This window comes from Delftia sp. WSY_10 (assembly GCF_043104705.1).
Taxonomy (GTDB): Bacteria; Pseudomonadota; Gammaproteobacteria; order Burkholderiales; family Burkholderiaceae_C; genus Comamonas; species Comamonas tsuruhatensis.
On the sequence record NZ_JBICKY010000052.1, the window covers coordinates 110,533 to 164,469 of the forward strand.

At 66.6% G+C, this 53,937-nt stretch carries 60 protein-coding genes and 1 tRNA gene (2 of these 61 cut by a window edge); 32 read left to right on the forward strand and 29 right to left on the reverse strand.

What is annotated here, in order from left to right; translation table 11 throughout:
- Positions 1-1,343 carry the 3' portion of an LPD38 domain-containing protein gene (locus ACF8ML_RS20435; protein ID WP_392407817.1) on the forward strand. The gene continues 4,993 nt to the left of window position 1, outside the view, so 1,343 of the gene's 6,336 nt are visible here — the last part of the coding sequence; its start codon lies off the left edge, out of view; its stop codon occupies positions 1,341-1,343.
- Here ACF8ML_RS20435 and ACF8ML_RS20440 read toward each other — a convergent pair.
- The gene (locus tag ACF8ML_RS20440) at positions 1,333-1,503 is read right to left on the reverse strand and encodes a hypothetical protein (RefSeq protein ID WP_013802118.1); all 171 of its coding nucleotides are present in this window, start codon (positions 1,501-1,503) and stop codon (positions 1,333-1,335) included. The genes ACF8ML_RS20435 and ACF8ML_RS20440 overlap by 11 nt on opposite strands.
- A gap of 103 nt (positions 1,504-1,606) precedes the next feature.
- Between ACF8ML_RS20440 and ACF8ML_RS20445 the strand changes: the two genes are divergently transcribed.
- The 18 genes from ACF8ML_RS20445 (at position 1,607) to ACF8ML_RS20530 (ending at position 16,259) form a co-directional block, all read left to right on the forward strand.
- A complete protein-coding gene (locus tag ACF8ML_RS20445; RefSeq protein WP_392407818.1) occupies positions 1,607-2,596 on the forward strand; it encodes a hypothetical protein in 990 nt (329 codons plus the stop codon).
- On the forward strand, positions 2,593-3,105 hold the full coding sequence (locus tag ACF8ML_RS20450) for a hypothetical protein (protein ID WP_392407819.1): 513 nt from the start codon (positions 2,593-2,595) through the stop codon (positions 3,103-3,105). The genes ACF8ML_RS20445 and ACF8ML_RS20450 overlap by 4 nt, the downstream gene beginning before the upstream one ends.
- A 35-nt stretch (positions 3,106-3,140) precedes the next feature.
- Positions 3,141-3,599: a hypothetical protein gene (locus ACF8ML_RS20455; RefSeq protein WP_392407820.1), complete on the forward strand. Its 459-nt coding sequence runs from the start codon at positions 3,141-3,143 to the stop codon at positions 3,597-3,599.
- A 15-nt stretch (positions 3,600-3,614) separates the two neighbouring features.
- On the forward strand, positions 3,615-4,286 hold the full coding sequence (locus ACF8ML_RS20460; RefSeq protein ID WP_392407821.1) for a hypothetical protein: 672 nt from the start codon (positions 3,615-3,617) through the stop codon (positions 4,284-4,286).
- Positions 4,286-6,247: a hypothetical protein gene (locus tag ACF8ML_RS20465; protein WP_392407822.1), complete on the forward strand. Its 1,962-nt coding sequence runs from the start codon at positions 4,286-4,288 to the stop codon at positions 6,245-6,247. Before ACF8ML_RS20460 ends, ACF8ML_RS20465 begins: the two co-directional genes overlap by 1 nt.
- Positions 6,240-8,327, forward strand: a complete 2,088-nt coding sequence (locus ACF8ML_RS20470; protein ID WP_392407823.1) for a hypothetical protein — start codon at positions 6,240-6,242, stop codon at positions 8,325-8,327. Before ACF8ML_RS20465 ends, ACF8ML_RS20470 begins: the two co-directional genes overlap by 8 nt.
- 2 nt (positions 8,328-8,329) lie before the next feature.
- A complete protein-coding gene (locus ACF8ML_RS20475) occupies positions 8,330-9,310 on the forward strand; it encodes a hypothetical protein (protein ID WP_392407824.1) in 981 nt (326 codons plus the stop codon).
- Between the two features lie 2 nt (positions 9,311-9,312).
- On the forward strand, positions 9,313-10,362 hold the full coding sequence (locus ACF8ML_RS20480) for a hypothetical protein (RefSeq protein ID WP_392407825.1): 1,050 nt from the start codon (positions 9,313-9,315) through the stop codon (positions 10,360-10,362).
- Between the two features lie 64 nt (positions 10,363-10,426).
- Positions 10,427-10,867 carry a hypothetical protein gene (locus ACF8ML_RS20485; RefSeq protein WP_392407826.1) on the forward strand — a complete coding sequence of 147 codons (441 nt, stop codon included), beginning with the start codon at positions 10,427-10,429 and terminating at the stop codon, positions 10,865-10,867.
- The gene (locus tag ACF8ML_RS20490; RefSeq protein WP_392407827.1) at positions 10,864-11,238 is read left to right on the forward strand and encodes a hypothetical protein; all 375 of its coding nucleotides are present in this window, start codon (positions 10,864-10,866) and stop codon (positions 11,236-11,238) included. The genes ACF8ML_RS20485 and ACF8ML_RS20490 overlap by 4 nt, the downstream gene beginning before the upstream one ends.
- A 10-nt stretch (positions 11,239-11,248) precedes the next feature.
- Positions 11,249-11,971, forward strand: a complete 723-nt coding sequence (locus tag ACF8ML_RS20495) for a head decoration protein (RefSeq protein WP_392407828.1) — start codon at positions 11,249-11,251, stop codon at positions 11,969-11,971.
- Between the two features lie 4 nt (positions 11,972-11,975).
- Positions 11,976-12,788: a hypothetical protein gene (locus ACF8ML_RS20500; protein WP_392407829.1), complete on the forward strand. Its 813-nt coding sequence runs from the start codon at positions 11,976-11,978 to the stop codon at positions 12,786-12,788.
- Complete coding sequence (locus ACF8ML_RS20505) at positions 12,785-13,327, forward strand: hypothetical protein (RefSeq protein ID WP_392407830.1); 543 nt, start codon at positions 12,785-12,787, stop codon at positions 13,325-13,327. Before ACF8ML_RS20500 ends, ACF8ML_RS20505 begins: the two co-directional genes overlap by 4 nt.
- Positions 13,328-13,366: 39 nt before the next feature.
- Positions 13,367-13,678 carry a holin gene (locus ACF8ML_RS20510; protein ID WP_016450008.1) on the forward strand — a complete coding sequence of 104 codons (312 nt, stop codon included), beginning with the start codon at positions 13,367-13,369 and terminating at the stop codon, positions 13,676-13,678.
- Complete coding sequence (locus ACF8ML_RS20515) at positions 13,675-14,256, forward strand: glycoside hydrolase family protein (protein WP_392407832.1); 582 nt, start codon at positions 13,675-13,677, stop codon at positions 14,254-14,256. Before ACF8ML_RS20510 ends, ACF8ML_RS20515 begins: the two co-directional genes overlap by 4 nt.
- Before the next feature lie 19 nt (positions 14,257-14,275).
- Positions 14,276-14,809 carry a hypothetical protein gene (locus tag ACF8ML_RS20520; RefSeq protein WP_392407833.1) on the forward strand — a complete coding sequence of 178 codons (534 nt, stop codon included), beginning with the start codon at positions 14,276-14,278 and terminating at the stop codon, positions 14,807-14,809.
- Between the two features lie 4 nt (positions 14,810-14,813).
- Entirely contained in the window at positions 14,814-15,392 is a 579-nt protein-coding gene (locus ACF8ML_RS20525) for a hypothetical protein (protein WP_392407834.1), read from the forward strand.
- Between the two features lie 45 nt (positions 15,393-15,437).
- A complete protein-coding gene (locus ACF8ML_RS20530; protein WP_392407835.1) occupies positions 15,438-16,259 on the forward strand; it encodes a Gp49 family protein in 822 nt (273 codons plus the stop codon).
- Here ACF8ML_RS20530 and ACF8ML_RS20535 read toward each other — a convergent pair.
- Positions 16,256-16,534: a hypothetical protein gene (locus ACF8ML_RS20535; protein WP_392407836.1), complete on the reverse strand. Its 279-nt coding sequence runs from the start codon at positions 16,532-16,534 to the stop codon at positions 16,256-16,258. The two genes, ACF8ML_RS20530 and ACF8ML_RS20535, sit on opposite strands and share 4 nt — an antisense overlap.
- A gap of 240 nt (positions 16,535-16,774) precedes the next feature.
- Positions 16,775-16,984: a hypothetical protein gene (locus tag ACF8ML_RS20540; protein WP_082254810.1), complete on the reverse strand. Its 210-nt coding sequence runs from the start codon at positions 16,982-16,984 to the stop codon at positions 16,775-16,777.
- 59 nt (positions 16,985-17,043) lie between these two features.
- On the opposite strand from ACF8ML_RS20540, the gene ACF8ML_RS20545 reads away from it, so the two are divergent.
- Both ACF8ML_RS20545 and ACF8ML_RS20550 read left to right on the forward strand, forming a co-directional pair.
- A complete protein-coding gene (locus tag ACF8ML_RS20545) occupies positions 17,044-17,541 on the forward strand; it encodes a hypothetical protein (RefSeq protein ID WP_392407837.1) in 498 nt (165 codons plus the stop codon).
- On the forward strand, positions 17,534-18,232 hold the full coding sequence (locus ACF8ML_RS20550; protein WP_392407838.1) for an SOS response-associated peptidase: 699 nt from the start codon (positions 17,534-17,536) through the stop codon (positions 18,230-18,232). The genes ACF8ML_RS20545 and ACF8ML_RS20550 overlap by 8 nt, the downstream gene beginning before the upstream one ends.
- A 306-nt stretch (positions 18,233-18,538) precedes the next feature.
- On the opposite strand, the gene ACF8ML_RS20555 is transcribed toward ACF8ML_RS20550, so the two are convergent.
- Complete coding sequence (locus tag ACF8ML_RS20555; RefSeq protein WP_047326836.1) at positions 18,539-18,757, reverse strand: hypothetical protein; 219 nt, start codon at positions 18,755-18,757, stop codon at positions 18,539-18,541.
- A gap of 62 nt (positions 18,758-18,819) precedes the next feature.
- Positions 18,820-19,116, reverse strand: coding sequence for an H-NS histone family protein (locus tag ACF8ML_RS20560; protein ID WP_047326837.1), 297 nt, complete (start codon positions 19,114-19,116; stop codon positions 18,820-18,822).
- 466 nt (positions 19,117-19,582) lie between these two features.
- Here ACF8ML_RS20560 and ACF8ML_RS20565 point away from each other — a divergent pair, with 466 nt between their 5' ends.
- Positions 19,583-23,404 (forward strand): ExeM/NucH family extracellular endonuclease, encoded by a 3,822-nt coding sequence (locus ACF8ML_RS20565; RefSeq protein WP_392407839.1) that lies wholly within the window; start codon positions 19,583-19,585, stop codon positions 23,402-23,404.
- A 255-nt stretch (positions 23,405-23,659) separates the two neighbouring features.
- Here ACF8ML_RS20565 and ACF8ML_RS20570 read toward each other — a convergent pair whose 3' ends face one another.
- Positions 23,660-23,893, reverse strand: a complete 234-nt coding sequence (locus ACF8ML_RS20570; protein WP_152683542.1) for a hypothetical protein — start codon at positions 23,891-23,893, stop codon at positions 23,660-23,662.
- 483 nt (positions 23,894-24,376) lie between these two features.
- On the opposite strand from ACF8ML_RS20570, the gene ACF8ML_RS20575 reads away from it, so the two are divergent.
- The gene (locus ACF8ML_RS20575; RefSeq protein WP_016453324.1) at positions 24,377-24,703 is read left to right on the forward strand and encodes a lipopolysaccharide assembly protein LapB; all 327 of its coding nucleotides are present in this window, start codon (positions 24,377-24,379) and stop codon (positions 24,701-24,703) included.
- 18 nt (positions 24,704-24,721) lie between these two features.
- Here ACF8ML_RS20575 and ACF8ML_RS20580 read toward each other — a convergent pair whose 3' ends face one another.
- Positions 24,722-25,186, reverse strand: coding sequence for a ribonuclease HI family protein (locus ACF8ML_RS20580; protein ID WP_082145227.1), 465 nt, complete (start codon positions 25,184-25,186; stop codon positions 24,722-24,724).
- A 101-nt stretch (positions 25,187-25,287) separates the two neighbouring features.
- Here ACF8ML_RS20580 and ACF8ML_RS20585 point away from each other — a divergent pair, with 101 nt between their 5' ends.
- A complete protein-coding gene (locus ACF8ML_RS20585; protein ID WP_047326840.1) occupies positions 25,288-25,911 on the forward strand; it encodes a glutathione S-transferase in 624 nt (207 codons plus the stop codon).
- A 71-nt stretch (positions 25,912-25,982) separates the two neighbouring features.
- On the opposite strand, the gene ACF8ML_RS20590 is transcribed toward ACF8ML_RS20585, so the two are convergent.
- Positions 25,983-26,417, reverse strand: a complete 435-nt coding sequence (locus ACF8ML_RS20590; protein ID WP_016449501.1) for a YbaY family lipoprotein — start codon at positions 26,415-26,417, stop codon at positions 25,983-25,985.
- A 655-nt stretch (positions 26,418-27,072) separates the two neighbouring features.
- On the opposite strand from ACF8ML_RS20590, the gene ACF8ML_RS20595 reads away from it, so the two are divergent.
- Positions 27,073-27,360 (forward strand): H-NS histone family protein, encoded by a 288-nt coding sequence (locus ACF8ML_RS20595; protein ID WP_016449500.1) that lies wholly within the window; start codon positions 27,073-27,075, stop codon positions 27,358-27,360.
- 639 nt (positions 27,361-27,999) lie between these two features.
- Here ACF8ML_RS20595 and ACF8ML_RS20600 read toward each other — a convergent pair.
- Together ACF8ML_RS20600 and ACF8ML_RS20605 are read right to left on the reverse strand one after the other, a co-directional pair.
- Positions 28,000-29,109, reverse strand: a complete 1,110-nt coding sequence (locus ACF8ML_RS20600; RefSeq protein ID WP_392407887.1) for an alpha/beta hydrolase family esterase — start codon at positions 29,107-29,109, stop codon at positions 28,000-28,002.
- 10 nt (positions 29,110-29,119) lie between these two features.
- A complete protein-coding gene (locus ACF8ML_RS20605; RefSeq protein WP_047326841.1) occupies positions 29,120-29,539 on the reverse strand; it encodes a CopG family transcriptional regulator in 420 nt (139 codons plus the stop codon).
- 204 nt (positions 29,540-29,743) lie between these two features.
- Between ACF8ML_RS20605 and ACF8ML_RS20610 the strand changes: the two genes are divergently transcribed.
- Positions 29,744-30,397 (forward strand): hemolysin III family protein, encoded by a 654-nt coding sequence (locus ACF8ML_RS20610; RefSeq protein WP_047326842.1) that lies wholly within the window; start codon positions 29,744-29,746, stop codon positions 30,395-30,397.
- Positions 30,398-30,490: 93 nt separating this feature from the next.
- Here ACF8ML_RS20610 and ACF8ML_RS20615 read toward each other — a convergent pair.
- Positions 30,491-30,567: transfer RNA gene (locus ACF8ML_RS20615), tRNA-Pro, on the reverse strand.
- A gap of 60 nt (positions 30,568-30,627) precedes the next feature.
- Positions 30,628-30,876 (reverse strand): translation initiation factor IF-1, encoded by a 249-nt coding sequence (gene infA / locus ACF8ML_RS20620; protein WP_012206460.1) that lies wholly within the window; start codon positions 30,874-30,876, stop codon positions 30,628-30,630.
- Between the two features lie 452 nt (positions 30,877-31,328).
- Here infA and asd point away from each other — a divergent pair, with 452 nt between their 5' ends.
- Positions 31,329-32,183, forward strand: a complete 855-nt coding sequence (asd, locus tag ACF8ML_RS20625; RefSeq protein ID WP_047326843.1) for an archaetidylserine decarboxylase — start codon at positions 31,329-31,331, stop codon at positions 32,181-32,183.
- A gap of 48 nt (positions 32,184-32,231) precedes the next feature.
- Here asd and ACF8ML_RS20630 read toward each other — a convergent pair whose 3' ends face one another.
- The 8 genes from ACF8ML_RS20630 to ACF8ML_RS20665 form a co-directional block, all read right to left on the reverse strand.
- Entirely contained in the window at positions 32,232-32,519 is a 288-nt protein-coding gene (locus ACF8ML_RS20630; RefSeq protein WP_016448351.1) for a hypothetical protein, read from the reverse strand.
- A gap of 74 nt (positions 32,520-32,593) precedes the next feature.
- A complete protein-coding gene (locus ACF8ML_RS20635) occupies positions 32,594-33,646 on the reverse strand; it encodes an NAD(P)/FAD-dependent oxidoreductase (RefSeq protein ID WP_047326844.1) in 1,053 nt (350 codons plus the stop codon).
- 13 nt (positions 33,647-33,659) lie between these two features.
- Complete coding sequence (fdxA, locus tag ACF8ML_RS20640; RefSeq protein WP_012206456.1) at positions 33,660-33,989, reverse strand: ferredoxin FdxA; 330 nt, start codon at positions 33,987-33,989, stop codon at positions 33,660-33,662.
- Between the two features lie 165 nt (positions 33,990-34,154).
- Entirely contained in the window at positions 34,155-35,522 is a 1,368-nt protein-coding gene (locus ACF8ML_RS20645) for a sulfate adenylyltransferase subunit 1 (protein WP_047326845.1), read from the reverse strand.
- A complete protein-coding gene (gene cysD, locus ACF8ML_RS20650; protein WP_016448348.1) occupies positions 35,522-36,454 on the reverse strand; it encodes a sulfate adenylyltransferase subunit CysD in 933 nt (310 codons plus the stop codon). The genes ACF8ML_RS20645 and cysD overlap by 1 nt, the downstream gene beginning before the upstream one ends.
- Positions 36,455-36,494: 40 nt before the next feature.
- Positions 36,495-37,253 (reverse strand): phosphoadenylyl-sulfate reductase, encoded by a 759-nt coding sequence (locus ACF8ML_RS20655; RefSeq protein WP_013801647.1) that lies wholly within the window; start codon positions 37,251-37,253, stop codon positions 36,495-36,497.
- 1 nt (position 37,254) lies between these two features.
- Positions 37,255-37,638 carry a DUF934 domain-containing protein gene (locus ACF8ML_RS20660; RefSeq protein WP_392407840.1) on the reverse strand — a complete coding sequence of 128 codons (384 nt, stop codon included), beginning with the start codon at positions 37,636-37,638 and terminating at the stop codon, positions 37,255-37,257.
- Between the two features lie 28 nt (positions 37,639-37,666).
- Positions 37,667-39,499 (reverse strand): nitrite/sulfite reductase, encoded by a 1,833-nt coding sequence (locus ACF8ML_RS20665; protein ID WP_392407841.1) that lies wholly within the window; start codon positions 39,497-39,499, stop codon positions 37,667-37,669.
- 381 nt (positions 39,500-39,880) lie between these two features.
- Here ACF8ML_RS20665 and ACF8ML_RS20670 point away from each other — a divergent pair, with 381 nt between their 5' ends.
- Complete coding sequence (locus tag ACF8ML_RS20670; protein ID WP_392407843.1) at positions 39,881-40,798, forward strand: hypothetical protein; 918 nt, start codon at positions 39,881-39,883, stop codon at positions 40,796-40,798.
- Here the strand turns inward: ACF8ML_RS20670 and ACF8ML_RS20675 are convergent.
- The 9 genes from ACF8ML_RS20675 to ACF8ML_RS20715 form a co-directional block, all read right to left on the reverse strand.
- Complete coding sequence (locus ACF8ML_RS20675) at positions 40,734-41,567, reverse strand: ABC transporter ATP-binding protein (protein ID WP_047326849.1); 834 nt, start codon at positions 41,565-41,567, stop codon at positions 40,734-40,736. The genes ACF8ML_RS20670 and ACF8ML_RS20675 overlap by 65 nt on opposite strands.
- Positions 41,560-42,573 (reverse strand): iron ABC transporter permease, encoded by a 1,014-nt coding sequence (locus ACF8ML_RS20680; protein ID WP_047326850.1) that lies wholly within the window; start codon positions 42,571-42,573, stop codon positions 41,560-41,562. The genes ACF8ML_RS20675 and ACF8ML_RS20680 overlap by 8 nt, the downstream gene beginning before the upstream one ends.
- Positions 42,573-43,634 (reverse strand): iron ABC transporter substrate-binding protein, encoded by a 1,062-nt coding sequence (locus ACF8ML_RS20685; RefSeq protein ID WP_047326851.1) that lies wholly within the window; start codon positions 43,632-43,634, stop codon positions 42,573-42,575. Before ACF8ML_RS20685 ends, ACF8ML_RS20680 begins: the two co-directional genes overlap by 1 nt.
- Positions 43,635-43,639: 5 nt before the next feature.
- Positions 43,640-44,188 carry a DUF2478 domain-containing protein gene (locus tag ACF8ML_RS20690; protein ID WP_065345060.1) on the reverse strand — a complete coding sequence of 183 codons (549 nt, stop codon included), beginning with the start codon at positions 44,186-44,188 and terminating at the stop codon, positions 43,640-43,642.
- Positions 44,189-44,221: 33 nt separating this feature from the next.
- Positions 44,222-45,109 (reverse strand): tungsten ABC transporter permease, encoded by an 888-nt coding sequence (locus tag ACF8ML_RS20695; protein ID WP_228676870.1) that lies wholly within the window; start codon positions 45,107-45,109, stop codon positions 44,222-44,224.
- A gap of 22 nt (positions 45,110-45,131) precedes the next feature.
- Positions 45,132-47,213 carry a TonB-dependent siderophore receptor gene (locus ACF8ML_RS20700; RefSeq protein ID WP_065345061.1) on the reverse strand — a complete coding sequence of 694 codons (2,082 nt, stop codon included), beginning with the start codon at positions 47,211-47,213 and terminating at the stop codon, positions 45,132-45,134.
- A 191-nt stretch (positions 47,214-47,404) separates the two neighbouring features.
- Positions 47,405-49,345 carry an FAD-dependent 5-carboxymethylaminomethyl-2-thiouridine(34) oxidoreductase MnmC gene (gene mnmC / locus ACF8ML_RS20705; RefSeq protein ID WP_392407844.1) on the reverse strand — a complete coding sequence of 647 codons (1,941 nt, stop codon included), beginning with the start codon at positions 49,343-49,345 and terminating at the stop codon, positions 47,405-47,407.
- 15 nt (positions 49,346-49,360) lie between these two features.
- Positions 49,361-50,029, reverse strand: coding sequence for a trimeric intracellular cation channel family protein (locus ACF8ML_RS20710; RefSeq protein ID WP_016453307.1), 669 nt, complete (start codon positions 50,027-50,029; stop codon positions 49,361-49,363).
- Positions 50,030-50,201: 172 nt separating this feature from the next.
- Entirely contained in the window at positions 50,202-50,474 is a 273-nt protein-coding gene (locus tag ACF8ML_RS20715; RefSeq protein ID WP_012206441.1) for an oxidative damage protection protein, read from the reverse strand.
- 144 nt (positions 50,475-50,618) lie between these two features.
- Between ACF8ML_RS20715 and ACF8ML_RS20720 the strand changes: the two genes are divergently transcribed.
- The 4 genes from ACF8ML_RS20720 to ACF8ML_RS20735 form a co-directional block, all read left to right on the forward strand.
- Positions 50,619-51,641, forward strand: a complete 1,023-nt coding sequence (locus tag ACF8ML_RS20720) for a sulfate ABC transporter substrate-binding protein (protein ID WP_012206440.1) — start codon at positions 50,619-50,621, stop codon at positions 51,639-51,641.
- Positions 51,642-51,723: 82 nt separating this feature from the next.
- Positions 51,724-51,903 carry a hypothetical protein gene (locus tag ACF8ML_RS20725; RefSeq protein WP_392407845.1) on the forward strand — a complete coding sequence of 60 codons (180 nt, stop codon included), beginning with the start codon at positions 51,724-51,726 and terminating at the stop codon, positions 51,901-51,903.
- A gap of 170 nt (positions 51,904-52,073) precedes the next feature.
- Entirely contained in the window at positions 52,074-53,075 is a 1,002-nt protein-coding gene (locus ACF8ML_RS20730) for a sulfonate ABC transporter substrate-binding protein (protein ID WP_392407846.1), read from the forward strand.
- A 23-nt stretch (positions 53,076-53,098) separates the two neighbouring features.
- Positions 53,099-53,937, forward strand: the 5' portion of a protein-coding gene (locus ACF8ML_RS20735) for an aliphatic sulfonate ABC transporter substrate-binding protein (protein WP_133072953.1). The gene runs 217 nt beyond the window's last position; 839 of the gene's 1,056 nt are visible here — the first part of the coding sequence; the start codon lies at positions 53,099-53,101; its stop codon lies off the right edge, out of view.

Sequence of the window (53,937 nt, forward strand, 5' to 3'; positions counted from 1 at the left end):
CCAGCGGCGGCATCATCAAGTTCGGCACGCAGGAGAACACCAACCAGCTGCGCGGGAAGATCGAGCGCCTGGGCGGCACGATGCTGGACAAGCAGGGCTTCGACAAGCTCAAGGACCAGATGCGCTCTCTGTGGGAAACCTACGAGACCATCGGCGACCGGCTGGAGAACGTGAATCGCACAGCGCTGTACGAGCGCTTGCGCGCCAAGGGCCTGAGCCATGCCGAGGCCAGCTTCCAGGCCCGGGACCTGATGGACTTCAGCATGTCCGGCAAATGGGAGACGGTGCGCTTCTTGGCCCAGACCGTGCCATTCCTGAACGCGCGCCTGCAGGGCCTGTACAAGCTCGGCCGCGCCGCTGGCGAGGACCCCCGCCGCTTCGCTGCCATGGCCGGCGCCGTGTCCATGGCCAGCCTGGGCCTGCTGGCCGCCTATGCCGATGACGACGACTGGAAGAAGCGCGAGGACTTCGACCGGGACAACTTCTGGTGGTTCAAGATCGGCGACAAGGCCTTCCGCATCCCCAAGCCCTTCGAGGTGGGTGCCATCGGCACGGTGGCCGAGCGAACGGCCGAGCTGATGATGAGCGAGGAGATGACGGGCAAACGCTTCGGCCAGCGCATCAGCGACATGGTGTTCAACACATTCGCCATGGACCCGACGCCACAGGCCATCAAGCCCTTCCTGGACGTCTACGCCAACAAGGACAGCTTCAGCGGCCGGGCCATCGAGGGCATGGCCGACGAGCGCCTGCGCCCGCAGGACCGCTACAACGAGCGCACCTCGGAAGTGGCGCGCCTGCTGGGCTCCTGGGGTCTGCCGGACCCGGTGCGCCTGGCCAAGGGCGAGTACTCGGGCCTGAGCCCGAAACAGGTGGACTTCCTGCTTCGCGGGTACTTCGGCTGGTTGGCCACGGTCAGCACCAGTGCGACGGACGCCATCGCGCGCCCCATGCTCGACCGGGGCGAGCGCCCGGCCATGCGCCTGCGTGACACCTTCGTGGCTGGCAACTTCGTCGAGGAGCTGCCCGCAGGCTCCAGCCGCTACGTCACCACCATGTACGAGCAGGCCAAGGATGTGGAGCAGGCCTGGGCCAGCTACCAGGCTGCGATCAAGTCGGGCGACGTGGAGCTGGCGCGCAGCATCCAGGAAGAGGAAGGGCCGAAGCTGCGCAATCGCATGGCCATCAGTGCCGCCAAGCAGCAGATGGCCGAACTGGGTCAGCGCGCGAAGAAGATCGACGGGGATCGCTTGCTGTCGGCGGAGGCCAAGCGCGAGCGCCTGAACGAGATCGAGCAGCGCCGCAACGCCATTGCCGAGCGCGTGGCCGGGCTCACGAACTGAGCGTGCCCTGCCGCAGGAACTGCCAGATGAAGCCCACGGCGCCGAGCCCGATGATGATCAGCCAGTAGGTCTCGATCATCGAGCGGCGCTCGGCGGGCGTGGTCAGCTTGAAGAAGAGGATGGCTGCGATCACGAGCAGCCAGAAGATGATGCCGGGCATGAAGGGATCGTATGAGCCCGCTCGTGACAAAGCAATCCACGCGGCGCGGCACGACCCCCCAGGAGGGTTCGACCAATGAGCGCCGGCCCGCGAACATCGGGCCATGTCATCCACCCCCAAGCCCATCGGCCCGTTCCCCCTCGGAATGGACAACCGCGCACCCGACTTCAAGCTCGGGCTGCCCGAGGGCGCCGGCCACCTGCTGCGTGATGCGCTGAATGTCGATGTGACGGCCCAGGGCTCGCTCAAGACGCGGGCCGGGTATGCGCTGGCGGAGCAGGGCCTGGACTGCCATTCGGGCTGGTCGCCGCTCGATGGCTCCTATGGCCTGTACTGCGACAGCGGCGATATCTTCCGCATCGATGTGGATGCCTCAGGCGCCACCACGCGCACCCAGGTCGCGGCGGGCTACGGCCGGGTCACGCCCGTGGTCTATGCCGAGGTCAACGAGGCCGTGTACTTCACCGATGGCATCCGCGTCGGCTCCTACCACCCCGTGCCTGGCCCGACGCCGCGCTGGCTCGATGCCCAGCCGCAGGTCGTGGGCGATGTGCAGTTCTCGGTCATGCCTGCAGGCAGCAGCATTGCCTACCAGGGCAGCCGGCTGCTGGTGGCCGTGGGCTCGGCGCTGATCTACAGCGAGCCCTTTACCCCGGGCCTGCGCGACGAGTCGCGGGGCTTCGAGATCTTTCCGGCGTCGATCACCTGCATCGCGGCCGTGGAGGCCGGGGTGTTCGTCTGCTCCGACAAGACCTATTTCCTGGCCGGCGGCCTGCCGGCGCAGTCCATGCGCGCGGTGTTGCCCTACGGGGCGCTGCAGCAGCAGGCCGGGTATCGGCTCGCGGCCACGGGCGGCACGGACGGCGCGCACTGGATGAGCACGCGCGGCATCGTCTCGGCGCGGCCGGACGGTTCGCTGGTCAACCTGCAGGCCGAGCACATCGCCATGGAGGCCTCGGGCGCTGGCGCAACGCTGTACCGCGAGGCCGACGGCATGCGCGCCATCGTGGCCACCCTCTCTCAATCCCCCAGCACTTCGGCCGGCGTGGGCTCCTATGCCCAGGCCCGGCTTGTCCGAAAGGCCCAGCCATGAACACCAACCACGCCATTCCCTGCGGCTTTGTTTACGACCTGGCGCTGCGGCGCCGCGCCGACGACGCGCTGGTGCAGCGCGAGCGCCTGCACAACCGCGTCCCGGGCGAAGGCCTGGACCTGATCGCCAACGCCTGTTTCAAGGGCGCGGCCATGCCGGCCAACCTGTTCATCGGGCTCTGGTCCGGCTCCTATGTGCCCAACGGCACCGAGACGGCCGCCACGTTGCCCACGCTGGTGACCGAGGTCACGCAGTACGACGGCACGACGCGCAAGGCCTGGGTGCCGGGCAACGTCTCGGCCGGCGCCGTGAGCAACGAGCTGAGCCTGGCGCGGTTCAGTTTCACCGGCATGCAGACCGTCAACGGCGTGTTCGTGAGCAGCAGTTCGGGCAAGGGCTCGGACACCGGCGCGCTGCTGTCCATCGTGCGCCTGCCCGTGGCGCGCGCCGTCGATCCCGCCTTCTATTTGGAGATCCTGGCGGGCTTCCAGTTCATCTCCGTTTCCTGATCCACCGCTTCCTGACCTTCTCGAGGACCATCACCATGACGACCAAAGCCTCTACCGGCCTTCGCAATCACATGCTCGCCACGGGCTCGCTCAAGGCGGCCCTGGATGGCGGCTTCCTGGAGCTGTACGGCTGCCCGGAGATCTCGATTCCGGCCACGGCCGACGCCGCGCTGGACCCTGTCGTGCACAAGCTGCTGGCCCGGATCTACAGCGACGGCACCTCTGCGGGCCTGACGCTCAGCACCACGGCGGCCGATGGCTTCATCGAGAAGCTCGCCTCGCAGGCCTGGTCTGGCACTGTCATCGAGACGGGCACTGCGCGGTTCTTCCGCTTTACCGCAGCCGGTGATACCGGAGCGGCTTCCACGACCCAGCCCCGTCTGCAGGGCACCATCGCGCGTGCGGGCGCGGACCTGAACATCACCAGCGTGGATCTGGCGGTGGGCGCGCCGCAGGCCGTCAACTTCTTCTCCATCGCGCTGCCGGCGTTCTGATCGGGGGGCGCGGGCATGGCTGCTGGAACGCTCGTCTACGAGGCCGGGGCCCTGGTGCCCCAGGCCGACGTGCTCGTGGCCGTGGTGGCCGCCGATGATCCCTACCTGGGCCTGGACTTCCAGGACCTGATCGATGCGGCGCACTGGGCGTTCGGCTGGAGCGGGGATGCGATCAACCCGTCGCGCGGCTTCCTCGACCTGGGCCTGCCACCGGCGCCGGACTTCGAGGTCCGCGCTCCGGCCCAGCTGGTGCGCACGATCAACGTGGGCCTGTACCAGGTCACGGTGGCCGGTGAGCCCGTCAGTGTCACGGCGGACGTCACTCTGCTGTACAAGGACACGAACGAGGGCGTGCATGAGTTCGATCTGGATGCGGCCGGTGCTGTGGTCAAGCCGGTCAACGTGCCTTCGACGGTGCAGGAGCTGCGCCTGGTGAGCCTGGGCGGTGGCTTCCAGGTACTCGACGGCGAGGTGTTGCTGGGCGAGATCACGGCAGCCGAACTGGCGGGCACGGAATTCGAGTGGCACGAGATGCGGCCCTATGCGCTTTCAGCGACGGACCGTGTGCAGGCCGATGGGGCCTTCAACGGCATTGATCGCCTTGCTGCCTTCTGGTGGAACGGCACCAGCGGAGGCGGCCCCTCCGAGTTCTGGACCGACTTCCTGCTGGCGCGCGAGGAGGTGTGATGCTGATCCACAAGGACCTCAAGGGCGATGCCGGCGGGCCAGAGCACCAGGCGCTCAAGGGCATGCTGGATGTGGGCAATACCTTCATGACCGACCGGCGCGACGGCAGCGAGGTGCAGCGCTCGGGCGAGTTCGTGACGCTGCGGCGCACGGGTGGCGAGGTCGTGCAGCTGGTTTCGCTGTGGGAGCCGCCGGACGCGCGCCGCCTGACGGATGGCTATGCACAGGCCGTGCCCGACGACGTGGCGCCGCCCGCCCCGGGAGCACCCGACGCTGTGCCCCGGGTGCAGCTCATGGCGTCTGCGCTGGACGAGCAGCAGGGGCCGCTGTCCTTCGGCAACCTGGCCGCTTCCAAGCTGCAGACCCGCGTGCCGCGCTTCACCCGAGTGGAGACCCGCGTGGAGACGGCCGACCATGCCACCAAGAACGGCAAGCGGCGGCTGTTCTCCCTGGGCGACGGCACCGTGCTGCTGGTGCGCGAGGTCTCTGCGGCCGGCGACACGCGGTATTTCGCGGGGATGAATGGCTTCGCGCAGCCGGTGCGCCGCGTCAGCCGCTGCACGGGTGTCGAGCTGGTGCGCATGGACCCGGACCGGCCCGCCGGCGGCAAGGTGCTGCTCTCGTTCGGCGTGCACAGCGGACTGGGCTTTGATCCGGGGTCGCGCTCCATCGATTTCTTTGCAGACGACGATCAGCTGTACGACGCGAGCAAGGTCTATGCGGCCAATGCGGGCCTGCTGTTCGGGCGCGTGCTGTTGAGCATGCGCGCCGACCCCAGCAGCACCTATGCCGTGGCCGAGCCGGCCATGGCCAAGCAGGATGGCAAGAGCTATCTGAGCCTGGTCGCCGTACATGGCCTGGCCGAGGACAGCTACCACCCGGATTCCTCGGGCCTGTACCGCCTCACCTGCACACGCACCACAGCCGATGGCGTGCAGACCTCCAAGATCACCATGCCGGCGGCCGTGGGCCCTGGCCAATACATGGCACCGGTGGAGATGGACCTGGTGCGCCTGTCGCCCCAGACCCTGGTGCTGTCCCTGCGCATGACCACGCTGCGCCTGCCCGGTGGCGGCAGCCAGGGCGCGGCCAGCGCGGGCTGGGCCTATCTCTGGAGCGATGACAACGGCGCCACCTGGGTCCATGTGCCGCATACCGGGATCACGGATGGCAACGCCGCGCCCGTGATCGCCGCCATGGTGCCGCGCGACAAGGACACGCTGCTGCTGGTCTCCGCGCTGCAGCTGGACAGTCTGGTACCCGCGCCCGATGCGGCCAGCGTGCAGGTCTATGCGTTCACCCGCGCCGGCGCCACGCGCATCAGCACCATCCCGGGCAGCCGGTTCAGCGCAGGGCTGCATGCTGGCGATGTGATCGGCGGCCTGCGGCACTACCCGCCTTACTGGGCCGTGGGCTACGGCGGCGGCGTGCGCGTGGACAGGAAGCCGCTGCTGTGGGTCCAGTTCGATCCCCAGTACATCCACGCCGAGGGCTCGCCGGGCGTGATCGACTATCCCGGCAGCCGGGCCCAGCTCATGGTCTCCGATGACGGCGGCGCCACCTGGGAGCGGCGGATGCTGCCCCAGCCCTGGCCTCAGCGCGTGGGCTTTGTCGTGGCGCTGGACCAGCGCACGCTGGCCATCCCCGTCTACGGCCCGCGCCAGACCGACGACACCGGCGCCATCCTGCCGTTGGCCGTGAAGCTGCACACCAGCCGCGACGGCGGCAAGCGCTGGCGCGCCACGGCGCTCAGCATGCGCCTGCCGTACTGGGCCTGGGTGGACGGCCAGCTGCTGCCCGGCTCCAGCGGCTACGACATCGACGACTCGCGCTTCGACTACAGCCGCGGCGAGCTGTTCCCCCTGCTGAGCCTGCGCGACGACAACGGCGAGCTGCTGCCCATGAACCCCGGCCGGCCCTGGATGGCCGACCACCGCGCCAAGGAGCCCTCCAATGGGTAACGCGCTGATCAAGAACAAGAAACTGGTCGAGTTCGTGCCGGCCACGCCTGCGGACCCGGGGTTCCCGGGGCAGCCGGCCATCCCCGAGCGCGTCACCTACGAATGGCGCGATGTGCGGGTCGAGGCCGGGGCGCATGAGATGCAGCGGCTGGAGCGGGAGCTGCCCGGCGGAGAACGTCTGGTGTCCTGGCGCACGCCGCTGGATGTGCTGCGTGAGCGCGTGGGCAACCCATCACTCAGCGCAGCGACAGCCCACTACAGCGATGTCTGGGCCTACGTGCAGACATCCGACTATGCCGAGGCCCAGCGCGTGCCCCTGACCTGGACCAGCGCCTGGATCATGCGCCGCGAGAACGTGCGCATCGTGATCCCCGCCCAGCCCGCTATTCCCGCGCGGCCGCCGAAGGTTGCCACCCCGGAGCGCCGCACCTACGACTGGCACTTCGGCTGGAACGGTGGAGCGCACAGCCTGCGCGAGCTGCCGGCCAGCTGGATCGGCACGGCCACCTTCGTGATCGGAAAGCCTGTGGGCGCCGTGGTGGGCTTCACCCTGGCCAGCCAGGTTCCGCGCGTGAGCCGTTCATCGTTCGCCAATGTGGAGTACGGCCTGCTCTTTGGGGATGGCCAGGTCAACGTGCGCCATGCCGGCGTCACGCTGCAGCGCGTGGGCTCGATGACGGGCAATGACACGGTGCGCGCCCAGGTCGGAGGCGGGCGCATCGAGTGGTTCCTGAACGATGTCAGCGTCTACAAGGGGCGCTTTGCGATGACCGGACCCTATGTGCTCGATGCTGTGCTGTATGCCGGTGATGACGTCGTGGACGCGCCCCGGCTGCAGGACGGTGTGGCCGAGCAGGATGGCACGGCCATGCTGATGCTGGCGCCCCTGCAGACGGCGGGCCAGGCCCTGGAACCCATGGGGATGCAGCTGGCCCTGGCGCCGCTGGACCTGTTCGCTGCGGACAGGCCGCTGGCCCAGGTCAAGGCGCGGCTGCAGCCCCTGCGCGTGGCAGGCGACCCCATCCCGCGTGGCGCGCTGCGGCTGGCAGGCGCCCAGGTCCGGGCATCGGACGCACGCAATGACGCCGTGGCGCACCCCACGCTGGCGCGCCTGCAGGCCACGGCCGAGGTCGAGGTGGGAGAGGGCGCCTGGATCCCGCAGTACTCCATCGGCACGGCCTTCGTTCCGCCGCCCGTGGTCAACGGCTACATCATCAGCGGACAGGGCCACGACTACCAGATGCGCCTGGGCCCGGCCTTCACCGTGGCCTCCCAGGACCGGCATGCCGAAGGCCGGCTGGCCCTGGCGCCCTTGCAGCTGCTGTCCGATGTGGAGGCGCTGACCCACCTGGTGCGGGCGCAGGACCTGCTGGGCGCCGATCTGGCGCTGACGGCCAGCGGCTATGTGACCCTGGTCATCGCCGAGCGCGTGGGCGCCTCGGGCGCGCTGACGCTGGGCGCGGCCGGTCTGGTGCTGGACGTGAACGAGCAGATCAGCAGCGGGGCCGAGACGGAGATCTCCGGGGCCATCGTGGCCAGCGTGCTCGAGCATCTGGGCGCCGTGGAGCGCTATCGGGCGCTGGTGTTCCGGGTCGTGGACGGCCAGCCTGTGCTGGTCGATCCCGGGCATGCCTGGGTGGTCAATACCGAATCCAGCGCCTCCACCCGCTACGAGGGCTACGCCTTCGACAGCTTCATGACCGTGGGCGGCCGGCCGTTCGGCGTGCGTGCCGATGGCGTCTACAGCCTGGGCGGCACCACCGATGCCGGCCTGCCCATCGAATGGGGTGCAGGCCTGGGCAAGCACGACTTCGGCAGCCAGGCCATCAAGCGGCTGGAGTCGGTCCATGCCGGCGTCTCGGCCACGGGCCAGCTGTATGTGCGCATCGGCGACGGCCAGCAGACCTACACCTACCGCGCGCGGCGCGTGGATGCGGCGCAGCGTGTGCAGCGCTTCGATCCGGGCCGGGGCCTGGCTGCCAACTACTTCACCTTCGACCTTGTGGGTGAGGGCGCGGCCGAGCTGGACAACATTGTTTTCGGCGTGGTCGCGGGCCAGCGCCGGATCGGGAGGGGCTGACCATGGCCAATGGACGCGCGCTGCCATCAGCGATTTTGTTTGACGAGCTGCTGGGCCGTGCCTGGGGCATTGCGCTGCAGAAGTACGGCGAAGCCCAGGCCATCGAGTCGCCCGTGGCATCCTTCACGCCCGCCCGTACTGATGGCGCCTACCGGCTGCCGCAGTACAGCAGCGGATTCGATCCGGCGGATGCAGGCTCCTGGGTGGCCCAGCACGACAAGGCCCTGGCCCGGCAGCTGGATCAGGTGGCCGACGAATGGGCCGTGGAGTTCCAGGGCGTGATGGACATCGTGGCGCCCGTGGGCCCGGGCTGGCGCAATGCCGTGGACTGGCTGCGCGCCACCATGCACGGCCAGGACGGCGTGGGCTATGTCGGCCAGGACCACCGGCTGGCACAGGCCCAACAGCAGGGCCTGCAGGTGCTGGGGGGACTCAACCAGCGCGGGCTGCCCGTGCCGCCCGGCGCGGCCCAAGCGCTGCAGGCCGTTGCCGGAGGCGTGGTGGACCTGTACCAGGGCCGACTGGCCGCCCAGATGACAGCCGACCGCGAAGCCGAGCGCCGCCGCCTGCTGGTGGATGCCGTCACCGAGCTGGCGCGCCTGCGCAATGCCGCCCTGGACACGGCCATGGACTTCGTGTTCGGGCGCATGAACATCATGTACGACGTGTTCGGCCGCAACAACGAGTACCTGACGCGCGTGCGCCGCGACGACCAGGCCCTCGCTGCCCAGATGCAGGTGGCCAGCGCCGAGCTGCAGCGCTGGGACGCCCAGGTCCTGGCCAACCAGGACGGCAGCGCGGCCTCGCAGCGCACCGTCAAGGCCATGAACGACCGCGCGCTGGAAGTCATCGGCCTGAACGTCGAGCAGCAGGTCAAGCGCCTGCGCCGCCTGTCCACCGGCTCCGCAGCGGCGCTCAACAGTGCCGGCGTGTCGGTGAACTCGCAGGCCACCGAATCCAACACCGTGAACTACGAGGAGTAAGCATGGCCACCACCGGCATCGCAATGCAGGGCCTGTCGGCCGCCATCGTCTACACCGCCATCGACAAGATCGGCAAGATGATCACGGACGCCGAAGGCCGGATGCAGTCCAAGATCGGCCCGGCCATCACCCAGATCATCGATGGCATCCCGGGCGAACCCGAGGTCGCCAAGGCTAAGCACAGCAACAGCCTATCGGCCGTGCTGACGGCCCTGGGCTCGGCCTCGGTCGGTGCCTCAGGCCCGGCCGTGGGCCAGCTGCCGCTGTTCGTCGAGCAGGCCGTGGGTACGTTCTTCACGGGCTACAGCAGCGTGGTCAACGGCCTGTTCCCGGGTCTGCTGGACGCTGGCGCCGATGCAGATGCCTGGATCCAGTCGGCCCTGGCCTCTGCGGTGGGCACGACCTACATCGAGAGCGTGGACCGCGTGGCCGGCGACACCGCTTTCGCGCTGGCTCGCAAGGACGCCTGGGCCGGGGAGCGGGATCTGCTGGATGCCGCCGCCGCCAGCGGCCACCGCTTCGCCCCGGGCGCCACGCACAACGCCATTGCCCGCCTGCACGCCGAAAGCACCCGGGCAGCAGCCGATGCCATCGCGGCCACCCACGCCGCGCGCCTGCGCGAAGAGCGCGAGACCAAGATGCGCTTGGTGCGTGCAGAGCTGGACCAGCGCATGGACCGCATCAAGCAGCTGCACCAGCAGACGGCCCAGGCCTTCCGCGACAAGCTGCGCGCCAGGGGCCTATGGATCAGCGACCAGGATGCCGTGATCGACAGCTACAACCGCAGCTACGCGCTGCCAGCCCAGTTCAACGCCCGACTGGCGCAATTGGCCCAGGAAGCAGCCCAGCGGCACTACAAGAGCACGGCCGACGCCCTGCAGATCAGCGACGTGGCTGTTGACGTGGCCAAGCTCAAGATGGTCAACGGCCAGGAGATCGTGGACATGCTGGGCAACATGGTGACGACGCTGAACAACCAGATTCGGGCCAGCGGCAGCTACAGCGGCAGCGAGCGGGATGTGACGGACTGGGATTCGATCCTGAATCCGTGATGCACTGAGCCGCGCCCCCGGCTAGGGTTCGCCTGCGCGTGCACTGGTCGGGACACTGCAGGGCATGACAACGCCGGCATGCCTCAACTTCCCCATCTACCAGGGCGCCACTTTCCGCGAGGAGTTGGAGCGCGTGACCGTGCCCTATTCGGTGCGTCAGGAGTGCGGCGGTCGGCTGGTGGACGCTTGCACGGGCGCATCCGTGCCAGATGCAGACATCACCCGTGAGGACTACACCGGTTGCACGGCGCGGATGCAGTTGCGACGCGACATCGATGATCCGGAGGTCCTACTGGAGTTGAGCACGGCCAACGGCGGGATAGAGCTGGATGGTGCCTGGCTGCGGTTGCTGATGACGGCTGAGCAGACGGGCGCCTTTGCCTACGGTGATATGGCGCCCGGTTGGTCCTCCTGCATCGGCCAGATCGAAGTCACTCGCCCCAGCGGTGACGTGGAGCGGCAGTACGAGCTGCGCTTCGCCCTGTACCCGGAGGGCACCCGGTGACCACCGTCGTCTCGTCAGCACCCTCGGCCGTTGTCATCGAGCGGCAGACCTCTGTCGTGGTGACGCGCGAGAACGGCGAGACGGTAGTCGTGAGCCAGCCCGCGCCGCCCGCTGTCGTGGTGACCCGGGGCATTCCAGGCCCGCCTGGACCTCAGGGGCCACCCGGCGGCGGCGCTGGCGCGACCTACACCCACATCCAGAGCGTCGCGGCAGCCGTCTGGACCGTTGCCCACAACCTGGGGCGCCACCCCTCCATCACCGTCGTGGACAACCTCGGCGGGCAGTTCTACCCCGATGTCCGCTACGTGGACGCCGACATTGCCCAGATCACCCACAGCGTGCCGCTGACCGGCCGCGCCTATTGCAACTGAGGGCCCAGCCATGAAGATCACGAACAACCTCGACGCCTCGGGCAACCGGGTCATCAACCTGGCCGATGCGGTCAACCCGCAGGATGCCGTCACGAAGGCCCAGCTGGATGCGGCTGTCCAGGGCTACAAATGGAAGGAGCCGGCACGCGCAGCCACCACGGCCAACATCACGCTGTCCGGTGCCCAGACCATTGACGGTGTGTCCGTAATCGCTGGCGACCGGGTGCTGGTGAAGAACCAGACTGCGGGCTCGGCCAATGGCGTCTACCTGGCTGCGTCCGGCGCCTGGACCCGGGCCACGGACTTCGACGCCGCCAGCGAGGTGCTGGGCGCTGCGGTCTTTGTCTCCGAGGGCACGGCGCAAGGCAACCAGGTCTGGCTGATGACCACGGACGCGCCGATCACCATCGGCACCACGGCACTGACGTTCGCCCAGGTCGGTGGCGGTGCAAGCTACACGGCGGGACTGGGCATCAGCATCAGTGCCGGCGTCATCGCGGTGGATACCGGCGTGGTGGCGCGCAAGGCCTCTGCCACCGTGGGCGATGGCACGGCCACGACTATCACCGTGACCCACAGCCTCAACACCCAGGACGTGGTGGTCAGCGTGCGGGAGACCGCGACGAATGCCGGCGTGCTGTGTGACTGGGTCGCCAACGGTGTGAACACGGTACAGCTGACTTTCGCTGTGGCGCCGACAACGGGCCAGTACCGGGCCACCATCACGGGCTGATTCCATGAAGCACGTCGGCCGCCGCACAGATGTCAAGGACATCGCGTCCCAGGATCAGCTCGTTTTCCGCGAGCTGCTCACGGCCGCGCGCACCTACTACGTCCGAACGGATGGTAGCGACAGCAATACCGGGCTCTTGGACAACGCGGCCGGGGCTTTCGCCACCATCCAGCGCGCCATGGATGTGGTCGGAACTATCGACACAGGGGTCTCTACGGTGACGGTGCAAGTGCGCGCCGGCGCTTATACCGGCCCGGTCTTGGTCCCAACCATGGTTGGCGCCGGTCTACTGGAAATCGTAGGTGATACCGCTACACCAGCCAACTGTGCGGTGTCCTCCACAGGTGCGTGCTTCCAAGCCGCCGACGGAGCTCGTGCAACAACACGCGGTTTCAGGGTCACCGGGTTCGGCGGTATCCGCGGCATCCGCGGGGGCGGTCTCTTCTACGCCAACATGGACTTCGGTTCATGTTCGTCGTACCACGTTGAAGCAGCGAATGGCGGCTGGATGCAGTCGACCGGAAACAACGCGATCACGGGAAGCACCCCGCGACACATTACCTGCAGTGCCGTCTCGCGGGTGTACGTGCCTGGCGGTACGTACACCCTGACCGGCAGCCCTTCGTTCTCCGACGCATTTGCCCGATGCACCGCAGCTTCGGTCGTGCAAGTCCAAGGAACCACGTTCTCTGGGTCCGCGACTGGCTCACGATATCGAGTCGAATCAAACTCGGTCATTGACACATTCGGCGCAGGTGCAAGCTACCTGCCCGGCAACGCGGCCGGATCAACGGCAACTGGGGGCCAGTACTCATGACGCAATACCAGCTTACTGGAGAGAATTTCGTCATCCGCTGGGATGACGGAGCACGGACCACCATTCCTGTGATCGACTTCCCGGACCTGCCGCCTAATCCAGATGCTGTGGAATACCGCGCCTGGCTCGCAGCCGGCGGCGTGCCGCTACCTGCTGAAATGCGGGCTGCAGCCGAAATTGCTGCGACCCTGCGCCAGGCCCTGGCCGCCGAGTACCGCAGGCGCATGCAAGTCATCGCAGCCGGATACCCGCTGAGCGAGCGCGAATCCTGGCCCGTGCAGACGGAGGAGGCGAGGGCGCTTGAATCCGACCCAGCAGCGGCCACGCCCTGGATCGACGCCGCAGCGCTGGCGCGCGGGCTGGACCGCCTGGTGCTGGCCGAGCGCATTCGGGCCAAGGATGACGCATACCGCCAAGTTCACGGCCTGCTGACGGGCACCCGACAGCGCATCGAGGACCAGATCGAGGCTGTGGCCGACGACGCCCTGGCGCTGTCGCAGATTGATGTCGCGGCCGGCTGGCCTGCGGCCCCCGTGTAGGGTTCGCCAGCGCGGCCCGGCCCCGGAATCATCGGGGTCATGAAAACTGAAACCCTCGACACGCTCGCAACGGCAGGCAGTCGCACCACCGGCGGCGGGGCTGTCGTCGGCTTTCTCGGCTGGCTCGCCTCTTCCCAGGCCATAGGCTTGCTGGGCATTTGTATTGCGCTTCTGGGCACCTTGGTGAACTGGTACTACAGGCGGGAGGCCAGCCGGCGTGCCACGGCCAGCCGGCAAGAGGAAGCAGCCGAGCATGCGCTTCGCATGGAGCTGATGCGCAAGACCGGCATTCCGCTCCGGCCAGTGCACGACGAGCCTGAGCACTCTCCAACCGACATGGGGGTGTTGTGAGCAAGGCCCCGCGCACCGCCGTTGCCGCGCTCACGGTATCGGCCGCCGGCCTGCTGGCCACGCTGGGCCTGGAAGGCTTCCGGCCTGAGCCGCACATCCCGACGCAGGGCGACCGTCCGACCATCGGGCATGGCTCCACGGTCTACGAGGACGGCACGCCCGTGCAGTTGTCGGACCCACCGATCACCCGCGAGCGAGCGCTGCAGCTGGTGCGCAGCCACACATCCAAGGACGAAGCCATGTTCAGGGCCAGCCTGCCGGGCGTGGCCCTGTACCAGGCGGAATACGACCTCTACCTGGACTTCACCTACCAGTACGGCATAGGCGCCTGGCGCACCAGTCGCATGCGCACGCGGCTGCTGGCCGGGCAGTTCGCGCCGGCCTGCCAGGCGCTGCTGGCCTATCGCTACATGACCAGCGCCCAGCCGCTGCAGGGCTACAGCGCCTACCAGTGGGACGCGGCAGGCCGCCCGAAGCGCTGGCGTTACGACTGCAGCACGCCCGGCAACAAGGTTTGCCGCGGCGTCTGGACCCGTCAACAGGCGCGGCACGCCGCGTGTATGGAGGCCCAGCCGTGAGCCCGATCTGGATCGCAATGTGGTGGTACTGGTGGAGGGGCGGGCGGTGATCCCCGCGCTCTACACCCACCTGGGCGCCGCCGCCGTGGCCGCCGCGTTGGCATGGCAGTTCCAGGGCGCGCGCCTGGGCGTCGAGCTGGCCGAGGCCCGGCTGGAAACCACTACCCAGCAGTTGGCCACCAGCACCGCACAGCGCGCGGCAGACGCCCGCGTGCGCCAGGCCGAGAAGGCCGTGGCCACCAAATACCAAGGAGCCCTCAATGCCGCCCGTGACCGCGAGGCGCTGCTGCGCCGTGATCGTGACCAGCTGCTCGCTGTTGCTGACGGCCTGCGCGAGCAGTCCGCAGATGCCGCCCGCCGACTTGCCAGCGCTCCCCCCGCTGCCGTCATTGAGTACGCCACTGCCCTCGGAGTCGTATTTGAAGACTGCCGCGCAGCGTATGGGGACATGGCGGCAAAGGCTGCAGGCCACGCAGCTGATGTCCAAACCCTCGGCGCCTCCTGGCCCGTGATCCCGAGCCTGCCGGCCGCAGGCACCACCCCCAACCACTGACGACATGGCATCCACCACCATCAAGTATTTCGCCCACGCTCATCTGCCTCCCAAGCTGCAGGCCGTGGCCAAACCCCTGGGCCTGCTGGCCGCCCAGCTGGAAAGCCTGCTGCCCGATGGCCCCGAGAAAAGCGCCGGCATGCGCAAGCTGCTGGAAGCCAAGGACTGCTTTGTCCGCGTGGCACTGGACATGCCAGACCAGGCAGCTGCGCCAGGAGCCGCGCAGCCTCTTGGAGTTCGCATCGAGCGCTCGGAGGGCGTTACCGACATGCCCTATGCATCTCTGCGCGCTGAGATGGATGGTCCGGTGGCAACGATCCGCCTCAACATGGACACCATTCGCGCGGGCGGCTTCTTCAAGGTCGAAGCGGCGCGCGAAAAACCCGTGGCCGCCAGCCATCAGGAGCGCGTGCTGGCCGAGAAGATGGACCGGGATCAGGAAATCTCGCGCCTGGACACCTTCATCCGTGAGAGCCCGATCTTCGGCACGCTGCCCGAAGATGAACAGGCCCGCCTGCGCCGCCAGCTGGACGTGATGCACGAGCTGTCCACGGTTCTCGGCGAGCGCATCGCCAATTTCTGAGCCGTTCGGCCCGCACCGGCCGGCTGCCGGACATTGGAGAATCCCGTGAAATTCACCTTCAATACCACCCCCAAGATGATCGCCACAGCCGTCGCGGTGCTGGGCGCCGCGCTGGCACTGGCCGCCTACAGCGTCGGAGCGTCCCCCAGTGGCGCCGCGCTGCCCGTCTTTGTGGGCGTCTGCGCTTTCCTGGTCCTGCTTTTCTGTGCCACGCAGATCAACCTTGAGGTCCAGGTGCCCAGCCAGTCGGACCCTGCGTCATTGGCCGAGCTGCGATGGGCAACGAGCGCATACCGCGCTGATCCGAAGCACCCGCTGGGCCACATGGATGCGAAAGGCCTGGTGGCAACCGCAGGCGTGGACATGTCCGTCGAGGATGAAATCCAGTCCAAGGGATTGACCGCCCCGCGCGTGACGCCGCAGGACATCGAGGACGAAATCATGAGCATCCACTTCTTTACGGCCGAGCAGGGCGCTCGCCACCAGGATGCCGTGAATCCGCTCGACCATGGCGACGTGCCAAGCACCCTGGCCCTGCTGACCTTCTGCGTGCTGCGCCTGCGCAACGGCTTCACCGTGACCGGCGAGTCGGCCTGCGCGTCGCCCGAAAACTTCGACGCCGCCATCGGCCGCCGCATCGCGCGCGAGAACGCAGTGCAGAAGATCTGGCCGCTGCTGGGCTTCCGGCTGCGCGACAAGCTGGCGGGCATCAACGACCCCAGCAAGGCGGAGCGGGTGCTGGGCGAGGTGCTTTCTGTGGTGCAGCACTACCTGCCGCCCGACGGAGGCACGGTGCACGAAGCGATGGACAAGATCATCGGGCTTGTGGACCCCTGGCCGTTGAGCAATCGCCCGGCTGGAGCCTAAGCCGCAGGCGCTGGGTCAGCCGGCGCTATCGACACAACTGAGCCGTCGATTGCGACCATCTCGCCCCGGGTCGTGGGGTCAGCTTCGAGCGGCACGCCCCACATGATTCCCGGGTGTTCGCCCTTGTGCATGATGTTGTCGAGGTGCCAAAGCTCCTCAGGCGGCAACCTGAAGCGCTGCGGGTACTTGTCGCTGCCGTGGGCTTTCCAGTGGCCGGCAAAACCAGCGACGACGCGCTGGTGGACTGTGTGTTTCGGATTTGTGGGGTCGATCATGGCCGGCATTGTGCCCGTGACCCGAATCAGAATGGCGCAGGCGAGCGGATCACGCTGACAGGCCCGAAGCCGCGGTACACGACATTGCCCTCCGGGTCCAGGACGATGGACCACCATGGAGCCGTGTGCACAACCCGGTAGCACTCCGGGGCCAGCGGGAGGATCTCCTGCCCACAGACCGCCGCCCAGCCCGATGGCCATACCACTGTGGGGTGCAGGCAGTTCAGCGGGTCGTCATCTTCATACATGGTGGTTCGCCAGAATCTGGACCGGACCCAGGCCGCTATACACCAGCGCGCCGCCTGGCCCGCGCACCTCGAACCACCCAGGCTGTGCTTCCACGATCCGATAGGCTTCTGGTGGGGCCGGCAGAGTCTCAATCTCAGGCACGCCGAACCATTCAGGCATGCGGAGCAGGGCGAATTTCTGGGTTGCTTGAGGGGTGATCATCTGGACTTCCTGGAGATCGGGTTTGCATAATAACTGTATATTCATACAGTAAAAATGTCATGACCCACGATTCAACAGGGTTGCCCGATCTGCCGGGCCGATATCGCTCAGAGGGCTGCGCGCCCGGTAGTGAGCGGGAGCGCCAGGGTCAGGTCGAGGCGGGCTGGCGCACGACGATGCTGCGCTTACGCTTTTGCGGCGTCTACCTGTCCGTGCCGATGTTGCGGAGCGTGCACTGCGTCACCGGCCTCCTGGTGACCACGCGGGCTTACGAAAACGACCGTGTAGACATCGTTGACCCTGGAGGCTCGGGGCCCATCACGCGCGGGCTGGGGCAAGTTGAGATGCTGCGCATGCGCGAAGATGGGTCAATGCTGCTGAGGGGCTTGGAGTGGGATGAGGGCGATCTGAGGCGATGGCCGCAGACATGGTTGTGTTGCCCGGATCGCGCCGGCATCGACGCGGCACTCGTGCCTATGGCCGGTTGGCTGGGCCAGCGTTACGCTGCCGCAAAGGCTGCAATTGAGCGGCCCACCAAGAGGTGGCCCTATGTGTAATCGCTACACCCCGCCGGAGGAGATAGAGATCGAGCGTGCCTTCGCGCTGGGACGCCAAGCGCCGAACCGATGGTGGAAGCCGCACGTCACGCCGCTGGCTCTGGGGCCGTACATCAAGCCCGGCGGCGTGCTGGAAGTTGGGCAGTGGGGCATGATTCCGCGCAGCTCACCGACGCGCCGGCCGACTACCCGCGACGGGACGCCCATGTCAACGAACAACGCCCGGCGCGAGACCATCGCAAAGTCTTGGACATTTGCGCCGGCATGGCGCGCGGGCCAGCGCTGCCTGATCCCCGTCGAGTCCTGGGTGGAGCCGTACTGGGGCCTGAGCAGCCGCAATGTGTGGTGGTCGTTCAGGCGCGCGGATGGGCAACCAGCGGCTCTGGCCGGCCTGTACAGCGAATGGACGGACCCGGAGACGGGCGAGCTGGTGCCGAACTACACGATGATCACGCAGCCTGCTGACGGGCACCCAGTGCTCTCGCTGATGCACCGGCCGGGAAAAGAAAAGCGCGGGGTCGTGATGCTGGAGCCCGGCGACTGGGATGCATGGCTGCACGGCACGGCCGTGCAGGCGGAAGCGCTGATCAAGCTGCCGCCGCTGGGTGTGCTGCGCAGTGGCGCGGAGAAACCGGAAGAGGAGGCGCTTCTGTCAGCTGAGCAGTTGGCGGAACTGAAGGCCGAAGGGTAGAGCGCCGGCCCGCGCTCGGCGATGTTGATTTTTCTCAGGACGGATGTAGGCACCTCAGAACGCAAAAAAGCCCCCTCGGCTGCCGTGATGGCGCCGAGGGGGCTTTTGTCGTTTCTGGTGTCTGATGGTGTCGGTGGGTTTTATAGATTCGCACGGAAATCGCACGGATCAGAGCGGTACCAGCATGGATAAAGGCCTGGACGGCGGTTCAATTCCCGCCAGCTCCACCATCCAAGACACCGCCACACACTGAAGACCTCAGTGTGTGGCGGTTTTTTCTTGCCTGTTCGTTGCCTCGCGCCCGCCTCAGTGGCTGTTCATGTCGGGCATGGGCTGCTGGGACAGTTCCTGAATCAGCGTCAGGCGGAAATGTGCCAGGGCCTTGGCCCCATGCTGTATGTGGTGCAGGTCTGCCACTCCGCCGATGCCCGACACCAGCAGTTCAGGCTTGGTCGACAAAATGACTTCTATGAAGTGGTCGGCCAGTTCTGCAGCCAACAGCGTGTCCGAGTTCTGTTTGCTCATGTGTGCTTCCTCCTGGTGATGGAAGCACATGGTATGGCATCGCGCCTGAATATGGCTGGCGATCAGATGGCGAGGCTTGCGCGGTCCTTGCCTTCTATCCACTTGGGCGGCTTTCCGCGGCCTGTCCAGGTTGCGCCGGTTTCGGGGTTGCGGAATTTGGGTTCGCCCACGCTGCGCTGTCCGATCTTGCGAGGTTTGATCCTGGCGGAGGGGAAGACATCCTCTTTCGTCAGGCCATATTGCTGCACCATGGCCTTTGCTTCAGTGATCGCATCCGTTCTTGCGTGCTTGATCAGAGCGTCGATCTTTTTCTCAAGATCGGCTTTTTGTTGCAGCAGGGCCCTGTAGTCGGATGTCATGGCGATGATGATTTTCAGTGGGAGATGCGCGTGTATATCACGGGAATGAACATTTTGTAAGTTATGAGTAAGAAAAAGAGTGTTGGAGTGTGCGGACGCACGAAAAGCCACCAGCGACGTGGCGCGTTCAAGACGGGTGACGAGGATGGTTGTGGCGACGAGGCGCGCCCAAGAAAAAGGCCAGCGGCTTGCGCTGGCCTGGGAAGAAAGAGCCGGTGCCTTTTTGAAGGCTTCCTGGGGGAATGAGAGGGAGGGAGGAGGAAATGCCCCAGGGCCGGCAATGAAACGATTCAGAAACTGGGTGCAATGATGCATGCCGTGTGGGAAGTGGCAGATGGGTGAGCGGCCAGTCTGCGCGTAGGACGCGGGAGCATCCGCCGAGTCACAGGCTGGTCATGTCCATGCGCGATAAACCGGAAGTTGCGCAACCACGGGGGGATGCGCATTATTTTTTTATTGCACATCCATGTCCATTGCCCGCACGCTGATTCCGTTTGTGTTCAACCCGGCCAATCCGATGAGTCCGCCGCTGCAGCGCCATCGTTGGCGTCTGTATGGTGCAGGCCTGCTTCTTTCGGCCTCCGCCGGCGTATGGGCGCAGGTTCCTTTCACTGGCACCTATGCGCAGAATTTCGACACCCTGGCCGCGTCCGGGACGGGGCTGGCCTGGGCCAATGACAGCACCCTGCCGGGCTGGTTTCTCTTCAACAGGAGCCTGGCGGCCATCACTGCATATGCGGCAGGCAATGGCGCGTCCAATGCCGGCAGCTTCTACAGCCTGGGGCTGGATGCGGACCGTGCATTGGGTGGCGTGGCATCGGGTGGAGCTTACTTTGGCAGCCCCTCCCAGGGTGCCGTGGCCGGCTGGATTGCACTGGCGATGCGCAATGACACGGGCGGCGCGGTGGATGGCATCAGCCTGCGATTCAGTGGCGAGCAATGGCGCAATGGCGGCAACACCTCCGAGCAGCCCATGGAGCTGGAGTACGGCATGGGCACGACCTTTGCCGATGTGCCTGAATGGCTGCCTGCGGGTGCGAATTTCAATTGGAAATCGCCGATCGCTACCGGTACTGCCGCCCCGGTGGATGGCAATGTGGCCGGACGGGTGAATGATGTGGGCGGCGATCTGCGCGGTCTGGGCTGGGCGCCAGGCGCCACGTTGTGGCTGCGTTGGGTCGAACTCAATGATGTGGGCAACGATCACGGCCTGGCCGTTGACGATGTCTCCATCGCCCTGGCACTGCCCGATACCACGCCACCCACTGTGCAGGCCACCATTCCTGCTGCGGCGGCAACCGGGGTGGCGCTGAATCCCGAAATCAAGCTGAGCTTTGATGAGGCGGTGAAACCCGGTAGCGGCAGCTTCGAACTGCGCCAGGGCAGCACCGTGGTGGCAATGCTGCAGGCTGGCGATGCGGCGAAGGTGAAATTCAGTGGCTCGACCATCACGCTCAACGCGGGTGTGCGGCTGGCGGTCAATACGTCCTACAGCCTGGTTCCCGTGGGCGAGCCGGTGTTGGATACCTCGGGCAATGTGTGGACCGGCACGGCGCTGGGCTTCACGACGGGGGACGAGCCGCCCATCACCAGAATTTCTGCACTCCAGGGTTCCGGCGACCAGTCTCCCCTGGTGGGGCAGAAGGTGACAGTGAGCGCCGTGGTAACGGCCTATATGCCAGGGTTGAGTGGCTTCTTCGTGCAGGAGGAGGAGGCGGATTCCGATGGCGATGCTGCCACCTCGGAGGGCGTCTTCGTCTATTACGGCAATGCGAATCCCGGGGTGGATGAGGGCACTGTAGGCAAGCTGGTGCAGGTCTCCGCCTCGGTGAGCGAGTTTCGCAACCAGACCCAGCTCAGCGCCGTCACGGACTTCGTGGTCCGTGGCGCGGCCGCCTTGCCGGAGCCCGTGCGCGTCACGCTGCCTGTCAGCGACATGGGGCAGTGGGAGCGTCTGGAGGGGATGCGTGTGGAGGTCGCGTCCGCCACTGCGGGCGGCAAGCTGGTGGTGAGCGACAACCGCACGCTGGGCCGCTACGGCAATGTCACGCTGTCTGCCGACGCGCCGCTGGCGCAGTACACCGAACTCAATGCGCCCAGCGTGACGGGCTATGCCGCCTATGTGCAGACATTGCAGCGCAGCCAGATCATTCTGGATGATCGCTCGGGCGCACAGAATCCCGCCTCTGTGCCGGGCCGCGGCGGACAGTCTCTGTCGGCCTCCAACACGCTGCGTGCCGGCGATGGCGTGGACCGTGTCATCGGCGTGCTCGATCAGTTCTCGGATGCAGCTGCCAGCGAGCCATATCTGACCAGCTACCGCGTACAGCCTACGCAGACGCCGCAGTTCTCGGGGGCGGCGCGTCCCTCGGCTGCTCAGTTGCAGCAGGCTGTGGGGGCGGCATCGCTCAAGATTGCCTCAGCCAACGTGCTCAATTTCTTCAACCTGACGGGTGCCACCAGCGGCTCTTCCCAGGTGATGTTCAGCACGCCCCTGGGCAATCAGCAGGGCATTCGTGGTGCCAACAGCATTGCCGAGCTGGACAGGCAGCGCGCCAAGATCGTGGCCAATCTGCTGGGGCTGGGCGCCGATGTGTATGGCCTGATGGAGGTGCAGAACAACGGCTTTGGCCCGGGCAGCGCCATCCAGGATCTGGCCGACGCCTTGAACGCGAGTGCGGACAAGCCTGCCGGCGCCGTGTATGCGGTGGTCAAGGCGCCTTTCAGCGAGGCTTCAGGTACGGTGGCGGGTGCTGGCACGGATGCGATCACCGTGGCCATCCTCTATCGCAGCGATCGTGTCACGCCGGTGGGCAGCGCAGCGGCACCCAGCGTCACCACCTACGACGCCTTCAACCCAGGCGTAGGCGGCGCACGCGTACCGATTGCACAGACTTTTGCGGTAGGCGGCAGCACGGAGCAGTTTACGCTGGTGGTGAATCACTTCAAATCCAAGGGCAGTGTGCTCAGCAGCCCGGGCAATGCAGACGCGCTTGACGGCCAGGGCGCCAACAACGCCGCGCGTGTGAAGACGTCCGAGCAACTGAGCAGTTGGCTGGCAACCCGGCCCACAAGCACGACCAGCCCGCATGTGGTGCTGGTCGGGGATTTCAATGCGTACTCGAAGGAGGACCCCATCAAGGCGCTGGAGGATGGCGGCTACGCCAAGGTGTCTCAGGGCCTGTCCTATGCGTTCGATGGAATGTGGGGCTCGCTGGACCATGTGCTGGTAAGTGCCAGCCTGCAGCCGAGCGTGGGGCGCGCGGTCAAGTGGGCCATCAATGCCGAGGAGCCTGAAGTCCTGGACTACAACCTCGAGTTCAAGTCGCTGGACCAGCAGGCCAGCTTCTATGCGCCGACGGCCTATCGTTCCAGCGACCACAATCCGATTTTGCTGGGTCTGAATTTCGGTGGGCAGGCACCATCGCTCAGTGGCTTGCCCGCCAATGCGCAATCCGTGGTGGTTGGCCAGGCGGCCGATCTGGCCAATGTGCAGGTGGCAGATGCCGACAGCCCTGTCGTGACGCTGTCCATTGTTGCCAGCAACGGGCAGGTGCTTGGACTGGAGGACGCCGATGCCGCGCAGCCGGGCATACAGTTGCGCGGCAGCCCCGCTCAGGTGTCGGAGCAATTTCGCTCCGCCGTCTATCTGGCATCGGTGGCCGGTTCGGCCAGCTTGCAATTGAGCGCGAGCGATGGGGTCCATGCGCCTGTGACTGCCAGCTATCCGTTGCTGGCGGCTGCTGCAGGTCCTGTGGACCAGGCCAACCGCTTCAACATCACCGGGTCGGGCCAGATGGCGGTATCGGGCGAAGTCGCCGGCGGCGGTATCAACTGCCGCCTGGCCGAGCCGCCTCAGGTCATGGCGGCGCCTGGCACACCGCGTCCGGGGGCTGTGGTGCCCCACGGACTGCTGAAGCTGAATACCGATGGCTGTGATGCGGGTGCGCTCGTGACTGTCAAGCTGACCTATCCCAGTGATCTGCCCAGCGGTGCCGAGTACTGGAAGTGGGGGCGCACAAGCGACAACGCCACGCAGCACTGGTATCGGATACCGGCAACGCTGCAGGGGCGCGTCGTCTCCTTCGTGCTGCGCGATGGTGGCCTGGGTGATGACGATCTGGTGGCCAACGGCCGGGTGGAAGATCCCTCTGCACTGGTTGTGCCTGCTGCGGCGGTCGGCGGCGGCACGCCAGCGGCGATTCCTTCACTGAGCGAATGGGCTGTGGCTCTGCTGAGTCTGATGATGGGCGGGCTGGCCATCCGTTTGCGCCGTCGCGGTTCCTGATCCGGCAACGGGAAAGGCCCGGCTTGCGCTTGGCGCGGGCCGGGCCTGTTGCATTGCGCGAAGGAAATCTGCAGCCAGGGCATTGCCTGGATGCGATGGAGTTCAGAGAAATTTGGCGTGCAGTCGCATGCCGGTGCGCGATGGATGCGCGATGGCAGTGTTGAGGCGAAGAAAAAGCGCCTGCTGTGGACGCTGCTCAGTGCAACTGATGCATTGAATATCCAGAAATGATCGTGCTTTAAAAAAAGAGCCTGGCTAACCGGCATACCGCTGGCTGGCAAAAACGACTGCAGGCTGAACTGGCCTGACGAGTCGCCCCACGATGAAACTGAACTGCTGCAACACCATGAATGCTGCGGCATGGGTTGAATCATACACGCAAACAAGAATCATTCTCAAATAAACCTGTGCTTTTCTCTGGAATTGAGAAAAAACTTGCCTTTGTGCCCGTTTCGGTTGTTGCCAGGGCGCCTGAGCGATCGTCGTCAAGAAAAAACGCCCCGGCTGCGGAGGCGGCCGGGGCGCTGAATGGAGCGTTCCATGCGATCAATCCTGGAAGGACACATGCTAAGAGTTTGAAATGAGAGCGCTGGCGTCTGGCGCCTCCGGTCCTTCCTGGTTGTCAAGTGTAAATTGAAACAAGGTGCTTGAAGGAGCTAACTCGGGTGAAGTTGCATGCAACTGAGTCGTAAATCCTGTTTTTCACACGCCATCGTGAGACCAGCCGGGCAGTGGGAATGCAAAAAGCCCGCTTGAAAGCGGGCTTTTTGCGGGTGATGTGGACGATGGCTCTTACGCGACCATCGTTTTACGGCAGAACGTCTCTGCGGCTGTCACCGTTGTTTTTTTCGTCGTAGTGCACGACGCGCCGGCGTGAGATACAGCATTGTCTGCGCAGACAACCGCGAGATTGTAGCATGACCGCAATTTCAGCTGGATCGAGAACATGCATTGCCACCAAAGGATGAAACCATGAACGAAATGACGCAAAGGCTCGAGGGCCTCCTGGCGTCCGGCAAGGACTCGGCTTTGATGCGCTGCACGTTGGGCAAGGCGTATCTTGATGGCGATGCGCCTGCTGTGGCGCACTCGCACCTGCAGCGCGCCACTGAACTCGATCCCGGCTATTCGGTGGCATGGAAGCTTCTGGGCCGGGCATTGCTGGCGCTGGACGATGCTTCGGGGGCTCGGCAGGCGTGGAGCACGGGGTTGGCCTGTGCGCAGGAAAAGGGAGATGCCCAGGTCGTCAAGGAGATTGGTGTGTTCCTCAAGCGGCTGGACAGGCAGCAGTCCGCCTGAGTGCGGCTAAGCGCAGGGTCACGGCGGCAAAAGGGCCGCTCTGGCCAGCGCGTCGGCCTCGGTGTTGCGGTGACGAGGAATCCAGCGCAGTTGCACATGCTCGAACTCGGCCAGCATGGCGCGGGCCTGATCGAAAAGGTCGGCCAGCCGCACGATGGGCCTGGTGGGGCGGGGCGATGGCGCCAACTGCTCTACCAGGACGCTGCTGTCCGTGAAGATGGCCAGCCGGCGAGCCTGCAGGCCTAGCAGGGTCTGCAGCACAGCCATCAAGGCCCGCAGCTCGGCTTCGTTGTTGCAGCCTTGGTCGGGGCAGACCTGGGACAGAAGCTGCCGTGTTCCGTCGGGCGCCGTGATGACGGCTCCCAAGGCCATGCGACCCGGGTTGGGCAGTGCGCTTGCATCGATGTATGCAGTCCACAGGTCTGTGTCGGTCGGAGAAGGGCCAGAGTGGTTTCGGCGGGATGACGGCTGTTCCAGAGGCATGTCTGCATCATGCGGCAGCAGTGGGAATCTGACCGCATTCCTCATCGGATTGGACGGGACAATGCAGGATTGCAAATCACCGAAACCGAAGAAGGCTGCGAATGATCAGGATTCTGGGAAAGTCATCGTCCATCAATGTGCGCAAGGTGCTGTGGCTTTGCGTGGAGCTGGGAGTCTCGTTCGAACAGGAAGAGTGGGGTTCGGGCCATCGGTCAACGCAGGAGCCGGGATTTCTTGCACTCAACCCGAATGCCATGGTTCCCGTGCTGCTTGATGGGGCGCTGGTGCTGTGGGAGTCCAACACCATTTGCCGCTATCTTGCCGCGCGCCAGGCTCGGCATGACCTGCTGCCTGCAGCACCCGCAGAGCGCGCACGCGTCGAGCAATGGATGGACTGGCAGGCGACCGAACTGAACAACTCCTGGCGCTATGCCTTCATGGGATTGGTGAGAAACAGTCCGGAGCATCAGGATCCTGCGCTGCTGGCCAGCAGCATGGCGAACTGGCATTGCCACATGCGCATACTGGAGGAGCAACTGTCGCGCACAGGCGCCTTTGCTGCAGGCGCGCAACTCACCCTTGCCGACATCGTGCTGGGCCTGTCTGCCCACCGCTGGCTGTCTGCCCCGATGGATCGCCCTGACTTGCCCGCAGTCCGTGCGTACTATGAGCGGCTTTGCGAGCGCCCAGGCTTTCGCACGCATGGTGCCAACGGCATGCCTTGATGGCCGCCTGGTGCCCTCTGCGCGACAAAGCCCGCCGGAATGTCCTGCGGGCTTTGTCTTTTTAGGGAAGGTCAGGGGGCAACCCGCACCAGCACCATATCGGCCTTCGGGCCTGCTCCACGGGTCAGGACCGGGTGGACGGTGTCATTGGTGAAGATGAGCTGGTTGCCCTGGGTGATGCGTGAGGTCACCGTATATTGCGCCGCAGGATTGAGACGATTGGGCTCCACGGGCAGCTTGTAGCTGAACGGGGGCTTGAGGCCCTCAAGCCGCACGGATTGCTGAGATATCACGGGGGCGGCGGCATCGGCGCGAGAGGTGTCCTGCAGCTCCACAACCAGCACGGCATCGGACGGGAGCGGCATGGGCTCTCTCAGATCGACCGTGCCCATGACGGCGGTGACCGGCGCGTTGGGCGAGGGCTGGGACTGGGCACATGCGCCCAAAAGTGCGGCGGCCATCACGATGGCGAGAGAGGTTCGGCGCTGGAGGATGTTGGGATTCATGGGAATTCCTTCTTGATTGGAAAGGTCCCAGTCTGGCTTGGCGCATTCTGGAGGGCTGTAGGAACGGGTTCCACAGAGGCTGCTGCCATTTCCCAAAGTCGCATACGCCGATCTGCGGTCGGTTTGCCAGCCAGGGCGACGGGCGTGTGAAAGATCAGGTCGCGCCGGCGCATGAAGGACGCTGCCAGACAGTCCACAGGGTTTCGGAGGGGGCTGCATCGTTCGAAGCCTGCGCCATGCCAAGAGCGATGGGTCAAGCGTCCCGATCTATTTGCTTTACTTCTCATCAATCCGCCGCTCCTCTTTGGGTGGTGAATCGTTCTTGCTTTTGCCATCGCTCGCCGCAGGCGAGAGCACCGTTTCTTTTGACGTGTCTGGGCAACTCTCCCCACATCGCGGCTGCCGAGGGCAAGTCATTGCAGCCCAAGGGGCTGACTCCTTGGCGCGCACAGGTGTGCGCAAGTGTGCAGAGGTGCGGCAGCGATCGATCTGGGCAGCCGCCGCGTCGGCCACGGAGCCTCGCCCACGGGTGTGGCGTGCCGCGCGGAAGGGCTTCTCTGTCCCAGCACACGGCTGTGGAAAGCTTGTGCCTTGGGGTGCGGAGCATTTTTTGAATAGAATGCGTTTTTGCTAGCATGCATCCAAAGAAAAAGCCATGACATCTGATTACAAGACTCTCCTTCAGCAAAAGGCCGAGATCGAGGCTCGCATTGCCGAGGTCCTCAAAGCCGAAAAAGGCGGTGCCATCGCCAAGGTCCGTGAACTGGTCCAGCAGTTCCAGTTGACCCAGGAAGACGTGTTTGCTACCGGTAAGCGCAAGTCTCCTGCTGGCACAGGCGTGGCCAAGTACCGTGATCCGTCCACTGGCGCAACATGGACCGGCCGGGGCAAGCCTCCCGGCTGGATCAAGGACGCAGCGGACCGAACCGCTTTCGAGATCTGAATCTGATCAAGGGCCCGCAGTCGCGGGCCTTTTCTTTTGTGGGTCCCCGTGTGGGTTCGATCGGCCGGCAGCTGTCCGGGAAAGTGCGACTGAGCGCTGTCTTGCCCGAAGGTCTCCCAGACCGAGCTGGACATGTGGAAGAGCGCGGTAAAGGTATCTCTCGCGGACCATGCCGCTGGCGCTGGCAGTGCGTCCACCGCGCATTACTGCGCAGCATCTGCTGCCATGCGGGCCTGCAGGCCAGGCCTCCAAGGAAATCCTGGCTTTCACTGCATATCCTTCGCAGTCGTAGCCGGACTTATCAAGGTCTCCAGCATGGACAAGGATGGACAAGGCTCTTGCATTCCAGATTCCGAAATGGTCAGGGCTGCGCTTATCTCATCTGGCAGAGCTTTCGACCCATCGTTGAATTTCATATGGCTGCCTTGTCTCTTGTATCTGGCGGTGATTTCCCATGCCTTTCGAGGCAGCTTGACTCCATGCAGGCAAAAAAGGGCCCTGGGGGCCCTTTTGCTGTCCTGGTCAGCCCATTTATTGCTGAGCCTGCTCTTCCGGAGTAATAGGCCCAAGCGCAACCATTCCTAACCCTTGTGAGCCTTTGAAATCATGTGGTTGGCGAATGCGAGCAGCGGCGCCGAATCAGCAGTTGCGCGCACGCTGGTGCGAAAGGAAAAAGCGCAGCATCTCGGCGCTGGCGTCGATTCCTCCCGGCGCGGTGTAGCTGCCCGCTGCGCTGCCGCCGGACCAGGCGTGGCCTGCGCCATGCAGTTGCCAGTGCTCGATGGCGGTACTGCCATCGGCTGCGATATAGGCAGAGCGGGTGAACCGTTGGCGGTTCGGCGCATGGCCCTGGCTGACGCGAGGTGCGCCTGTGGGGCTTTGCGCGCTGCGTGCAGCATGCACGACGGCCGCGCCGTTGTCGTGATGCACCGTGGTGTCCGCGTCACCATGAAACACGATCACTGGACACACGCTGGGGCCGCTGGCCGAGCCAGATGCTGCGCCTCTTCGCATCGCCTCGAGGGCTGAGGGCAGATTGGACGCGGCACCGGCGGCCAGGCCCGAATGCACGCCCACGGCGGCGAACAGCTCGGGATAGGTGCGTCCCAATATGTCCGCCATTGCACCTCCGGCCGAAAGTCCGGCGACATAGACCCGCGATGCGTCCGCTCCATGGTCGGCCATCACCTGGCGCGTGAGGCCTGCCAGCAGTGCGGGCTCGCCCCGTCCCCGTTGCTGGTGCTGGGCCTTGAACCAGTTCCAGCACTTTTGCGAGTTTGCATGCTGTGTTTGTTCGGGATAGAGCACCAGTACGCCAGCGCTGCGCGCCTGGTCATTCATGCGCGTGCCGGCGGCGAAGTCTTGCGGCCCTTGGGTGCAGCCGTGCAGCATGAGGATGAGCGGGCGAGGTCCTGCTTCGAGGGCACTGCCTGGCGGCACGTACAGCCGATAGGCCAGCTGCCGGCCTCCGTGAGAGTAGCTGCCGAGCAGCCATTGCTCGTCGCTGGAGGTGCCTGCCTGCGATGTGTCCGCAGGCACGGCGAGTTCGGGAGCATCGTCGATGAAGCGGGCTTCGGCATCGACGATCCAGCCTGCATCCCGATGACTGGTTGCGGCTGGCTTGTCGTGGGGTGTGGGCGCACTTTGGCCTCGCAGCGTGCGCTGAATCAGCTCGGTGGCTTCCAGCAGATGGCCGGTGCGCGTCAGGCGTGTCGCCTCGCCCAGCATGTCTTGAAAAAGCTGTTTCATGGAATGGTTCTCAGGTAATGCGGCCGGCCAGAGCGGCACGAACGGCGGGGCTGGCCTGGAGCGCTCCCAGCACCGTGATGGATTCGATGGTTTCGGCGGCAAGCTGCGCAGGCACGTCCTGCGCGATGCTGGCCAGGCCCAACACGCGGATCTGCAGCTTTTCCCCGGCAGCATGCACCCGCATGAGATCGGCCTGGGAGAAATGCTGCATCCCAAGGACCAGCATCTTGCGGGCGACGACCTGTTGCACCGCGTCCGCATGGCTGCGCAGGTGATTGCGTATCGCTGTGCGGATGAAATCGCTGCGGTTGGCGTAGAAGCCTTCGGCGACCAGCAGGTCGATCTGGCCCAGGTCGACATAGCCCAGATTGATGGTGAGCTTCTCGGATTCGCTCACGCGAGGGTTGGAGGTGGTTGTGTTTTCGGCCATGGAACATCCTTATGCCATCCATGTGGATGGTTTGGGGATGGTTTCAAGGCCTGGCGTTGCAATTTGACTCGGCGCGTCGTGGGGTATCCGACGGACGGCGCTGCAGCGTGTGAGTTGCAATCATTGCCCTGTCACGTCTGAGCCGTAAGGTGGCGGAGCCGGGCACGGCGTCCGGCGTTCCTTGGTCATGCGACAGGAGGCTTCATGCCAGACTTGCAGGCAGGCTTGCCGAGCGGCACGAGCGTTTGGTGCCAGCCCGGCGAGCGGTTCAATACCTGGAGTCATCTGGCAGCCCTGCTCGTGGGCGTGGTGGCCAGTGTGGGCCTCATCTGCGAAACGGTGGCCGGCGGCGATGCGCGCAAGATTGTGGGCTCTGTGGTGTTTGGCCTCTCTCTGGCGGCGCTGTTCGGTGCCTCGGCCCTCTTTCATGGCTGCAGCGGGGCACGCAAGCGTTTTTGGCAGCGCGTCGACCACGCCTGCATTTACCTGCTGATTGCCGGCAGTCACACGCCCTTTGCCTTGATGGCGCCCTCTGGCTTGTGGGTTTGGTCCTTGCTTGCCGGTGTATGGGCGCTCGCATTGCAGGGCGCGATACGTGCACTTGGTTTCGATTCGCCGCCGCGCCTGTCCCTGTACATCAGCCTCGGCTGGCTCAGCTTAGGGGGCGCGGTGCCGATGGCCTTGCGCCAAGGTGCGCAGACCCTGGCCTGGCTGCTCGCGGGCGGACTGCTCTATTCGGCAGGAACGGTGTTCTACCGAAGCCTTTCGAGCATGCGCCATTCGCATGGCATCTGGCACCTGTTCGTGGTTGCCGGCAGCGCCTGCCATACCGTCGCGGTGGTCGGTTTGCTGGCCTGAAGCGAGGGCTCGTGCTGGCGGCGCTGCGTTGGACGCTTTGGATTCTGTTAGACAAAAGCCCCTGGCTCTTTCGAACCAGGGGCTTGAATCATTTGGTCGGAGCGGCGGGATTCGAACTCGCGACCCTCTGCTCCCAAAGCAGATGCGCTACCAGGCTGCGCTACGCTCCGACTAAAACGCTATTGTAGCGTCAAAAAAATGGGTATTTTCGCAATGTGCGAATTTTCTGTTCAACGCGATCCAGGGCCGGGGCCACGGTTGGCCAGGTGGCGGAAGGTGATGCGGCCCTTGGTGAGGTCGTAGGGCGACATCTCCAGCGATACCTTGTCGCCAGCCAGGATGCGGATATGGTGCTTGCGCATCTTGCCGCCGGTGTAGGCGATCAGCTGGTGTCCGTTTTCCAGCGTCACACGAAAGCGAGAGTCAGGCAGGACTTCCGTGACGGAGCCTTGCATTTCAATCAGTTCTTCTTTGGCCATGTGTTCAATCTCTTAGGTCTGGGTCGGTTGCGGCACTCATTTGTCGGAACCACGAAAACCTTGCCTGGCCCACAGAACATGGGGTACGTGGTCAGGCTGAAAAGGCTGTGGATGTTCTGCGCAAAAGGCGCAGACCGGACAGAGGACCAGGTCACAACGGTGTCGCAAAGACGAAGCCCGGCAACACCTAAACTTCCTGATTCTACAGTGTTGTATTCGTCGCCGTGCGGGCGGTGCTCAAAGCGGCCATCGTACGCAAAACACAGGTCGGATTCGTGCTGGGACGGCGAGGCTTTTGTCATCCGCGTGTGATGAGATGGCCTCGAAAAACGTGCGCGAGGCTTTGGGGTGGTCCGGCCAGGGTTGAAGGCCGCGGTGGCCGAGGAGGGGCGATGGTCGCGGGTTGGCTAGAATCCGCCCACAGCTTCTATTACTTTTATAGCAAAACCTCGATGTCTGATCGACTTGCCGTTCTCTCCCAGTATCTTTTGCCCAAGCAGGCGCTGACTGCCGTCATGGGGCGCCTGGCCCAGGCGCGTGCGGGTGACCTGACCACGGCAGTCATCCGGCGCTTCATTGCACGCTATGGCGTGGACATGTCGGAGGCGGCCGATTCCGATCCTGCGGCCTATGCCAGCTTCAACGAGTTCTTCACGCGGGCGCTCAAGCCCGGTGTGCGGCCGCTGGCTTCGGCTGACTGGGTCTGTCCGGTCGATGGCGCCATCAGCCAGATCGGCGCCATCGAGGGCGAGCAGATCTTCCAGGCCAAGGGGCACAGCTACAGCGCCACGGCGCTGGTCGGCGGCGATGCACAGCTGGCGCGGCAGTTCGACAACGGGCATTTCGCCACCATTTACCTGAGCCCGCGCGACTATCACCGCATCCACATGCCCTGTGCCGGCCGGTTGCGTCGGATGATTTATGTGCCCGGCGAACTGTTCTCGGTCAACCCGGTCACGGCGCGCGGCGTGCCGGGCCTGTTTGCGCGCAACGAGCGCGTGGTCTGCGTCTTCGATACGGACCACGGTCCCATGGTGCTGGTGTTGGTGGGGGCCACCATCGTGGGCAGCATGGGAACGGTGTGGCACGGCATCGTCAATCCGCCGCGGCCCGGCCGCATCCAGGACTGGCGCTACGAGGACCAGTCCATCGTCCTGGGCCAGGGCGAGGAAATGGGGCGCTTCCAGCTGGGCTCCACCGTCGTCATGCTGTTTCCCGCATCGGCAGGGCTGCGCTTCAACGCGCAGTGGACACATGCCGCGCCCGTGCGCCTGGGCCAGAAGATGGCCGGGCGCGGCGAGGCCTGAGTCTCGAAAGGTCGTCGATGAAAAACCGGGCCCAGGCCCGGTTTCCTGTCAAAGAATCCAGCTCAGGGCTTCAGGGCGCCGCTGTGTGGTGAACATCGAGGGTGCGATGCTCAGCCGCTCTGGCCTGACGGGGTCTTCATGGCCGACCAGATAGACCATCAGTTCACGGCGGCGCAGTATGACGTGGCTGACCTTCTCGGCCTTCCCGTTCTGTGTGACCTGCGTGCCCGGGCGGAACAGCGGCATCTGGAAGGTGAAGCTGCGCGGATCGGCCGGTGGCGCGACGGCAGTGCTGGGAGGGGCTTCTAGAGTGGCAACCATAGGCTTGATGTGCATGAGTGGACGCTGCCCACCTTATCGGCACTGCCGCGCCGAACTGTAGGGTCGCCGGGCGGCGACCACCACCAAGCTCAGGCGTCCGGATGGGAAACGCCGAGGATGGCGTGCAGCCGTGCGCTGGTCGTCGTGTACTGCAGCAGCGGTTTTTCGCCCTGCAGGTACTCGGCGGCGGCAAAGGCCGCCATGGTGGCTTCGTGGAAGCCGCACAGGATCAGCTTGTGCTTGCCCGGGTAGCTGACGATGTCGCCGATCGCATAGATGCCGGGCGCATCGGTGGCCTGGGTTGCAGGGTTCACCAGCAGCTGCTTGCGCTCCATGGCCAGGCCCCATTCGGCGACCGGGCCCAGGCGGGGGGAGATGCCCAGGCAGACGACCAGTTGCTGCGCCGCCAGTTCATGCTCCTGCCCTTCGCCATCCATCCACTGCACGGCACGCAGCAGGCCTGAGTCGGCATGCAGTTGCGTGATCTGGCCGATCACCACGCGGATGGCGCCGCTGTCGCGCAGCTCCTGCAGGCGCTCCAGCAATGGCGCCGAAGCCTGGAAGGCGTCGCGGCGGTAGAGCAGGCAGGTGGTCTGGGCCTTGTCGGCGCAGGCAATGGCCGCGGCCACGGCCTCTTCGTCGCCACCGTGGACGATGGCGGTCCGGCCGCGCACCATTTCCAGATCGGCGGGATGGTAGTGGAGCTGGCCTGCAGCCAGCCGCTCCACGCCGGGCACCTTCAGCGCCTTGGGCACAAAGGCGCCCACGCCAGCCGCAATGAAGACGCTGCGCGCATGCAGTTCAAGGCCTTGCGAGGTCTGCGCCAGCCAGCGGCCATCGTCCATGCGCTGCAGCTGGGCGACCTGCTGGGAAAGGTGCAGTTGCGCGTCCATGGGCGCGACCTGCCGCTGCAGCAACTGGACCAGTTCATGGCCCGTGCACACCGGAATGCCGGGAATGTCGTAGATGGGCTTGTCGCCGTACAGCTGCGCGCACTGCCCGCCCACATGGGGCAGGGCATCGACGACATGGCAGCGGATGCCTTGCAGCCCCAGCTGGAACACCTGGAACAGGCCCGCCGGGCCTGCGCCTATGACGAGGGCATCGGTCTGGATCGGTTGCGCGCCGGAGGTGTCTTGCATGGGCTGCGCGGCTTCAGCGTTCGAGCTGGTCCAGCTTGCCGGGCTTGCCGTTCCAGTCGTCGGCGTCGGGCAGCGAGGCCTTGCGCTTGGTGATGCTCTTCCAGCCCTTTTCCAGCGACAGCTCGGCATTGAGCTTGATGAAGGCGAGCTGGTCGGCGGGGACGTCTTCCTCGGCAAAGATGGCATTGGCCGGGCATTCGGGAATGCACACGGCGCAATCGATGCACTCGTCAGGATCGATCACGAGGAAGTTGGGGCCTTCGCGGAAGCAGTCCACGGGGCAGACATCCACACAATCTGTGTATTTGCACTTGATGCAGTTTTCGGTGACGACGTGAGTCATGGGAGTCTTTTATTTGCGGTGTGAATGTCGGTATCAACCCGGGATTCTAGAATTTTTCGGAACACGGTCCTGCACATGCAAGAGATTCTGGCGCGGACTGCTGCGGTTTTCTGAAAGCCCACGAGCCGGCATGTGCCGGCTCGCGAAGCGGGACTGTCCAGTTGCTCAATCCAGCAGTGCAGCGCCTGCGGTAGCGTGGCTGGCCGTGTCCACGAGGATCAGCGCACCCAGCTGGCGGGCCTGGGCGAAGGGCGCTGCGGGAATGCTTTCCTGCAGCAGCAGCTCCACGCGGCCGATGGCGTTGGGCTCCAGCTGGGTGGCCTCTTCCTGGGCCAGCGTGTGGATGTTCAGGCGGTGCACCACGCGGCGGGCCTTGGCCTTGATCCAGCGGTGGCCATGCAGCGCCAGGTAGGTGCGGCCGGGGACCAGCGGCTGCTCGTCCATCCAGGCCACGGTGGCAGTCAACTCGCGCTTGCTGGGCCATGCGGGCTGCGCTTCCTGGGCGTCGAAGTCGTCATCGGCAGCGGCCGCTGCAGCCGCAGGGGCTGCGACGAGCCAGTCGCCGCGCGAGACATCGACCTCGCGGTCCAGCGTGATGCCGGCCGACAGGCCTGCGTCGATGGAGCCGGGAACGCGGGCATGGTCCAGCACCTGGGCAATCACGGCCTGCTGGCCGCTGGGCAGGATCTGCACGGCGTCGCCCACGCGTGCGCGGCCTGCGGCCACGCGGCCCCAGAACACGCGGCGACCCTGGCTGGTATCGGCCGAGGACGAGAATTTCTCCACCCACTGCACGGGGAAGGCCAGCGCCAGGCCGGTGTCGGTTGGCGTGTTGGGCAACTGCTCCAGCAGTTGCAGCAGGCTGGGACCGTCGTAGCCGGCCCAGCCGGGCTCGGCGTTGACCACGTTGAAGCCCTTGAGGGCCGAGACGGGCACGGTTGCCGCGGAGGCGATGCCGGCCTCGGCCGTGAAGCGCTGCAGCGCGCCACGGATGTGGACGAAGGCCAGTTGCGGGTCTTCGACGGCGTCGAGCTTGTTGACGGCAAACACCAGCGAGTGCACGCGCAGCAGGTGGGCCAGCAGGCTGTGGCGGCGCGTCTGCGGCAGCAGGGTGAGCTGCGGGTTCTTCCAGTCGAGCTTGGTGGCATCGACCAGCACCACGGCGGCGTCGGCGCTGCTGGCGGCGGTGACCATGTTGCGCGTGTACTGCTCATGGCCCGGCGCGTCGCCGATGATGAACTTGCGGCTTTCGGTGGCGAAGTAGCGGTAGGCCACGTCGATGGTGATGCCCTGCTCGCGCTCGGCCGACAGGCCGTCGGTCAGCAGCGCCAGGTCGGTCTCGCCGCTCTTGGTGACGCCGGCGAGCTGGTCCTGGAGCACGGCACGCGTGTCCACCAGCAGGCGGCCGATCAGCGTGCTCTTGCCGTCGTCGACGGAGCCGCAGGTGATGAAGCGCAGGGCCGAGGCGTTGGAGGCCTCGGTGGCGGGGGAATCCGCAACGGCTGCGCCGGCGGCAATGCTTGCGGTGGTCATCAGAAATATCCGTCCTTCTTGCGCTTTTCCATGGAGGCTTCGCTGGTCTTGTCGTCCATGCGTGTGGCGCCGCGCTCGCTGACATCGGCGGCCAGGGTTTCGAGCACGATGTCGGCCGCCGTGGCGGCATCGCTTTCCACGGGGCAGGTGCAGGTGATGTCGCCCACGGTGCGAAAGCGCACGTCGCGCACCACGACTTCCTCGCCGTCGCGCGGCGGTGTGAGTTCGGTCACGGGCACCAGCAGGCCGCGGCGTTCCACCACTTCGCGCTTGTGCGTGTAGTAGATGCTGGGCAGGGCGATCTGCTCGCGCTCGATGTATTGCCACACGTCGAGTTCGGTCCAGTTGCTGATGGGGAACACGCGGAAGTGCTCGCCGGGGGCCAGACGCGTGTTGAACAGCGTCCACAGTTCGGGGCGCTGTGCCTTGGGCTGCCATTGGCCGAAGCTGTCGCGGTGGCTGAAGATGCGTTCCTTGGCGCGGGCCTTTTCCTCGTCGCGGCGCGCGCCGCCGATCAGGGCGTCGAAGCGGAATTCATCGATGGCCTCCAGCAGCGTCACCGACTGGTGGACGTTGCGGCTTTCGCCCGGATGGGCCAGGCGCACGGTGCCGCGTGCCATGGAGTCCTCGACGCTGCGCACGATGAGTTCGGCGCCGAGCTCCTTGGCGCGCAGGTCGCGGAAATCGGTCACTTCCGGGAAGTTGTGGCCGGTGTCGATCATCAGCAGCGGGTAGGGGATGCGACCCTTGCCGAAGGCCTTTTCGGCGCAGCGCAGCATGACCAGCGAGTCCTTGCCGCCCGAAAACAGCAGGGCGGGGCGCTCGAAGGCGGCGGCCACTTCGCGCAGCACGAAGATGGTTTCCTCTTCAAGGGCGTCGAGGTGGCGGTTGCTGAGATGGCTCAGCACGGAGGTGTCCACACGGGCGTTCATTTCTTGGTTTCCAATCAAATCGGTGTCAAACGCTGTCGTTTCACTTCTTGGCGTGCAGCCCGCATTCCTTGGCCGCTTCGTCCTCCCACCACCAGCGGCCGGCGCGGAAGTCTTCGCCAAGGCTGACGGCGCGCGTGCAGGGTGCGCAGCCGATGCTGGGATAGAACTGGTCGTGCAGCGGGTTGTAGTCCACGCCATGGCTGGCGATGTAGTGCCAGACATCGCCCTGGGTCCAGTCGGTCAGCGGGTTGAACTTGGTCAGGCCCTTGGTCTCGACCTCGCTGCGGTCCACGGCGGGCACGTCGGCGCGGGCATTGGACTGCTCGCGGCGCAGGCCCGTGATCCAGGCGCTCTTGCCGGCCAGCGCGCGCGCCAGCGGCTCCATCTTGCGCACGCCGCAGCAGGCCTTGCGCAGCTCGATGCTGCGGTACATGGCGTCCTGGCCGTTGTCGCGGATGAAGTGGATCACCGATTCGAGCTGCGGCCGGTAGACCTTGACGCTCAGGCCGGGCAGCGACTGGGTGCGCTCCAGCAGGGCCAGGGTCTCGGTGTGCAGCGCGCCGGTGTCCAGCACGAAGACGGGGATGTCCAGGCCCAGGCGGTGGATGATGTCGGTGATCACCACATCCTCGGCGCCCAGGCTGGAGGCCTGCGTCACGGCCTCGGCGCCCAGCGCCGCTGCCTCGCGCAGCAAGGCCTCGGTGGCGGCCAGCTTGTCGGCAAAGCCGCTGCTGGCTCGGCCGTTGACCTCGGTGGCCTTGGCCGATGCCTGTCGCGACAGAAAGCTTTGCGCACCCATGTCAGGCCGCCTTGACGAAGTGGGGCTCGGGATGGACGGCATCACCCTGGTAGAAGCCGTGGAAGCGGTCCAGCTGGCGCTGGGCATCGGAGATGTCCACGCCTTCGCGCAGTACGGCCACGTCGAAGCCGCAGCGCTGCATCTGCACCAGCTGGTCGATCAGCACGTCGCCCGTGGCGCGGATTTCTCCCTGGAAGCCCAGGCGCTTGCGCAGCAGGCGGGCCTGGCTGAAGGCGCGGCCGTCGGTGAACTTGGGAAAGTGCAGGTCGATGCGCTGCACGCCGGTCAGGTCCAGCGTGAAGGGATCGGCGTCATTGGCTGGGGCGATGATGGTCTGCTGGCCTTCGGCCGGGCTTTGGTGCTCGTGGGCGGCGATGATTTTCATGGGGATCTCCTGCGGCTCTCACCTGGGGTCAGGCGGCCGCTTCCTCGGTGTGCTTGGCGGGGTGGCGGGCGGCATTGCCGGCGGCCTTGAACGGGTCGATGCCCACGCGGCGCACGGTGGCGATGAAGGTCTCGAAACGGCCGCCTTCGCTTTGGCGCTGCTCACGGTAGGTGGCCAGCAGGGCTTCGATCACGCCGGGCACTTCGGCGGCGCTGAACGAGGGGCCGATGATCTTGCCGGGAGTGGCCGGGCCGGACAGGTGGGAGCCGTCGGCGCCGCCCAGCGTGATCTGGTACCACTCCTTGCCGTCCTTGTCCACGCCCAGGATGCCGATGTGGCCGCTGTGGTGGTGGCCGCAGCTGTTGATGCAGCCGCTGATGTGCAGGTCGATCTCGCCCAGGTCCCACAGCTCGTCCAGGTCCTGGTAGCGCTCGGTGATGGCCTCGGCAATGGGCAGGGAGCGCGCATTGGCCAGCGAGCAGAAGTCGCCGCCGGGGCAGGCAATCATGTCGGTCAGCAGGCCGATATTGGGCTTGGCCAGGCCCAGGGCCTTGGCCGCCTTGTACAGCTGGGGCAACTGGTCGCGGCGCACCCAGGGCAGCAGCAGGTTCTGCTCGTGGGTGACGCGCATCTCGCCGGCCGAGAACTGGTCGGCCAGCTCGGCGGCGGCATCCATCTGGTCGGCCGTGGCGTCGCCCGGCGCGTAGCCCAGGCGCTTGAACGACAGCAGCACGGCGCGCAACTGCGGGTGGCGGTGCGGGCGCACATTGCTGGTCAGCCAGCGGCCGAAGTCCTTGTCTTCCTCGGCGGCCGTGCGCAGCAGGGCCAGGGTCTCGGCCTCGGCATTGGCGGGCGACAGGTCCAGCTCGGGCTCGCGGAAATTGGCGGCCACGCGGTCGTACTCGGCTTGCGTGATGGTGTGGGGGCCACCCTCGACCTCGACGATCTGGCGGAATTCCTCATCGACCTGGTCGATGAAATTCTGTCCTTCGGACTTCACGAGGATCTTGATGCGCGCCTTCCAGGCGTTGTCGCGGCGGCCGTAGCGGTTGTAGACGCGGATCACGGCTTCCAGGTAGTTCATCAGCTGGTTCCAGGGCAGGAACTCGCGCAGCACTGGGCTGATGGTGGGCGTGCGGCCCATGCCGCCGCCCACGCGCACCTTGAAGCCCAGCTCGCCAGCCTCGTTCTTGAGCAACTGCAGGCCCACGTCGTACCAGCCCAGCGCGGCGCGGTCTTCCTCGGCACCGCTGATGGAGACCTTGAACTTGCGCGGCAGGAAGCTGAACTCGGGGTGCAGCGTGCTCCACTGGCGCAGGATTTCGGTGAAGGGGCGGGGGTCGGCGATCTCGTCGATGGCAATGCCCGCCAGCGCGTCGCTGTTGATGTTGCGGATGCAGTTGCCGCTGGTCTGGATGCCGTGCAGGTTCACGCTGGCCAGCAGGTCCATCACGTCGGCGGCCTTGGACAGCGGAATCCAGTTGTACTGGACGTTGGTGCGCGTGGTGAAGTGGCCGTAGCCGAACTTCAGGTCGGAGCCGATGCGGCGGCCGTCGTGCAGCGGGATGTCGCCCAGCCGGTCCTGGGTGGCGCGGGCCTCGGCCAGCAGGGCGGCGTCGGGCTGGTCATACTCGCGGGCCACGCGGGCCAGCACGCGCAACTGGGCGCTGGACAGTTCGCCGTAGGGCACGGCCACGCGCAGCATGGGCGCGTAGCGCTGCACATACCAGCCGTTTTGCAGGCGCAGGGGCTTGAACTCATCCTCCGAGAGCTTGCCGGCCTGCCAGCGTTCGAGCTGGTCACGGAACTGCTCGGCGCGCAGGCGGATGAACTGTTTGTCGAATTCGGTGTATTGGTACATGGCGCTTCGGATGTGGGGTCTTCGACTGCCGCCAGTGGCGGCGGTGCAGGGGTTCATTGCGTGGCACCGAGGCACTTGCGGGAAACGCGCGCAGAACCCTGCATGGACGGAAATGTAAGCAATGGCCTTATAGAAGCAAACGATTGTTTTGTCCTGCAAGTATGTGGATATGGATATAAGTGAATGGCAGCAGGCTTTGTGGGGCTGGGCATGTCAAACGCATGAGCGGCCGATATGCTTTCCGGCCAGAGGGAGGATTTCAGAATGCGAAACCGTTGTGCCGCCATCGGGCTGGCCTTGGCATTGGCAACTGCTGCTCAGGCGCAGGCCCAGAAGCCGGCACCGCCGCCGTCCCCGTTGTCAGCAGCGCACACAGCTGACATGCCTGAACCCGACAAATCCGCACAGGAATCAGCCTGGGATGCGTATCTGCATCGCGTGGCGGCGCAGTTGGCCGGTTCCGGCAGCGGGCGCGATCTGGCCTTTGCGGCCATCCTGATCAATCTGTCGCCCCGCGACAAAAGCGCTGTCAGCCAGGCCGAGGGCTGGCGCCAGGACGCGCTGGAGCGGGCAGGGCAGGATGCGCTGGCCTATCAACTGCTGGCCTCCAAGGCCCCTGAGGACGAAGGCGAAGTGCGCTCCGAGGCTGCCCGCCGCTGGCTGGCGCTGGAGCCCAGCAATTTCTCTGCGCTGATGCAGCAGGCGCTGGGACCGCAGGAACTGCTGGTTGCAGCGCGCGAAAGCCGCTACGCGGACCTGCACATGTATGACGGCGTGCGCTGGATGCAGTCCGCTTTGCTGCGCCATCCGCCCACGGCACAGGAGCTGCAGGCGCTGGGTGGCAGTCCGAACTACCGGCTCGAGGAAGGCGCGGTGATCACTGCAATAGGTATCTGGACAGCCTTTCCCTTGACGGGCTACAAGGCGCTGCTGGATGCCTGCAAACCCGAAGCGATGGGCAAAACCCCGGCGCGCGAGGCCGACTGCCTGCATGTAGCCCACCTGCTGACGCAGCGCTCATCGACCGTGCTGGACGAGGGCTTTGGGCTGGCGATTCAACGCCGGCTGGCCAAAACCCCGACCGAGCGCGCCGCGGCCCGGGCCCGGCGCCGCCAGTTGGAGTGGCTGATGCAAGCGTCCGCCCCGCTCGGCATGCAGGACGGAGGAACCCGGTTTGCCCGGCTGCTGGCCGATCCTTCCATCCACAGCGAGCAGCAATTGCTGCAGCGCTTGCTCAAGGATGCAGGCCGGCCCTTGACGCCGCCGCCGTGTTGGAAGTGGCGCCCGCCCAGACCTTAGGGATTGCCGGCAGCCGCGCCGCCACCGCCGCCTCGCTCACCCCATAGAGCGCAGCCAGCGCGGCCGGTGTCGCCACCTGCTCCGCCGCACCGCAGGCCTGCAGTCCGTCGCGGCCCAGCAGGGCGATGCGGTCGGCCACCTGCAGCGCATGCTCGGGCTGGTGGGTGGACAGCAGCACGGCCATGCCGCGTGCACGCAGCGCGGCAATCTGGTCCAGCACGCGGATCTGGTTGCCGAAGTCCAGGCTGGCCGTGGGCTCGTCCATGACCAGCAGCGCGGGCTCCTGGGCCAGGGCGCGTGCGATCAGCACCAGCTGGCGCTCGCCGCCGCTCAGCTCGGTATAGGGGCGCAGCGCCAGATGGGCGATGCCCAACTGCTCAAGGCAGCCCAGCGCCAGGGCACGGTCGGCACTTGAAGGCCGGGCCAGCGCAGGCAGGCGCGCGGCACGGCCCATGAGCACCATGTCCAGCGCTTCGAAGCCGAAGACGCCGGCCTGAGCCTGGGGCACATAGCCCACGCGCCGCGCAAACTCGGCACGCGGCCAGCTGTGCACGGGCTGGCCCTGCACGCGCACCTCTCCGGCCAGCGGCGCCAGCAGGCCCAGCACGGTGCGGAACAGCGTGGTCTTGCCGCAGCCGTTGGGGCCCAGCAGGCACAGCACCTCGCCTGCGGCAATGGCCAGGTCAAGCCCCTGGCTGACGCGCCGGCGCCCATGGCCCGTGGCCAGGGCCAGCGTCTGCAGCACGGGTGGGGCCTGCACTTCAGTCATTGCGCCCCGTGCGCGACAGCAGGTAGAGAAAGAAGGGCGCGCCGACCAGGGCCGTGAGAATGCCCAGCGGCAGCTCGATGCGCGTCGCGCTGCGCGCCAGGGTGTCGGCCGCAACCACGAAGCCCGCGCCCAGCAGCGCCGAGGCCGGCAGCAGGCGCACGAAATTGGGGCCCACCAGCAGGCGCGCCACATGCGGCACCACCAGCCCCACCCAGCCGACGATGCCGGCCAGCGACACGGCCGCCGCCGTGCCCAGCGTGGCACAGGCCACCAGCAGCAGGCGCAGGCGTGCCACGGGCACGCCCAGGGCCAGCGCCTCCTCGTCGGGCAGGCCCAGCAGGTTGATGCGCCAGCGCAGCAGCATCAGGGGCAGCAGGGCGCACAGCATCACGGGTGCCGTGGCACCCAGCTCGGGCAGGGTCACGGCGCTCAGGCCGCCCATGAGCCAGAAGGTGATGGATGGCAGCTGCGTATTGGGGTCGGCCAGCGTCTTGACCAGGGCGATGCCCGCGCCCAGCAGCGCGCCCAGCGCAATGCCGGCCAGCACCAGGACCAGCACCGGGTCATGGCGGCGCACGCTGGCGCTGATGGCCACCACCACGGCCACGGCGGCCAGCCCGCCGCCAAAGGCCAGGGCCTGCACGGCCGCCATGGACCAGCCCAGGAAGATGCCCAGCACCGCGCCCAGGCCGGCACCGGCCGAGACGCCCAGGATGTCGGGCGAGACCAGCGGGTTGCGGAACATGCCCTGGTAGGCCGCGCCTGCCGCCGCCAGCGTGGCGCCCACGGCCAGGCCTGCGGCGATGCGCGGCAGGCGGATGTTCCAGAGCACGGTCTCGGCGCTGGCGGACAAGGGGGACGCCGTGCCCGTGGCGCGCGCCAGCAGCGACTGCCACAGCTGCTGCGGCGCGATGGAGAACTGACCCGCCGCCAGCGCCCACAGCAGCACGGCGGCCAGCAAGGCCAGCGCGAGCACCCACCCCATGCGGTGGCCTGTGGCAGGCATCAACGCGCGGTCTCCATCAGCCTGCCCAGCGCTGCGGGCGACAGGTCGGCGCCGTAGAACAGGCGATAGAAGTCGCGCACCTCGCGTTCCAACGGCGGCAGTCCCTGCAGTGCCGGCGCCTGCGGGTGGAGCTTTTCCAGCAGCCAGCGCACGCCGATCAGCCGGTTGACGCCGGGCGGACCATCCAGCCAGCCGAAGGGCCAGACCGGCGCGCAGTGCACGCGGCCCGAGCGCATGGCGGCCACGCCGCGCCACAGCGGGTCCTGGCGCATGCGCTCGGCAAGGCCGGGTTCCTGCGTGACGATGACCTGCGGGTCCCAGGCCAGGATCTGCTCCATGGACACGCGCGTGAGCCCGCCACGCCCTGCATCGGCCGCCACATTGCGCCCGCCCGCATATTCGACGGCTTCCACATTGATGGAGCCCGCCAGCCCCGTTTCCAGGCCGTTGGCGCTGCGCGCGAAGTACACGCGCGGGCGCTCGGCCGGTGCCAGGCCCTGGGTGGCACGCTGCGCCAGCGCCGCCACGGCATCGGCATGGCGGGCCAGGGTTTCGCCACGTGCGGCCTCGCCCAGCAGGGCGCCGACCTCGCGCAACTGGCGTGCGTGGTCGGTCAGCGAGCCCTGGATCAGCACGCAGGGCAGGCCGGTCTGGCGTGCCAGCCGCTCGGTGGCCGAGATATAGGTGGCATCGGCCGTGCCGGCGTCCAGCACCAGGTCGGGCTGCAGCTTCAGCAGCGACTCCAGCGGCATGGTGCTGCCGCGCCCGGACAGGCGGCCCAGATGCGGCAGCGCCTGCAGTGTGGGCCCCAGATAGGCGCGCGAGACATCGTCCAGCTGCTGGGGCCAGCCCAGCAGCTTGTGCGGTGCCAGCGTGGCCACCAGCACGCCTGCGGGCGGTCCGGCCGCGAATACGCGGCGCAGCTTGGCGGGGTCCGGCATCTGTCCCATGCGGGCGGCAATCGTGGTTGCCTGGGCATGGCCGGGAACAAGAGCCGATGAGGCCAGTGCCGCCATGGCCTGGCCCAGCCAGCGGCGGCGGGTGAACAGAAGATCGGTCATGAAAATCAGGGGATGGGGCTGGCGCAGCCACGGCGCTCAAGCTGTGCCTGGCACCATTGCTCGATCTGCACCTCATCGGCTGCCAGCTCGGCATGCAGGCTGCCGGTGTACCTGCGCCAGTCTTCAAGATGGCGGGCTGTGACGGCCGTGAGCACGGGCGTGCCGGCCTCGACAAAGGCCGCGAATTCGGCGGCAAAGCCCTGGCCCGAGGCCTCGACGATGCCGAAGCGGTTGATCACCACCAGATCCACGCCATCGTCCAGCGCCTGGCGCAGCACGGCGCTGGCCTGGGCCAGGGCCTGGGGGTTGAGACTGCAGGCGCGCGAGGCGCAGCCCAGGTCCTGGGACAGCTCGAATTGGCGGTCACTGCGCAGGTCGAACAGCTGCATGCGCTTGTTGCCGTTGGCATAGCGGTCCTGGCGATGCACCAGGCCGCCCACGCGCCAGCCCGCGCCTTGCAGGCGGCGTGCCACGCGTTCGAGCAGCAGCTCCATTGCATGCTCGTCGTCTGGATGGACCAGGGCGGCCAGGGGCAGGGTGGCAGGTGAGTTCATGGCATGCGGTGCTTGTGGAATCCAGGCAGGTTTTTACTCCTGGCCGCCGCCGGTGTCGTTGACCAGGGGCATGCTGTCGCGCCCGAAGATCCAGGGACCTCCGGCTGCCACATTGGCCAGCGCCAGTTCCTGCTGGCCCGGTGCGGACAGCAGATGCTCGGCCAGCCGTTGCGCGCTGCGGCGCTGGCCAGCGTCGGCCGGATGGCGCGGCCCGGGCGTGAGCAGCACATAGGGCCGGCGCATCAGCGGGTCGCCGTGCAGCAGCAGCTCGATGCCGGGCGCGCCCATCTTGCCGAAATGCAGCGGGATATGGCCGACCACGGCATAGGCCTGGAGCTCGGCCGCCAACTGCAGCACGGCCTGGGGGCGCGGCCCGGTATCGGCGCGCAGCCAGCGTGCGTCGGGCCGTATGCCGGCGCGGCGCCACAGCCGCTGGACCACGGTATAGCTGCCGGGGTCGCGCAGCGCGATGAAGGGCGAGCCGCTGGCAACGATGCGGCGCATGGCCTCGACGCCATCGGCCGCGCCGCGCACCCCGGCCGGATCATGCGCTGGGCCAGCGAACACATGCTCGTTCCAGCCCCAGACACGCGCGGCCGATGCCAGGCCGGCAGCCTCCAGCGACATGGCTTCGTCGCTGGCGTGGATGAGCAGCAGCTGGGCGCGGCCCTGGGCCATGGCGGGGATCACGCCCTCCTTGGGCGCGGCAACGGCGGTGCGCACGGACAGGCCCAGGCTGCGGCCCGCCGCGTCGGCCAGGTGCGGCCACACACCGCACAGCGACAGGCCGCCGACCACGGCCACGTTCACGCTGGCAGGTTCGGCCGGCTGGGCGGCGCAGCCGCTCAGGGCTGCCAGCGCGGGCAGGGCGCCCAGCAGGCGACGGCGAGGGTGGCAGATCGGTTCCATGGAATCGGGCACGGGCACAGTCTCCGACCCGGTTTCAGAAGCGATAGCCCAGGTTGACATACCAGCTGCGGCCCGGCATGGGCAGGCCGTCATCGAACTGGTACCACTTGTCGCCGATATTGGCCACGCCGAAGTCCACGGTGATGTCGCTGCGCGGCTTGTAGCGTGCGCGCAGGTTGGCAATGCCGTAGCCGGGCAGCTTGAGCGTCTGCAGCTGGCCGCTGCCCGACAGCGGCACGTAGCGGCCCTTCTCGGTCTCGACCTCGGCATTGAATTCCCACTGCGCCAGCGGACGCCACTGAACGCCGGCCAGCAGGCGGTGGCGCGGCGTGTTGGTCAGCGTGATGCTGGAGTCGCTGGTGTTGCGGCGGTTCAGGTAGGTGTAGCCGGCGTTCATGCTCCACTGTGCCGACAGCTGCTGGGCCAGGGACAGCTCCATGCCGATGTTGCGCGTGCGCCCCACGTTCTGCGCCTGGTTGCAGGTGGTGCCGCCGCATTCGGCCGACGCCACGACCACGGTCTGGATCTGGTTGCGCACGCGGCTGTAGAACAGCGCGGCTTGGCCCTGGCCGCCCTGCCAGGGCGAGCCGCTGACGCCCAGCTCCAGGTGGTTGGCGGTCTCGGGCTGCAGGTCGGGGTTGGCCAGGGCCGTGCCCATGCGTGCCGAGTAGCGGTCCTTGATGGTGGGAAAGCGCGTCTTGTGCGAGGCGATGAAATACGCCTCGCTGCCACCGCCCAGCGCATAGCCGAGCTTGGCCACGCCATTGGTGGCGCTGGCGGAGCCCGTGGGCCACTGGTAGACCTCGCGCGCATCGCGCTGGTCGTGGCTGAGCGCCAGGTTCAGGCTCCAGCGTTCGGCCAGGGAGATCGTGTCCTCGACCACCAGCGAGCGCGTTACGTCGCGGTAGTGCTTGCTGGGGTCCTTGGCCGAGGCGGCATCGGTGTGCTCGTCGATCTTGTAGTGCGCGCCCAGGCGCAGCGCATGGCCCTTGAAACTGTAGTTGGCCCACTCGACGCTGGCGCCTTGGCTCACGTCCTTGTAGCTGCTGGTGGGGTCATGGCGCGTGTAGCTCGCGTCCGTGTACATGTCCAGGCCGTTTTGGTAGGTGTCGTGGTAGATGCGTGTCTTGAGCAGGTTGTCGGCATTGATGCGCGTGGTGCTCAGAAAGTACACGCTGTCCTTGTCCCAATAGGGCCAGCGCCAGTAGCGGATGACGTTCTTGCCCGTGGCGCTGCCGGTATACACGGGGTTGCCCTTCTCGCCTTCCTGGCGCACATAGCCCAGCGCGTATTCGTCCGTGGCATTGGGCGTGAGGCCCAGCTTGAACGACAGCCGCTTGTCCGTGCGGTAGGCGTTGTCGCGGTAGTTGCCCGTGTCGGTGGGCTGCTTCTTGAAGTCCTTGAAGCCCTTGGGCAGCGGAAAACTGTCCGCGTCCAGGTAGGAGGCGCCCAGCTGGTAGTACCAGGTGCCCAGGTTGCCGCCCAGGTTCACGGCGGCCTTGCGTTCGCCGCCTGCGCCTGCGCCGATGCGCGCATCGCCCTCGAATGATTTGACGGGCTTGCGCGTGACCAGGTTGATGGCGCCGCCCAGCGTATTGGGGCCATACATCAGCGATGCGCCAGCCTTGGCCACGCGGATCTCGGACAGGTCGAACGTGGTGAAGCGGCCGAAGTCCACATAGCCGTCATAGGGCACGTACAGCGGCACGCCGTCCACGAAGACCGGCACCTGGCGCGGATCGAAGCCGCGCAGGTAGATCATTTCCTCGTTGCGATTGTTGCGCGACAGCGTGGCGCCCGGCAGCAGGCGCACGGCGTCGGCCACGGTGTCGGCATTGCGCTGGCGCATCTCGGCGGCGCCCAGTCGCTGTTCATCGCCGGATATGGCCTCTGCTTCATCACGCGCACCGTGCACGTCAACCGTGCCCAACTGGAAGGTCTGCGAAGCCTGGGCTGCAGGCGCACCCGATTGGGCCTCGACCTGGGCTTGCGCCTGCGTGCTGGCGGCCAGGCCTGCGAGCAGCAGGGCGTGTGTCAGCGTGGAGCGAAGGCGGAACGAGGGTGAGCAGAGGGCGGGTGAGGATGCGGGAGCGCAGGAGCGGGGCTGGCGGGTCACGGTTTCAGGTTCTTGTGTAGTTGAACGCGGGGAGCGGCTGGTTGTTTCCTTTTGAAAACAGGTTCCGGATTCTAGCGATATGCACTAGAAAACATAACGAGTGACAAAAAACCGTCTGCGGGAAGACTCGGGTTTTCTTTCAGGCCGTTGTGTGAATGCTGTGCCGTTCAGCGGCCGGGCGGTTCAACGGCTCAGCGCCTGCGGCCCAGGCGCTCGCTGGCCAGGGCAGCCGCCAGCCTGGCGTCCAGGGGCAGCGGTTCGTCGTGCAGGCGTGCTGCCAGCAGCTCGCCGCACAGCAGCGACAGCGTGAGCCCGCGCGAGCCCATGGCCGTCAGCGCCCACAGGCCGGGAGCCTGATCGGACACCGGTCCGACCACGGGCAGCCGGTCTGGCGAGGCCACGCGCACGGCGCCCCAGGTGGCGCGCGGTGGCGCGTCGAAGAAGCCTTGCAGGCCCTGGTAGGCACGTGGCAGCAGCTGCGCCAGCTTGGCGCCATTGGCTGCATGGGCCGCGGCCTGGTCTTCGGGACTGGGCGGCAGCGCGGTCTGGTCGCGCTCGAAGGTCGATCCCATGACCCAGCCTGGCCCGGCTGCATCGCCGGGCAGCGGCATGGCAGGCACCAGGTTGCCATGGCCGTTGACGGGAAAGGGCGGCATGGCCTGCGCGCTGGCCGGGGTGTGCACATCCCAGCTGACCTGGCCGCGTATGGGCTGCAGCGGCCAGGCGGCCTGGGCGCCCAGGCTGTGCTCCAGCAGCGCATTCGTTGCGGGGCCCAGTGCAAGAACGACCAGTTCAGCCTCGGCCAGCAGATTGCCCTGTGCATCCAGGGCCTGCCAGACGGGCGCGCCACCGGCTGTGTCGGTGCGTGCAAGACGCGCCACGCAGGCGCGGCCCTGCCAGCGCACGCCCGGCAGCGCCAGTTGCGCCTGCACCAGCCGTGCCGGGCGTACCCAGCCAGCTTGCGCATGCCAGCAGGCAGGGGCGTCGGCGGGCAGGCCGGCCGCCGAGAGTTGATCGGCGCTTGCGGGCCGGCTCCAGTGGTCGCACGGGCCGGGGGATTGCCAGTCGCGCGGCAGCCGCGGGGCGGCCTCCACGCCGTGCTCCAGCACGCCGGTATCGCACCAGTCCGAGCCCGGTTGCAGCAGGCCCTGGCCGGAGAGCATTTGCAGCTGCGCCAGGGTCAGGCGTGCGCCGTCGCGGCTCAGGCGGGACAGCAGGCTGTCATCGGGCGAGACATGGGGGCAGAACAGGCCCGCGGGCAGGGCCGAGGCGCCCGCTGCAGGCGCGTCGGCAGCATCCAGCACGGTGACCTGCCAGCCACGGCGCGACAGGCTGGCGGCGGCGGCCGCACCGGCGATGCCTGCACCCAGCACCATGCAGCGCCGTGGGGTGATGGGTTCCTGCGGCTGTGCTCCCGGCCCGCGCGGCCCGCGCGGTTGCCAGGCCGGGTCGAAGACGGCATGCAGGTTGTGGCGCTTGGGTGGGACGCCATCGACCTTGCGCACCTGAAAGCCGTGCTGTGCCAGGCCATCGCGCACCGTGCGCGCCACGCACCAGGTGGACAGCTGCGTGCCGCGCCGGCAATGGCGCGCCAGCGCGCGCAGGGTATCGGCGCTCCAGAGGTCGGGGTTGAGTTCCGGCGTGAAGCCGTCCAGGTAGATGCTGTCGGCCGTGAGCTGCTGGCGCCGCAGCATGGCCTGGGCATCGCCGATGTACAGCGTCAGCAGCACGCGGCCCTGCTCGAAGGCGAGGCGGTGCACGCCGGGCAGCAGGCCCTGGAACCGGGTGGCCAGCTCCTCGGCCAGCAGGCGCAATCCTGGCTCGCGCGGCATGGCCTGGCGCATGGCGTCGGCGCTGACGGGAAAGGCTTCGGCCGAGACGAAATGCAGCAGCCTCGGGCGCCGGGGATCGGCCTTCCAGGCTTCCCAGGCCACGAGGAAATTCAGCCCGAAGCCGAAACCGGTCTCCAGGATGCGCCATTGCGGCGCATCGGCCCAGGCCGCCGGCAGGCCGCAGCCGCCCAGAAAGACGTGGCGGGCCTGGTCCAGGCCGCCGAGTTCGCTGTGGTAGCGGTCGCCGAAGCGCGGGCTGTAGGGCGTGCCATCGGGCAGCCAGTCAATGGGTTCGGACATGGGCAAGGGGCAGAACTACTCCTCCCAGCGCTGCTGGTAGGAGAACACGGGCAGGCGCCACTTGAAGCGGATGGCGGCCAGGCGCAGCGTGAGTCCGCCGGCAAAGCAGACGACGGTGCTGAGGTTGGAGCCCACGTCCAGCGTGCGCAGCCCCAGGAACAGCAGGCACACGGCCAGGGACACGCTGGCGTACAGCTCGCGCCGGAAGACGACCGGCACCTGGTTGCACAGCACGTCGCGCAGAATGCCGCCGCTGATGCCGGTCAACATGCCCGACATCACCACCACCACGGGCGGGTAGCCCAGCTCCAGCGCCACGTTGCAGCCGATCAGCGAGAAGGCGATCAGCCCCATGGCGTCCAGCAGCAGAAAGACCTGCTTGAGATGGTGCATGTGGCGCGCCACGACGATGGTCAGCAGCCCGGCCGAGATGACCAGGTAGACATATTCAGGGTGCTGCGTCCAGCCGATGGGGTAGTGGCCCAGCACCATGTCGCGGATGGTGCCGCCGCCCAGCGCGGTGACGAAGGCGATCACGGCCACGCCGAAGATGTCCATGTTGCGCCGGCCCGCCGCCAGCGCGCCCGACATGGCTTCGGCCGTGATGGCCACGAGGTAGATCACCAGCATGACGGTGAACTGCGATGCCTGGAACGATTCCAGCAGGGAGACGGATGGAAGCACGGAAAACCTCGGATGAAGACCGGCCCGCGCCGCAGGGTGTGCGGCCACTGCGCCGTCCAGCGCAAGAAGGCGGGCATTGTAGGCGGTCTCTGGGCGGCGGCCGTTTGCGGCACCGCAAATGAAACCGCCCCCGGCGCGGTGCGACGGGGGCGGTGAAAGGGCACGAAGCGGCTCAGGCCGTAGGAGGCACGTAGCCGGCCGCCGCATCGGCGCCGCCGCCGAAGAAGTGGTTTTCCATCTGGCGGGCCAGGTACTGGCGGGCGCGTGCGTCGGCCAGGTTCAGGCGGTTTTCGTTGACCAGCATCGTCTGGTGCTTGAGCCAGTCGGCCCAGGCCTGCTTGCTCACGCCTTCAAAAATGCGCTTGCCCAGCTCGCCGGGGTAGGGCGGGAAATCCAGGCCTTCAGCGTCAACGCCAAGCTTGATGCAGTGAACGGTACGTGCCATGGGGAATTGAGTCCTTGTCTTGCAGAGATTCAGATGTTTTGGGAATAACAAACTGAAATCTTATTGGTTTGAGTTTTAAGAGTTGGCTTTGAGAATGCTTTCCACGGCACCAGACCGTCGTCTCCACTCTCTACCGACACTCCAATGAAAATTCGCCGCCACTTTATCAAGTTTCCTGTCGCCGCCGGCCTGATCGCGGGCTTGACCCTGTCGGCTCTGCCGGCGTTGGCCCAGTCGGTGCAACTGCTCAATGTCTCCTACGATCCGACGCGCGAGCTGTACGTGGAATACAACCAGGCCTTCGCCAAGCACTGGAAGGCCAAGAGCGGCCAGGACGTGAGCGTCAAGCAGTCGCATGGCGGCTCGGGCAAGCAGGCGCGTTCGATCATCGACGGCATCGACGCCGACGTGGCCACGCTGGCGCTGGCCGGCGACATCGACGCCCTGGTCAAGAACGGCAACCTGCTCAAGGCCGACTGGCAAAAGCGCCTGCCGCACAACTCGGCGCCCTACAGCTCCACCATCGTCTTCCTGGTGAAGAAGGGCAATCCCAAGAACCTCAAGGACTGGGACGACCTGGTCAAGCCCGGCGTGCAGGTGATCACGCCCAACCCCAAGACCAGCGGCGGTGCGCGCTGGAACTACCTGGCCGCCTGGGAATTCGCCAAGCGCAAGTACGGCGGCGACGCACAGGCCAAGGACTTCATCGGCAAGCTGTTCAAGAACGTGCCCGTGCTGGACACGGGCGCGCGCGGCGCCACCATCACCTTCGTGCAGCGCGGCGTGGGCGATGTGCTGCTGGCCTGGGAGAACGAGGCCTTCCTGGCACTCAAGGAGTTCGGTCCCGACAAATTCCAGATCGTCGTGCCTTCGCTGTCCATCCTGGCCGAGCCTTCGGTGGCCGTGGTCGACAAGGTCGTGGACAAGAAGGGCACGCGCGCCGTGGCCGAGGAGTACCTGAAGTACCTGTACTCCGAGGAAGGCCAGCGCATCGCCGGCCGCAACTACTACCGTCCCACGGATGCCAAGGTCAAGGCCGAGTTCGCGGACAAGTTCCCCAAGCTGGAGCTGGTCACCATCGACCAGGCCTTCGGCGGCTGGGCCAAGGCCGACAAGGATCACTTTGCCGACGGCGGCAGCTTCGACCAGATCTACACCAAGAAGTGAGTGCGGCGCGCCGGCCCGGCCGGCGCCCACCCACTGAATTCACCCGCTTTCCCAGACACCTGCCAACCTCCCACGATCCGCCATGTCCATCTTCCTGACCTCCCGCCACTCTTTGCCGGCCGCGCGCCGCACGGCGCAGGCAGGCGTGCGGATGCACAAGGCAGGAGTGGCAGGCAAGGCAGGCAAGGCAGGCGTGGTGGCATCCAGCTCTTTTCTTCGCTTCGAGACCGTGGCCTTCGCCAGCCGGCGATGTAGCACCTGACGACTCCGTGCGGTGCGCCTGCAGGCCTGGCCCTGCAGGCGGCCGCCCCTTGCTCCGCATTCCCTTTTTTGTTTTTTGGCTGCATGCCGCGCGCATGCATGGGCAGCGCTTTGCCTGCGCCACGCACCACGCACCACGCACCACGCACCACTCTTCCAAGGATGTCCGTCATGGTCTCGTTTGATTCTTTACCCCGACACACAGCCAACTGGCGCCGACGCCAACTGCTGGGCGCGGGCCTTGCCGCAGCAGTCGCCACGGTGGGCGGCCCGGCCCTGGCCCAGGACAAGGCGGGTGACCGCGTGCTGCGCGTGGGCCACCAAAAGGGCTGGCTGTCCATCCTGAAGAGCCGGGGCACGCTGGAAAAGCGGCTGGCGCCGCTGGGCGTATCCGTGCGCTGGATCGAGTTCAACGCCGGCCCCGTGCAGCTGGAGGCGCTGAACGTGGGCTCCATCGACTTCGGCGATGTGGGCGAGGCCCCGCCCATCTTTGCGCAGGCCGCAGGGGCACCCCTGGTCTATGCGGGCGCCACCGTGCCGCGCCCCGGGCTGGAGGCGGTGATCGTGCCCAAGGACTCGCCCATCCGCAGCGTGCAGGACCTCAAGGGCAAGCGCGTGGCCTACAACAAGGGCTCGAACGTGCAGTACTTCCTGGTCAAGCTGCTGGAAAAGCACGGCCTGAAGTACGGCGATGTGCAGTCCGTCTTCCTGGCGCCGGCCGATGCGCGTGCCGCCTTCGAGCGCGGCTCCGTCGATGCCTGGCTGATCTGGGACCCCTTCCTGGCTGCCGCGCAAAAGACGCTGGACGCCCGCCTGCTGGCCGATGCCACGGGCGTGGTCAACAACCGCGCCTACTACTTCACCTCGCGCGATTTCGCCACGCGCAATGCCGATGTGCTGCGCATTGCCATCGAAGAGGTCGATGGGATTGACCGCTGGGCCTCGAAGAACCAGACGGCCGCTGCCGCCGAGCTGTCCAGCATCCTGGGCCTGGATAAGTCCATTACCGAGCTGTACCTGAGCCGTGCCCGCTTCGGCACCTCGTCCGTGACGCGCGAGATCCTGGCCGAGCAGCAGCAGATCGCCGACACCTTCTTCGAGCTCAAGCTCATCCCCCGCAAGCTCAACCTGCTGCATGCCGCGCCGGTGGACCTGATCGCGTCGCGCCCCTGAGCCCACTGCAAGGAGTCCGCACCATGAATGCCAATTCCAAGAAGCCCCGCCTGGACCGCGTGCGCCGCCAGGCCCTGCAACTGCTGGGCACCACCGCCTTCAGCTGGAGCCTGGCCGGCCAGTACGCACGCGCCGAGACGCCGGCCGCCGTGGCCGGGCCCGAGCAGTTGCGCATCGGCTACCAGAAGTCGGCCGTCAACCTGGTCATCCTCAAGCAGCAAGGCGTGCTGGAAAAGCGCTTTGCGGGCACCAAGGTCAGCTGGCTGGAGTTTCCGGCCGGCCCCCAGCTGCTGGAGGCCCTGGCCGCCGGCAGCCTGGATTTCGGCCTGACCGGCGATTCACCCCCGGTCTTTGCCCAGGCCGCGGGCCGCGACCTGCTGTACGTGGGCGCCGAGCCGCCCAAGCCCGAGAGCTCGGCCATCCTCGTGCCGTCGGACTCGCCGCTGCGCGCCCTGGCCGACCTCAAGGGCCGGCGCGTGGCGCTGCAAAAAGGCTCCAGCGCCCATTACCTGCTGGTGCGCGCGCTGGACAAGGCGGGCCTGGCCTGGAACGAGATCCAGCCCGTCTACCTGGCCCCGGCCGATGCGCGCGCCGCCTTCGAGCGCAAGAGCGTGGACGCCTGGGCCATCTGGGACCCGTTCTACGCGGCCACCGAGCTGGCGATTCGCCCGCGCGTGCTGGCCAATGGCGAAGGCCTGTCGGGCAACGCCTCGTTCTACCTGGCCGCGCGCGGACTGGTGGAGCGCCATCCGCAGGTGCTGCGCGCGCTGTTCGATGAGCTCACGCGCGCCGATCGCCTGGCCCAGAGCGCACGCCAGGAGGCCGTGGCCCTGGTGGCCGGCTTCAGCGGCCTGGATACGGC

Bases quoted from the DNA above. Each gene is read 5' to 3' on its own strand.
- ACF8ML_RS20545 (WP_392407837.1), top strand. From the start codon at position 17,044: ATGACCCACGATTCAACAGGGTTGCCCGATCTGCCGGGCCGATATCGC.
- ACF8ML_RS20680 (WP_047326850.1), bottom strand. From the start codon at position 42,573: ATGCCTGCCACAGGCCACCGCATGGGGTGGGTGCTCGCGCTGGCCTTG.
- ACF8ML_RS20630 (WP_016448351.1), bottom strand. From the start codon at position 32,519: ATGCACATCAAGCCTATGGTTGCCACTCTAGAAGCCCCTCCCAGCACT.
- fdxA (WP_012206456.1), bottom strand. From the start codon at position 33,989: ATGACTCACGTCGTCACCGAAAACTGCATCAAGTGCAAATACACAGAT.
- ACF8ML_RS20600 (WP_392407887.1), bottom strand. From the start codon at position 29,109: ATGAAACAGCTTTTTCAAGACATGCTGGGCGAGGCGACACGCCTGACG.
- ACF8ML_RS20715 (WP_012206441.1), bottom strand. From the start codon at position 50,474: ATGGCACGTACCGTTCACTGCATCAAGCTTGGCGTTGACGCTGAAGGC.
- cysD (WP_016448348.1), bottom strand. From the start codon at position 36,454: ATGAACGCCCGTGTGGACACCTCCGTGCTGAGCCATCTCAGCAACCGC.
- ACF8ML_RS20645 (WP_047326845.1), bottom strand. From the start codon at position 35,522: ATGACCACCGCAAGCATTGCCGCCGGCGCAGCCGTTGCGGATTCCCCC.
- ACF8ML_RS20470 (WP_392407823.1), top strand. From the start codon at position 6,240: ATGGGTAACGCGCTGATCAAGAACAAGAAACTGGTCGAGTTCGTGCCG.
- ACF8ML_RS20555 (WP_047326836.1), bottom strand. From the start codon at position 18,757: ATGAGCAAACAGAACTCGGACACGCTGTTGGCTGCAGAACTGGCCGAC.
- ACF8ML_RS20585 (WP_047326840.1), top strand. From the start codon at position 25,288: ATGATCAGGATTCTGGGAAAGTCATCGTCCATCAATGTGCGCAAGGTG.
- ACF8ML_RS20475 (WP_392407824.1), top strand. From the start codon at position 8,330: ATGGCCAATGGACGCGCGCTGCCATCAGCGATTTTGTTTGACGAGCTG.
- ACF8ML_RS20465 (WP_392407822.1), top strand. From the start codon at position 4,286: ATGCTGATCCACAAGGACCTCAAGGGCGATGCCGGCGGGCCAGAGCAC.
- asd (WP_047326843.1), top strand. From the start codon at position 31,329: ATGTCTGATCGACTTGCCGTTCTCTCCCAGTATCTTTTGCCCAAGCAG.
- ACF8ML_RS20500 (WP_392407829.1), top strand. From the start codon at position 11,976: ATGAAGCACGTCGGCCGCCGCACAGATGTCAAGGACATCGCGTCCCAG.
- ACF8ML_RS20540 (WP_082254810.1), bottom strand. From the start codon at position 16,984: ATGATCACCCCTCAAGCAACCCAGAAATTCGCCCTGCTCCGCATGCCT.
- ACF8ML_RS20590 (WP_016449501.1), bottom strand. From the start codon at position 26,417: ATGAATCCCAACATCCTCCAGCGCCGAACCTCTCTCGCCATCGTGATG.
- ACF8ML_RS20535 (WP_392407836.1), bottom strand. From the start codon at position 16,534: ATGATCGACCCCACAAATCCGAAACACACAGTCCACCAGCGCGTCGTC.
- ACF8ML_RS20480 (WP_392407825.1), top strand. From the start codon at position 9,313: ATGGCCACCACCGGCATCGCAATGCAGGGCCTGTCGGCCGCCATCGTC.
- ACF8ML_RS20610 (WP_047326842.1), top strand. From the start codon at position 29,744: ATGCCAGACTTGCAGGCAGGCTTGCCGAGCGGCACGAGCGTTTGGTGC.
- ACF8ML_RS20460 (WP_392407821.1), top strand. From the start codon at position 3,615: ATGGCTGCTGGAACGCTCGTCTACGAGGCCGGGGCCCTGGTGCCCCAG.
- ACF8ML_RS20685 (WP_047326851.1), bottom strand. From the start codon at position 43,634: ATGACCGATCTTCTGTTCACCCGCCGCCGCTGGCTGGGCCAGGCCATG.
- ACF8ML_RS20670 (WP_392407843.1), top strand. From the start codon at position 39,881: ATGCCTGAACCCGACAAATCCGCACAGGAATCAGCCTGGGATGCGTAT.
- ACF8ML_RS20595 (WP_016449500.1), top strand. From the start codon at position 27,073: ATGACATCTGATTACAAGACTCTCCTTCAGCAAAAGGCCGAGATCGAG.
- ACF8ML_RS20560 (WP_047326837.1), bottom strand. From the start codon at position 19,116: ATGACATCCGACTACAGGGCCCTGCTGCAACAAAAAGCCGATCTTGAG.
- ACF8ML_RS20675 (WP_047326849.1), bottom strand. From the start codon at position 41,567: ATGACTGAAGTGCAGGCCCCACCCGTGCTGCAGACGCTGGCCCTGGCC.
- ACF8ML_RS20655 (WP_013801647.1), bottom strand. From the start codon at position 37,253: ATGGGTGCGCAAAGCTTTCTGTCGCGACAGGCATCGGCCAAGGCCACC.
- ACF8ML_RS20725 (WP_392407845.1), top strand. From the start codon at position 51,724: ATGTCCATCTTCCTGACCTCCCGCCACTCTTTGCCGGCCGCGCGCCGC.
- ACF8ML_RS20505 (WP_392407830.1), top strand. From the start codon at position 12,785: ATGACGCAATACCAGCTTACTGGAGAGAATTTCGTCATCCGCTGGGAT.
- ACF8ML_RS20635 (WP_047326844.1), bottom strand. From the start codon at position 33,646: ATGCAAGACACCTCCGGCGCGCAACCGATCCAGACCGATGCCCTCGTC.
- ACF8ML_RS20485 (WP_392407826.1), top strand. From the start codon at position 10,427: ATGACAACGCCGGCATGCCTCAACTTCCCCATCTACCAGGGCGCCACT.
- ACF8ML_RS20660 (WP_392407840.1), bottom strand. From the start codon at position 37,638: ATGAAAATCATCGCCGCCCACGAGCACCAAAGCCCGGCCGAAGGCCAG.
- ACF8ML_RS20450 (WP_392407819.1), top strand. From the start codon at position 2,593: ATGAACACCAACCACGCCATTCCCTGCGGCTTTGTTTACGACCTGGCG.
- ACF8ML_RS20440 (WP_013802118.1), bottom strand. From the start codon at position 1,503: ATGCCCGGCATCATCTTCTGGCTGCTCGTGATCGCAGCCATCCTCTTC.
- ACF8ML_RS20525 (WP_392407834.1), top strand. From the start codon at position 14,814: ATGGCATCCACCACCATCAAGTATTTCGCCCACGCTCATCTGCCTCCC.
- mnmC (WP_392407844.1), bottom strand. From the start codon at position 49,345: ATGTCCGAACCCATTGACTGGCTGCCCGATGGCACGCCCTACAGCCCG.
- ACF8ML_RS20575 (WP_016453324.1), top strand. From the start codon at position 24,377: ATGAACGAAATGACGCAAAGGCTCGAGGGCCTCCTGGCGTCCGGCAAG.
- ACF8ML_RS20665 (WP_392407841.1), bottom strand. From the start codon at position 39,499: ATGTACCAATACACCGAATTCGACAAACAGTTCATCCGCCTGCGCGCC.
- ACF8ML_RS20565 (WP_392407839.1), top strand. From the start codon at position 19,583: ATGTCCATTGCCCGCACGCTGATTCCGTTTGTGTTCAACCCGGCCAAT.
- ACF8ML_RS20455 (WP_392407820.1), top strand. From the start codon at position 3,141: ATGACGACCAAAGCCTCTACCGGCCTTCGCAATCACATGCTCGCCACG.
- ACF8ML_RS20605 (WP_047326841.1), bottom strand. From the start codon at position 29,539: ATGGCCGAAAACACAACCACCTCCAACCCTCGCGTGAGCGAATCCGAG.
- ACF8ML_RS20445 (WP_392407818.1), top strand. From the start codon at position 1,607: ATGTCATCCACCCCCAAGCCCATCGGCCCGTTCCCCCTCGGAATGGAC.
- ACF8ML_RS20495 (WP_392407828.1), top strand. From the start codon at position 11,249: ATGAAGATCACGAACAACCTCGACGCCTCGGGCAACCGGGTCATCAAC.
- ACF8ML_RS20720 (WP_012206440.1), top strand. From the start codon at position 50,619: ATGAAAATTCGCCGCCACTTTATCAAGTTTCCTGTCGCCGCCGGCCTG.
- ACF8ML_RS20730 (WP_392407846.1), top strand. From the start codon at position 52,074: ATGGTCTCGTTTGATTCTTTACCCCGACACACAGCCAACTGGCGCCGA.
- ACF8ML_RS20510 (WP_016450008.1), top strand. From the start codon at position 13,367: ATGAAAACTGAAACCCTCGACACGCTCGCAACGGCAGGCAGTCGCACC.
- ACF8ML_RS20580 (WP_082145227.1), bottom strand. From the start codon at position 25,186: ATGCCTCTGGAACAGCCGTCATCCCGCCGAAACCACTCTGGCCCTTCT.
- ACF8ML_RS20690 (WP_065345060.1), bottom strand. From the start codon at position 44,188: ATGAACTCACCTGCCACCCTGCCCCTGGCCGCCCTGGTCCATCCAGAC.
- ACF8ML_RS20550 (WP_392407838.1), top strand. From the start codon at position 17,534: ATGTGTAATCGCTACACCCCGCCGGAGGAGATAGAGATCGAGCGTGCC.
- infA (WP_012206460.1), bottom strand. From the start codon at position 30,876: ATGGCCAAAGAAGAACTGATTGAAATGCAAGGCTCCGTCACGGAAGTC.